At 72.3% G+C, this 57,671-nt stretch carries 44 protein-coding genes and 1 pseudogene; 21 read left to right on the top strand and 24 right to left on the bottom strand.

What is annotated here, in order from left to right; genetic code table 11:
- Nucleotides 1–343 precede the first annotated feature (343 nt).
- Genes B9S57_RS11695 through B9S57_RS11675 form a run of 5 tightly spaced genes read left to right on the top strand, consistent with a single transcriptional unit; the run spans nt 344 to nt 5,411 of the window.
- Nucleotides 344–1,867, top strand: coding sequence for a sugar ABC transporter ATP-binding protein (locus B9S57_RS11695; protein WP_103515485.1), 1,524 nt, complete (start codon nt 344–346; stop codon nt 1,865–1,867).
- Nucleotides 1,864–2,916, top strand: a complete 1,053-nt coding sequence (locus B9S57_RS11690) for an ABC transporter permease (RefSeq protein ID WP_103515484.1) — start codon at nt 1,864–1,866, stop codon at nt 2,914–2,916. Before B9S57_RS11695 ends, B9S57_RS11690 begins: the two co-directional genes overlap by 4 nt.
- Complete coding sequence (locus B9S57_RS11685; protein WP_103515483.1) at nt 2,900–3,952, top strand: ABC transporter permease; 1,053 nt, start codon at nt 2,900–2,902, stop codon at nt 3,950–3,952. Before B9S57_RS11690 ends, B9S57_RS11685 begins: the two co-directional genes overlap by 17 nt.
- Before the next feature lie 41 nt (nt 3,953–3,993).
- Complete coding sequence (gene rhaS, locus B9S57_RS11680) at nt 3,994–5,079, top strand: rhamnose ABC transporter substrate-binding protein (RefSeq protein ID WP_103515482.1); 1,086 nt, start codon at nt 3,994–3,996, stop codon at nt 5,077–5,079.
- 17 nt (nt 5,080–5,096) lie between these two features.
- Nucleotides 5,097–5,411, top strand: coding sequence for an L-rhamnose mutarotase (locus B9S57_RS11675; protein WP_103515481.1), 315 nt, complete (start codon nt 5,097–5,099; stop codon nt 5,409–5,411).
- A 78-nt stretch (nt 5,412–5,489) separates the two neighbouring features.
- Here B9S57_RS11675 and B9S57_RS11670 read toward each other — a convergent pair whose 3' ends face one another.
- From B9S57_RS11670 to B9S57_RS11660, 3 genes are all read right to left on the bottom strand, one after another.
- Complete coding sequence (locus B9S57_RS11670; protein ID WP_103515480.1) at nt 5,490–7,091, bottom strand: von Willebrand factor type A domain-containing protein; 1,602 nt, start codon at nt 7,089–7,091, stop codon at nt 5,490–5,492.
- Nucleotides 7,092–7,217: 126 nt separating this feature from the next.
- Entirely contained in the window at nt 7,218–8,108 is an 891-nt protein-coding gene (locus B9S57_RS11665; RefSeq protein ID WP_103515479.1) for an ABC transporter permease, read from the bottom strand.
- Complete coding sequence (locus tag B9S57_RS11660; protein ID WP_103515478.1) at nt 8,105–10,876, bottom strand: alpha/beta fold hydrolase; 2,772 nt, start codon at nt 10,874–10,876, stop codon at nt 8,105–8,107. Before B9S57_RS11660 ends, B9S57_RS11665 begins: the two co-directional genes overlap by 4 nt.
- A gap of 131 nt (nt 10,877–11,007) precedes the next feature.
- On the opposite strand from B9S57_RS11660, the gene B9S57_RS11655 reads away from it, so the two are divergent.
- Nucleotides 11,008–11,427: a GNAT family N-acetyltransferase gene (locus B9S57_RS11655; protein ID WP_103515477.1), complete on the top strand. Its 420-nt coding sequence runs from the start codon at nt 11,008–11,010 to the stop codon at nt 11,425–11,427.
- Between the two features lie 21 nt (nt 11,428–11,448).
- On the opposite strand, the gene B9S57_RS11650 is transcribed toward B9S57_RS11655, so the two are convergent.
- The 8 genes from B9S57_RS11650 to iolC form a co-directional block, all read right to left on the bottom strand.
- Nucleotides 11,449–11,661 carry a hypothetical protein gene (locus B9S57_RS11650; protein WP_103515476.1) on the bottom strand — a complete coding sequence of 71 codons (213 nt, stop codon included), beginning with the start codon at nt 11,659–11,661 and terminating at the stop codon, nt 11,449–11,451.
- Nucleotides 11,658–12,254, bottom strand: coding sequence for a DUF4291 domain-containing protein (locus B9S57_RS11645; RefSeq protein ID WP_103515475.1), 597 nt, complete (start codon nt 12,252–12,254; stop codon nt 11,658–11,660). The genes B9S57_RS11650 and B9S57_RS11645 overlap by 4 nt, the downstream gene beginning before the upstream one ends.
- A 108-nt stretch (nt 12,255–12,362) precedes the next feature.
- Complete coding sequence (locus tag B9S57_RS11640; RefSeq protein ID WP_103515474.1) at nt 12,363–13,307, bottom strand: DUF5829 family protein; 945 nt, start codon at nt 13,305–13,307, stop codon at nt 12,363–12,365.
- A 279-nt stretch (nt 13,308–13,586) separates the two neighbouring features.
- A complete protein-coding gene (locus tag B9S57_RS11635; protein WP_103515473.1) occupies nt 13,587–15,086 on the bottom strand; it encodes a CoA-acylating methylmalonate-semialdehyde dehydrogenase in 1,500 nt (499 codons plus the stop codon).
- 14 nt (nt 15,087–15,100) lie between these two features.
- Nucleotides 15,101–17,014 carry a 3D-(3,5/4)-trihydroxycyclohexane-1,2-dione acylhydrolase (decyclizing) gene (gene iolD / locus B9S57_RS11630; protein ID WP_103515472.1) on the bottom strand — a complete coding sequence of 638 codons (1,914 nt, stop codon included), beginning with the start codon at nt 17,012–17,014 and terminating at the stop codon, nt 15,101–15,103.
- Complete coding sequence (gene iolB / locus B9S57_RS11625; protein ID WP_103515471.1) at nt 17,011–17,895, bottom strand: 5-deoxy-glucuronate isomerase; 885 nt, start codon at nt 17,893–17,895, stop codon at nt 17,011–17,013. The genes iolD and iolB overlap by 4 nt, the downstream gene beginning before the upstream one ends.
- A 29-nt stretch (nt 17,896–17,924) precedes the next feature.
- Entirely contained in the window at nt 17,925–18,815 is an 891-nt protein-coding gene (locus B9S57_RS11620) for a deoxyribose-phosphate aldolase (protein ID WP_103515470.1), read from the bottom strand.
- Nucleotides 18,812–19,924 carry a 5-dehydro-2-deoxygluconokinase gene (gene iolC, locus B9S57_RS11615; RefSeq protein ID WP_103515469.1) on the bottom strand — a complete coding sequence of 371 codons (1,113 nt, stop codon included), beginning with the start codon at nt 19,922–19,924 and terminating at the stop codon, nt 18,812–18,814. Before iolC ends, B9S57_RS11620 begins: the two co-directional genes overlap by 4 nt.
- A 168-nt stretch (nt 19,925–20,092) precedes the next feature.
- On the opposite strand from iolC, the gene B9S57_RS11610 reads away from it, so the two are divergent.
- Both B9S57_RS11610 and B9S57_RS11605 read left to right on the top strand, forming a co-directional pair.
- Nucleotides 20,093–21,019 (top strand): sugar phosphate isomerase/epimerase, encoded by a 927-nt coding sequence (locus tag B9S57_RS11610; RefSeq protein ID WP_103515468.1) that lies wholly within the window; start codon nt 20,093–20,095, stop codon nt 21,017–21,019.
- 165 nt (nt 21,020–21,184) lie between these two features.
- Nucleotides 21,185–21,376 (top strand): AlpA family transcriptional regulator, encoded by a 192-nt coding sequence (locus B9S57_RS11605; RefSeq protein ID WP_103515467.1) that lies wholly within the window; start codon nt 21,185–21,187, stop codon nt 21,374–21,376.
- A gap of 19 nt (nt 21,377–21,395) precedes the next feature.
- Here B9S57_RS11605 and B9S57_RS11600 read toward each other — a convergent pair whose 3' ends face one another.
- Both B9S57_RS11600 and B9S57_RS11595 read right to left on the bottom strand, forming a co-directional pair.
- The gene (locus B9S57_RS11600) at nt 21,396–22,448 is read right to left on the bottom strand and encodes a zinc-dependent alcohol dehydrogenase family protein (RefSeq protein ID WP_103515466.1); all 1,053 of its coding nucleotides are present in this window, start codon (nt 22,446–22,448) and stop codon (nt 21,396–21,398) included.
- A 120-nt stretch (nt 22,449–22,568) separates the two neighbouring features.
- Complete coding sequence (locus B9S57_RS11595) at nt 22,569–24,827, bottom strand: MMPL family transporter (RefSeq protein ID WP_103515465.1); 2,259 nt, start codon at nt 24,825–24,827, stop codon at nt 22,569–22,571.
- 158 nt (nt 24,828–24,985) lie between these two features.
- Between B9S57_RS11595 and B9S57_RS11590 the strand changes: the two genes are divergently transcribed.
- The 3 genes from B9S57_RS11590 (at nt 24,986) to B9S57_RS11580 (ending at nt 28,926) form a co-directional block, all read left to right on the top strand.
- Complete coding sequence (locus tag B9S57_RS11590) at nt 24,986–25,714, top strand: TetR/AcrR family transcriptional regulator (RefSeq protein ID WP_103515464.1); 729 nt, start codon at nt 24,986–24,988, stop codon at nt 25,712–25,714.
- A gap of 97 nt (nt 25,715–25,811) precedes the next feature.
- Nucleotides 25,812–26,117 (top strand): heavy-metal-associated domain-containing protein, encoded by a 306-nt coding sequence (locus B9S57_RS11585; RefSeq protein ID WP_103515463.1) that lies wholly within the window; start codon nt 25,812–25,814, stop codon nt 26,115–26,117.
- Between the two features lie 367 nt (nt 26,118–26,484).
- Nucleotides 26,485–28,926 (top strand): cation-translocating P-type ATPase, encoded by a 2,442-nt coding sequence (locus B9S57_RS11580; RefSeq protein ID WP_103515462.1) that lies wholly within the window; start codon nt 26,485–26,487, stop codon nt 28,924–28,926.
- A gap of 562 nt (nt 28,927–29,488) precedes the next feature.
- Here B9S57_RS11580 and B9S57_RS11575 read toward each other — a convergent pair.
- Together B9S57_RS11575 and B9S57_RS11570 are read right to left on the bottom strand one after the other, a co-directional pair.
- Nucleotides 29,489–30,787, bottom strand: coding sequence for a citrate synthase (locus B9S57_RS11575; RefSeq protein ID WP_073746777.1), 1,299 nt, complete (start codon nt 30,785–30,787; stop codon nt 29,489–29,491).
- Nucleotides 30,788–30,985: 198 nt separating this feature from the next.
- Entirely contained in the window at nt 30,986–33,217 is a 2,232-nt protein-coding gene (locus tag B9S57_RS11570) for an ATP-dependent RecD-like DNA helicase (protein ID WP_103515461.1), read from the bottom strand.
- Nucleotides 33,218–33,417: 200 nt separating this feature from the next.
- On the opposite strand from B9S57_RS11570, the gene B9S57_RS11565 reads away from it, so the two are divergent.
- Nucleotides 33,418–33,753 carry a hypothetical protein gene (locus B9S57_RS11565; RefSeq protein ID WP_103515460.1) on the top strand — a complete coding sequence of 112 codons (336 nt, stop codon included), beginning with the start codon at nt 33,418–33,420 and terminating at the stop codon, nt 33,751–33,753.
- Between the two features lie 81 nt (nt 33,754–33,834).
- Here B9S57_RS11565 and B9S57_RS11560 read toward each other — a convergent pair.
- Both B9S57_RS11560 and B9S57_RS11555 read right to left on the bottom strand, forming a co-directional pair.
- Nucleotides 33,835–33,945: pseudogene (locus B9S57_RS11560) on the bottom strand (DUF664 domain-containing protein); the annotation flags it as partial.
- Between the two features lie 186 nt (nt 33,946–34,131).
- Complete coding sequence (locus B9S57_RS11555; RefSeq protein WP_103515459.1) at nt 34,132–35,289, bottom strand: serine hydrolase; 1,158 nt, start codon at nt 35,287–35,289, stop codon at nt 34,132–34,134.
- A gap of 483 nt (nt 35,290–35,772) precedes the next feature.
- Here B9S57_RS11555 and B9S57_RS11550 point away from each other — a divergent pair, with 483 nt between their 5' ends.
- Nucleotides 35,773–36,525 (top strand): class I SAM-dependent methyltransferase, encoded by a 753-nt coding sequence (locus B9S57_RS11550; protein ID WP_103515458.1) that lies wholly within the window; start codon nt 35,773–35,775, stop codon nt 36,523–36,525.
- Here the strand turns inward: B9S57_RS11550 and B9S57_RS11545 are convergent.
- Complete coding sequence (locus tag B9S57_RS11545) at nt 36,515–36,922, bottom strand: RidA family protein (protein WP_103515457.1); 408 nt, start codon at nt 36,920–36,922, stop codon at nt 36,515–36,517. The two genes, B9S57_RS11550 and B9S57_RS11545, sit on opposite strands and share 11 nt — an antisense overlap.
- Nucleotides 36,923–37,049: 127 nt before the next feature.
- Here B9S57_RS11545 and B9S57_RS11540 point away from each other — a divergent pair, with 127 nt between their 5' ends.
- Together B9S57_RS11540 and B9S57_RS11535 are read left to right on the top strand one after the other, a co-directional pair.
- Nucleotides 37,050–37,430 carry a helix-turn-helix domain-containing protein gene (locus B9S57_RS11540; protein ID WP_103515456.1) on the top strand — a complete coding sequence of 127 codons (381 nt, stop codon included), beginning with the start codon at nt 37,050–37,052 and terminating at the stop codon, nt 37,428–37,430.
- 141 nt (nt 37,431–37,571) lie between these two features.
- Nucleotides 37,572–38,612, top strand: a complete 1,041-nt coding sequence (locus tag B9S57_RS11535) for a hypothetical protein (protein ID WP_103515455.1) — start codon at nt 37,572–37,574, stop codon at nt 38,610–38,612.
- A 367-nt stretch (nt 38,613–38,979) separates the two neighbouring features.
- Here B9S57_RS11535 and B9S57_RS11530 read toward each other — a convergent pair whose 3' ends face one another.
- From B9S57_RS11530 to B9S57_RS11520, 3 genes are read right to left on the bottom strand one after another with little or no spacing between them, the layout of a single operon-like run.
- The gene (locus tag B9S57_RS11530; protein ID WP_103515454.1) at nt 38,980–39,813 is read right to left on the bottom strand and encodes a sugar phosphate isomerase/epimerase; all 834 of its coding nucleotides are present in this window, start codon (nt 39,811–39,813) and stop codon (nt 38,980–38,982) included.
- Nucleotides 39,810–40,952 (bottom strand): dihydrodipicolinate synthase family protein, encoded by a 1,143-nt coding sequence (locus B9S57_RS11525; RefSeq protein WP_103515453.1) that lies wholly within the window; start codon nt 40,950–40,952, stop codon nt 39,810–39,812. The genes B9S57_RS11530 and B9S57_RS11525 overlap by 4 nt, the downstream gene beginning before the upstream one ends.
- Complete coding sequence (locus tag B9S57_RS11520) at nt 40,949–42,100, bottom strand: Gfo/Idh/MocA family protein (RefSeq protein ID WP_103515452.1); 1,152 nt, start codon at nt 42,098–42,100, stop codon at nt 40,949–40,951. Before B9S57_RS11520 ends, B9S57_RS11525 begins: the two co-directional genes overlap by 4 nt.
- A gap of 111 nt (nt 42,101–42,211) precedes the next feature.
- On the opposite strand from B9S57_RS11520, the gene B9S57_RS11515 reads away from it, so the two are divergent.
- From B9S57_RS11515 to B9S57_RS11495, 5 genes are all read left to right on the top strand, one after another.
- Nucleotides 42,212–43,276: a LacI family DNA-binding transcriptional regulator gene (locus tag B9S57_RS11515; protein ID WP_103515451.1), complete on the top strand. Its 1,065-nt coding sequence runs from the start codon at nt 42,212–42,214 to the stop codon at nt 43,274–43,276.
- 239 nt (nt 43,277–43,515) lie between these two features.
- On the top strand, nt 43,516–46,668 hold the full coding sequence (locus B9S57_RS11510; protein ID WP_374935928.1) for a type 2 lanthipeptide synthetase LanM family protein: 3,153 nt from the start codon (nt 43,516–43,518) through the stop codon (nt 46,666–46,668).
- A gap of 11 nt (nt 46,669–46,679) precedes the next feature.
- Entirely contained in the window at nt 46,680–46,874 is a 195-nt protein-coding gene (locus B9S57_RS11505) for a hypothetical protein (RefSeq protein ID WP_103515450.1), read from the top strand.
- Between the two features lie 80 nt (nt 46,875–46,954).
- Complete coding sequence (locus B9S57_RS11500; RefSeq protein ID WP_103515449.1) at nt 46,955–49,870, top strand: AAA family ATPase; 2,916 nt, start codon at nt 46,955–46,957, stop codon at nt 49,868–49,870.
- Between the two features lie 192 nt (nt 49,871–50,062).
- Nucleotides 50,063–51,967, top strand: coding sequence for a BTAD domain-containing putative transcriptional regulator (locus B9S57_RS11495; protein ID WP_103515448.1), 1,905 nt, complete (start codon nt 50,063–50,065; stop codon nt 51,965–51,967).
- On the opposite strand, the gene lanKC is transcribed toward B9S57_RS11495, so the two are convergent.
- The 3 genes from lanKC to B9S57_RS34425 form a co-directional block, all read right to left on the bottom strand.
- Nucleotides 51,954–54,536, bottom strand: a complete 2,583-nt coding sequence (lanKC, locus tag B9S57_RS11490) for a class III lanthionine synthetase LanKC (RefSeq protein WP_103515447.1) — start codon at nt 54,534–54,536, stop codon at nt 51,954–51,956. The two genes, B9S57_RS11495 and lanKC, sit on opposite strands and share 14 nt — an antisense overlap.
- Before the next feature lie 103 nt (nt 54,537–54,639).
- A complete protein-coding gene (locus B9S57_RS11485) occupies nt 54,640–56,034 on the bottom strand; it encodes an MFS transporter (RefSeq protein WP_103515446.1) in 1,395 nt (464 codons plus the stop codon).
- A 202-nt stretch (nt 56,035–56,236) separates the two neighbouring features.
- Complete coding sequence (locus B9S57_RS34425; RefSeq protein WP_181011320.1) at nt 56,237–56,395, bottom strand: hypothetical protein; 159 nt, start codon at nt 56,393–56,395, stop codon at nt 56,237–56,239.
- 323 nt (nt 56,396–56,718) lie between these two features.
- Here B9S57_RS34425 and B9S57_RS11480 point away from each other — a divergent pair.
- On the top strand, nt 56,719–57,671 hold a 953-nt coding region (locus B9S57_RS11480), incomplete at its 3' end, for a radical SAM protein (protein ID WP_103515445.1).

Raw genomic sequence — 57,671 nt, 5'->3', positions numbered from 1 at the left:
CCGGGCCGGGCGGGGCTCGTCGTCCTCCTCGGACCGGACCATCCGGCCGCGCCCGGTCTCACGCCGGGGCGGTGAACCGGCCCCTCCGGCGCATCCGCGCGCACGGGCTGATGCGTCATCACGTCATGAATCGATTCAAAAACGGCGAAGATAGTGGCCCCCGCGGAGACTGTCAAGGGCGCCCACGCATTCCCCGCATTCAGGTCCGTACATCGCAGCCCTTCCTGGAACTCTTCGCCATCAACCCATTGACTGCGCCCGCAATCCCCGTTTAGCTTCCGAGCAACCTCATTGAAACCTTTCACGGCGAGTGGAGCGGCAGTCCCACCGCTGAGGAGCTCCCATGAAGCAGTCCGCCCCGGACCCGGCCCCGGTCCTGGCCCTGAAGGGCGTGAGCAAGTCCTTCGGTGCCGTACGGGCCCTGCAGGACGTGTCCCTGCAGCTGTTCCCCGGCGAGGCCCACGCACTCGCCGGTGAGAACGGCGCCGGCAAGTCGACTCTGATCAAGGCCCTCGCAGGAGTGCACCGCCCGGACAGCGGCGAGGTACTCCTCGACGGCCGACCCGTCGTCTTCCACGGCCCGGCGGACGCGCGCGACGCCGGCATCGCCGTCATCTACCAGGAGCCGACGCTCTTCCCCGACCTGTCCATCGCCGAGAACATCTTCATGGGCCGTCAGCCCCGGCGGTCCCTGGGCCGGATCGACCGCAGGGCCGTGCACGAGACCACGGCCACGCTGATGCGCAGGCTCGGGGTCGATCTGGCGCCGGACCGGCCCGCCCGCGGACTGTCGATCGCCGACCAGCAGATCGTCGAGATCGCGAAGGCGCTCTCCTTCGACGCCCGCGTCCTGATCATGGACGAGCCGACCGCCGCCCTGACCGGCAGCGAGACCGCCCGGCTCTTCTCCGTCGTCCGGGCGTTGCGGGCCGAGGGCGCGGCGGTGCTGTTCATCTCGCACCGCCTGGGGGAGATCTTCGAGCTGTGCCAGCGCGTCACGACCCTGCGCGACGGCCGGTGGATCTCCTCCGAGCCGCTGGAGGGGCTCACCGAGGACGACCTGGTGCGCAGGATGGTCGGCCGTGATCTCGACGCCCTCTACCCCAAGCAGGTCGCCGAGGTCGGCGAGGTCGCCCTGTCGGTGCGCCGACTGACCCGCGAGGGCGTCTTCCGCGACGTCTCCTTCGACGTCCGCCGCGGCGAGATCGTCGCGCTCGCCGGGCTCGTCGGTGCCGGGCGCACCGAGGTCGCCCAGGCGGTCTTCGGCGTCGACCGCGCCGACGCGGGCGAGGTGAAGGTCGCGGGCACGGTCCTGCGCCCTGGTTCGCCGACCGCCGCGATGGACGCCGGGCTGGCGCTCGTACCCGAGGACCGGCGCCAGCGGGGGCTGGTCATGGATATGTCGATCGAGCGCAACATCGGCCTCACCGGCCTGGGCGAGGTCCGCAAGCGCGGGCTCGTCAGCCGGGCGCTGGAACACGACCGGGCCGCCGACTGGGCGGTGCGCCTCCAGCTGAAGTACAACCGGCTGGCCGACACCGTGGGCGTGCTGTCCGGCGGCAACCAGCAGAAGGTCGTCCTGGCCAAGTGGCTGGCGACGGACCCCGCCGTCCTGATCGTCGACGAGCCGACCCGCGGGATCGACGTCGGCACCAAGGCGGAGGTCCACCGACTGCTCTCCTCGCTCGCGGCGGACGGCCTCGCCGTCCTGATGATCTCCTCCGACCTCCCCGAGGTCATCGGCATGGCCGACCGGGTCCTCGTGATGCACGAGGGCCGGCTCGTCGCCGAGATCCCCCGCGAGAGCGCCACCGAGGAGTCGGTCATGGCCGCGGCCACCGGACGCGACGAGAGGGCAGCGGCATGACCACCACCATCGAGAGCCCCCCGGGCGCCGCGAAGGCTCCGGAGCGCAGCGCCTCCTCGCTCATGGACGCGGTCTTCCGGGCGCGCGAGATCTCCATCGCCGGGGCGCTGGTCCTGCTGATCCTCGGCACCTACCTCGCCAACCCGCGCTTCCTGTCCGACCAGGGCATCAAGGACCTGCTGCTCAACGCGTCGATCCTGGTGCTGCTCGCGGTCGGCCAGTCCGCCGTCGTGATCACGCGCAACATCGACCTGTCCGTCGGCTCCGTCGTCGGTCTCTCCGCCTTCGCCTGCGGCAGGTTCGTCGCGGGGAGCGACCACGGTGTGCTGACGGTGATGCTGCTCGGCATCGCCATCGGCGTCGTCTGCGGGCTGGTATCGGGCGCGCTCGTCAGCTTCGCCAGGGTCCCCGCGCTCGTCGTCACGCTGGGCATGCTCTACGTCATCCAGGGCGTCGACTACTGGTGGGCCAAGGGCGAGCAGATCAGCGCATCCGACGTGCCGGACGCCGTCCTGGGGCTCGGCAGCGGCAGCCTGCTCGGCATCCCGTACCTGCCGCTCATCGCCGTCGTCCTGCTCGCGGCGACCGCCTACTTCCTGCGCGGCTACCGCTCGGGACGTGAGCTCTACGCCATCGGGTCGAGCCCCGAGGCGGCCCGGCTCGCCGGTATCCCGATCCGCCGCCGGGTGCTCGCCGCGTACGCCTTCTCCGGGGCCGTGGCGGGCTTCGCCGGTGCGCTGTGGCTGGCCCGCTTCGGCACGGTCGTCGCGGACAACGCGCACGGCTGGGAGCTGACCGTCGTCAGCGCCGTCGTCGTGGGCGGCGTCGCGATCACCGGCGGCACGGGCACGGTCTGGGGCGCCGCGCTCGGCGCCCTGCTGCTCACCACCATCGGCAGCGTCCTGGTCGTGCTGAAGGTGGACTCCTTCTGGCAGGGCGCGATCACCGGTGCCCTCCTGCTGCTGGCCATCAGCGTCGACCGGATCGTGAACCTGCGGATGACCGCCGCACTGAGGAAGAGGAACGCCCGTCATGACCACGGCGCCTGACACGAAACCGGCCTCCTCCCCGCGGGCCGCCAAGAACGCCTCTCCGGTGCGCAGTCTGGCGCTGCGCTGGGACACGGCGGTCGGTGTGCTGCTGGTGGCGGTCCTCGTCGTCGGGCTGGGCAGCACGGAGGGTTTCGGCTCGACCGAGAACCTCGCGTTCGCCTTCAACGACATCGCCGAGGTCGCCCTCATCGCCCTGCCGATGACGCTTCTGGTCGTCGCCGGGCAGGTCGACCTGTCGGTGGCCTCCATGCTGGGCCTGGGCAGCGCCCTGACGGGCGCGCTGTGGGAGGCCGGGTGGGCCTTCGAGTCGATCGTGCCGGTGGTGCTCCTGGTGGGCGTCGCGGGCGGTCTCCTCAACGGCTGGCTGGTCACCAGGGTGGGTCTGCCTTCCCTGGCCGTGACGATCGGCACCCTGGCGCTCTACCGTGGCCTGGCCTCGGTGGCGCTCGGCAGCGACGCGGTGACGGACTTTCCCCGGGTGTACGCGGACTGGGCCGTCGACACCACGACCGTCCCCGGGACCTTCCTCACCTATCCGGTGCTGCTCTTCGTCGTCCTGGCCGCCGTCACCGCGGTGGTGCTGCACGCCACCGGGTTCGGCCGTTCCCTCTTCGCGATCGGCGCCCAGGAGGAGGCCGCCTACTTCGCGGGCATCCGGGTCAAGCGGATCAAGCTGCTGCTCTTCGTCGTGACCGGGCTGTTCTCCGCCTTCGCCGGCATCGTCTTCACCCTCAGGTACGGAAGTGCCCGCGCGGACAACGGACTCGGCTTCGAGATGCTCGTCATCGCCTCCGTCCTGCTCGGCGGCATCGACTTCGACGGCGGGAAGGGCACGCTCTTCGGCGCGGTCGCCGGTGTCCTGCTGATCGGTCTGCTGAAGAACCTGCTCACGCTCAACGACATCGCCAACGAGGTGCAGGTCATCGTGACCGGGCTGCTGCTCGTGGCGTCCGTCCTGACCCCGCGGGTCATCGCCACCGTCGTCGAACGACGGCACAGGCGGGCCGCGAACACCCCCGCATCCCAGCAGTAGTCCCCGTCCCACCTCCCCTTCCCCGAAAGGCACACGCCGCCATGATGCTCCGCAATGCCGCTGGGCGCCGCGCCGTCGCGACCGCAGCCACCGCCGTCTCCCTCGCCCTGGCCCTCACCGCCTGTTCCGGCACCACGAAGGACAGCGCGGAGAGCGGCGGCGCGAAGGCCGGCAGCTCCGCGAAGGCCGACCCGGACGCGCCGCTGAAGAAGGGGCTGAAGCTCGGCTTCCTGCCCAAGCAGATCAACAACCCGTACGAGAAGATCGTCGACGAGGCGGGTATAGCGGCGGCGAAGGAGTACGGCGGCACGGGCAAGGAGGTCGGCCCGTCCGACGCGAACGCCTCCTCGCAGGTCTCCTACATCAACACCCTGATCCAGCAGCGCCAGGACGCCATCCTCATCGCGGCGAACGACCCGAACGCGGTGTGCGGCCCGCTCAAGCAGGCGATGAAGAAGGACATCAAGGTCGTCGCCTACGACTCGGACACGGCGAAGGACTGCCGCCAGCTCTTCATCAACCAGGCGAGCTCCGAGGAGATCGGCCGCAGCCTGGTCCAGCACCTCGGCGAGCAGATCGGCTACAAGGGCAAGGTCGCGATCCTGTCGGCCACCCAGAACGCGACGAACCAGAACACCTGGATCGAGTACATGAAGGAGGAGCTGAAGCTCCCCGAGTACAAGGACATGCAGCTGGTCAAGGTCGCCTACGGCGACGACGCGGACCAGAAGTCCTTCCAGCAGACGCAGGGCCTCATGCAGGCCTATCCCGACCTCAAGGGCATCATCTCCCCCACGACGGTCGGCATCGCCGCGGCGGCGCGCTACCTGAGCGACTCCTCGTACAAGGGCAAGGTCGTGCTCAACGGGCTGGGCACGCCGAACCAGATGCGCAAGTACGTCAAGGACGGCACCGTCGAGCAGTTCTCGCTCTGGAACCCGCAGGAGCTGGGCTACCTCGGGTCGTACGCGGCCGCCGCGCTGGCGTCGGGGCAGATCACGGGCGCGGAGGGCGAGAAGTTCGAGGCGGGCAAGCTCGGCGAGTACACGATCGGCAAGGACGGCGAGGTCATCCTCGGCGAGCCGACGGTCTTCGACTCCAAGAACATCGACACCTTCGACTTCTGATCAGGGGGACCCGCTCCGTGCAGCGCGTCTGCTTTCTGCTGAAGGTCCGTGAGGACCGCAAGGACGAGTACCGCGAGCGCCATGCCGCCGTGTGGCCGGACATGCTGGCCGCGCTGTCGGAGGCGGGCTGGCACAACTACTCGCTGTTCCTGCGCGAGGACGGCCTGCTGGTCGGCTATCTGGAGACGGAGGACTTCGACGCGGCCCGGGAGGCGATGGCGGCGACGGACGTCAACGCCCGGTGGCAGCGGGAGATGGGCGAGTTCTTCGAGCGGTCGGAGGCCGCCGACGAGGCGATGGTCCCGCTGACCGAGGTGTTCCACCTGGCCTGAGCGGGTGCCCGGGAGGACGTGGCGGGAACAGAACGGGCCCGGCGGCGGAACGATCCGCTGCCGGGCCCGTCGGCCGTCTCAGCCGAGCTCACCCTCGCCCCCGTCGCCCGGCGGTTCGTCGCCGGCTCCGTTCCTGATCCGGTCGGCCTGTTCGATGGCCGTCGCGAGCTTCGCCACCGAGCTGTCCTCGGTGGAGGCCGCCAGCTTCCGTGCCCGGGAGGCGAGGGTGCCGAGCGCGGGGGTGCCAGGGAGGTCGCCGCCGCGCAGAGTGTCCGCGAAGTACGCGGCCACGGCCGTCACCTGGAGCCGCGCACCGGCGCCGTCCCAGAGCTTCCCGCCGATCGCGCCCGTCTCCACGGACCCGGTCTCCTCGTGGGCCTTCCGCGTCTTCGGGTCCAGCCAGCGCACCGTCGCCGTCGCCACGTGTCCGGAGGCGCCCTCGCGGAGCCGCACGGCGTAGAGCGCGGTCACCGTGTGACCGGGGCCGACCTCGCCGCCGTCGACGCTGTCATCGCGGAAGTCCTCGTCGGCGACCTTGCGGTCCTCGTAGCCGATCAGCCGGAACTGCTTGACCGTCTTGCGGTCGAACTCCACCTGGGCCTTGGCGTCCCGGGCGCGCAGTTCGACGTGGGCGGGCAACTGGTCGACGAAGACCTTCCTCGCCTGGGCCTCGTCGGCGATGTAGGTGGTGTTGCCGTCGCCCTTGTCGGTGAGGCGTTCCATCAGCGCGTCGCCGTAGTCGCTGCCGACCCCGACGCCGAACAGGGTGATGCCGTACTCCTCGCGGGCGTCACCGATGCGTTCCAGGATCGCGTCGGCGTCCGTCTCACCGGTGTTGGCGAGAGCGTCGGAGAGCAGGACGACACGGTTGGTGGCGCCCTCGCGGTGGCCCTTGACCGCTTCGCGGTAGCCCACCTCGACGCCGGCCGCCACATGGGTGGAGTCGGCGGGTTCCATCTCCTCGATGGCGTCCCTGATCTTGGTGCGGTTGCCCTGGAGACGGGTCATCGGCAGCCGGGTCTCGGCCTGGCCGCTGAAGGTCACCAGGGAGACGGAGTCGTCGTCGCGCAGCTCGTCGGCGAGGATGGTGAGCGAGGTCTTCGCCAGGTCGAGGCGGCCGGGTTCGGCCATCGATCCGGAGGTGTCGACGACGAAGGTGAGTGCGGCGGGAGGGCGTTCACCGGTGTCGGAGGCCGTTCTGGTGGCGAGTCCGACGCGTACGAGTGACCAGTCGGCTGCTGCCCCCGCGCCGGGCCGGGCGCCGTCGACGTTCACGGAGAAGCCGTTGCCCTCGGGCTGCTCGTAGCCCTGGCGGAAGCTGTTGACGAACTCCTCCGGGCGCACCGTGTCGGCCGCGGGCAGCCGCCCGTCGCCCAGGGTGCGGCGGGCGTATCCGTAACTGGCGGTGTCCACGTCGAGCGCGAAGGTCGACAGGTAGTCCGGCGCCACGTCCTCCCGGGCCGTGCCCTGCTCCGCCTCGCTTCCCCGGCCCTCCCGCTGGCCGGGTGCGGCGGACGGGGCGCCGGGGGCGGGCTGCCTGCCCCCGGCCGGCCCGCCCTTGCCGGTGCTGCGGTCGGCCGATGTCGCGGAGCCGTCACCCGACGCGGCGCATCCCGTGATCAGGACACCGCCCAGCAGCAGAGCCAGCGCGCCCCGATAGGTCCTCGTCCTGCGTTCCATTCGTACCCCCCACGTCGTCGACATCTGTGAATGTGACGTGTGAGGGGGCCGGGCGGAGTCGTCAGAAGCGTTGCGGAAGCGTCTCGATGGTGCAACGAGGGGCGCTGACGTGGCGGAACGTCAAGGTCAGGACACGATGTCCTTACGACTGAACCCCCGGAATGCCAGAGCGAACAGGATCAGGGCATAGGCCACCGATACGGCCGCGCCCTTGGCCATCCCTCCCCATTCGAGATCGGGCTGGAGGGCGTCGGCCCAGGCGAACTGCCAGTGCGCAGGGAGGAATTCACGCCAGCTCCCGAGCGCGGTGACCGCGTCCAGGACGTTGCCGACGATGGTGAGCCCGACCGCGCCGCCCACCGCGCCCAGCGGTGCGTCCGTCTTCGTCGACAGCCAGAACGCCAGTCCGGCGGTGACGAGCTGGGAGACGAAGACGAAGGCGACGACGAGAGCGAGGCGCGGCACGGTGTCGGACGTGGCGAGCGCACCCCCGGTGGGCAGCTTCAGCGGCCCCCAGCCGTACGCGGCGGCTCCCGCGCCCAGAGCGACGAGCGGCAGGAGCACCATCGCGGCGAGGCTGAACCCGAGCGCCACGACGAGCTTGCTCCACAGCAGCCTGGACCGGGGCACCGGGGCCGCGAGCAGGTAGCGCAGCGAGGACCAGCTCGCCTCGGAGGCCACGGTGTCACCGCAGAACAGCGCCACCGGCACCACGAGCAGGAAGCCGGCGGAGACGAACAGGCAGGTCGCCGCGAAGTTGGCCGCCGACTCCGTCGCCACGTCCATGAGGTTGATCCGCGAACCGCCTCCGCCGCCACCCCCTTCACCGCCGCCGGGGGTGCCGCCCACGGCGAAGGCGATGATCAGGATGAAGGGCAGGGCCGCCAGCACCCCGCCCATCAGGAGGGTGCGCCTCCTGCGCAGCTGCCTCATCGCCTCCACGCGGAGCGGCAGGGTGCGGCGGGCCTGGTATCCGGGGGCTTCGGCGAGGGCCTGGATCTCTGTCGAGGAGCTCATGCGGATCCTTGGGAGATGAGGGTGAGGAAGGCGTCCTCCAGGCGGCGGTGCGGCCCGACGCCCGTCACCGGCACGTCGAGGCGCACCAGTTCGGAGACCAGCTGGGCGGCGGTGGCACCGTCGAGGCGGACCAGCAGGCCGTGGCCGTCGTCCGTGCGGACGGCGGAGCCGATGCCCGGGAGCGCGGCCACCTTCTCCACGACCGGTTCGGCGACCTCGCCGGCGGTGGTGACGAGCAGCATGTCGCCGGAGCCGGTGATCTCGCCGACGGGGCCGGCCTGGACGAGCTGCCCGCGGTCCATGACCACGAGGTGGGTGCAGGACTGTTCGACCTCGGAGAGGAGGTGGCTGGAGACGATCACGGTCCGGCCGCCGGCCGCGTAGCGGATCATCACGTCGCGCATCTCGCGGATCTGGGGCGGGTCCAGCCCGTTGGTCGGTTCGTCGAGGATGAGGAGGTCCGGCATGCCGAGCATGGCCTGGGCGATGGCGAGGCGCTGACGCATGCCCTGGGAGTAGGTGCGCACGGCGCGGGCGAGGGCATCGCCGAGTCCGGCGATCTCCAGGGCCTCGTCGATGTGGGCGTCCCCGGCGGGGCGCCCGGTGGCCTGCCAGTACAGCTCCAGGTTGGAGCGGCCCGACAGGTGCGGGAGGAAGCCGGCGCCCTCGACGAAGGACCCCACGCGGGACAGCACGGGTGCCCCGGGGCGGATCGCGTGCCCGAAGACGCGGATCTCACCGGCGTCGGGGGTGATGAGCCCCATGAGCATGCGCAGGGTGGTGGTCTTGCCCGCGCCGTTCGGTCCGAGGAGTCCGAGGACCTGCCCCTTCTCGACGCGGAATCCGAGGTCCCGCACGGCGTACCGGTCGGCGGACTTCGCGTACTTCTTGGACAGGTCCGTGATCTGCAGCGGCACCTCGGTCAGGGCCGGGTCGGGGACGGGTGTCGCGGTGCGCCGGCGCGCGGTGAGCAGGAGCGCGGCGGCGATGACGAGCGCGGCGGCGGGGAGGCCCCAGGTCCACCAGGGAAGCGTGGCGGCCGCGGTCTTCACGTCGGGCGCGGTGGGCACGCTCAGCGGCCCGTCGAGGGAGACGGTGTACGTCGCGGGTTCGGCCGGCGACGCGTAGGCGAGGTCGGTGGCGGAGAGCACGAGGCGGAGCCGGTGCCCGGCCTCGACCTCGTGGTCGACGGCGGGCAGGGCCAGCTCGACGGGCCTGCCCTGCTCCTCGGGTGTGATCCGGTAGGGGGAGACGAGCTGGGAGGGCAGCACCTGCTGCTTCCCGTCCGGCGACACGTCGTAGACCTTGCCGAACAGCACCGCGTCGCCCTGGTCGGCCTTCACGCTCACGCGGACCGTGGGTGATCCGGTGACGCGGACGGTGTTCTTCAGCGGGGCCGATTCGAAGCGCGCGTACTGCCCGGGGAAGTCGAGGGAGAGCCCGACTCCGAGCGAGGACAGCTGGGAGAGCCCGCCCCCGATGCCGGGGACGGCGGAGACGGAGGGCGGGTTGGCCCCGGCGGGGTTGCGGAAGGTCTGCGTCAGGCCGTCGGCGGGTGCGCTCCGGCCCCCGCCGCCCTGTCCGCCGGTCGTGGGGGCCTCCTGGGAGGAGTCCTGCCCGCCGGGTGTCATGCCGGGCTGCCCCGCACCGGACTGCTGACCGGCGCCCGTCAGGGCGATCTTCCGGCTGCCGCTGGTGAGCCCGGGGTAGGTGGCGCTGCTCGCGCCGCGCTTCAGGGCGGCACCGTCGGTGGAGTCGACGCCTCCGGTCCGGGTCACACGGAATCCCGGCCCGGTGTCGGCGCCCCTGTCCTCCTTCAGATACCGGTCGAACCAGTCGCCGACCCGGCCCTGGACACGGTCGCCCTCGTCGTCACCGCCGTCGTGGCCGCCGGCGATCCAGTCGACGGAGACGGGAGCGCCGTTGGCCTTGACGGCCTTGGCCATGGCGTCGGAGTTGCTCAGCGGGAAGAGCGAGTCGCTCTGTCCCTGGACGATCAGTGCGGGTGCGTCGATGCGGTCGGCCACGGCCTCGGGGGAACGTTCCGTCAGGAGTTTCCGCGCGGCGGCGTCCGGCTTGCCGCTGACCGCGACCCGCTCGTACATCTCGCAGAGCTGCTTCGAGAACCGCTCGCAGCCGCCGCCGGAGCTGACGAAGATCCCGGCCCAGAGCTTCTTGAACACCCCGTCCGGGAAGAGCGCGTCGGCGAGGTTCCAGTAGCTGATCACCGGGGCGATGGCGTCGACCCGGTCGTCGTACCCGGCGGCGAGCAGCGAGATCGCGCCGCCGTAGGAGGCCCCGGTGACTCCGACGCGCGGGTCGCCCTTCGCGTCGAGCTCCACCTCGGGGCGCTCGGCCAGCCAGTCGATGAGGCCGGAGACGTCCTTGACCTCGGCGTCGGGGGCGTTGAGCGTGATCTCCCCGGTCGTCCGCCCGAAGCCCCGGGCGGACCAGGTCATGACGGCGTACCCGTCGGCGGCCAGCTTCTCGGCCTGGGCACGCACGTCGTTCTTGCTGCCGCCGAAGCCGTGGCCGATGAGGACGGCCGGCCGGCGTTCCGAGCCCCCGGTGGTGAAGTAGGAGGTGTCGACCGACACCCCGTTCATCTTCATCATCCGGTCCTGCCGGTGCACGGACGGCTTGCTGTCGTCGGCGGCGGCGGTCCAGGTACCGGCACCCACGAGCACGGCGAGGGCGGCGACGACCGCGGCCCACCGGCCTGGGGTGCGGGGCAGCCGGTGCCGCCACCGGGAAGTCGGTTTCTCCATGACTCGACCCTAAGGGGCTCGCGCCCGGCTCCCGGATACCGCCAGGGTGAGGTGTCCCGCATCCCTGAGAGGTACGTCATGACCACCCCGTACTCCGGACGCGGTACACCCGCCTCACGAAAGGCCCGTACATGGACATCCGCCCCGCCACGACCACAGCCGAGCTACTCGCCGCCGCCCACCTCTACGACGCGGAGCCACGCCCCGAGTGGGCGGCCCGATTCCTGGCGGCGGGCGGCCATCTGATGCTGATCGCGTACGTGGACGGCGCCCCGGCGGGCTTCGTCTCGGGCATCGAGATGCTCCACCCGGACAAGGGAACGGAGATGTGCCTGTACGAGCTCTCCGTCGACAAGCGGCACCGCCGCCGGGGCGTCGGGCGTGCGCTGACGGAGGGTCTGCTCGCCGAGGCCCGGGCGCGCGGCTGCTACGACGTGTGGGTGGGCGTGGACCGCGGCAACGAGGCGGCGCTCGCCACCTACCGCTCGGCGGGCGCGGCGGACGACGGGGTGTTCGCCATGCTGACCTGGGAGTTCACCACCGGCCGCTGAACAGCCGACGCCGCTCCGGCCCTAGGCGAGACCGCCGTCGCACTGCAGCAGCCGGCCGTTGATCAAGCCGCCTTCCGCCGGGCCGAGGAAGGTGACCGGATGCGCGCAGTCCTGGGGCATCTTGAGGCGCCCCAGGGGTGTGTGCCGGGCCAGGTCCAGCACCAGGGAAGCCGCGATCCCCGCAGCCCGTCCGGCCCCCGTGACCAGGGCCGTCGGGCGGGACCCGGCGCTCACCGGCCCGCCGGTACGGGCAGGGGCGCCCCGAGGCCGGCGAGCGGGGTCTCCGCCGGGAGCAGCCGGGCCGCGCCTTCCGTGTCCCCGGCCCTGACGAGGCCGTGGATCTCGTGGGCGAGCGGAGTGACGTCCCTGAGGGACACGGTCCACTCGTCGGCGTACCGCCGTGCCGCCTCGCCGCTCAGCCCGAGCTGGAGGGAGCGGTACGGCAGCGGGTTCAGGTGAAGGTCGCGCTCAGGGTCCCACTGGACGCGGGTGGGGCTGCGGCGCAGGTCACGCTGCCAGGTGGCCCGGTCGGGGTGCACTCCCCTGACGTAGTGCGAGAGTTCGGCGCCCTCCAGGGCCCAGGCGAAGCCCTCGCGGGTGATCTCCACGGCCAGCACGGTCTCCTGGCCTTCCTTCGTGCCCCATCCGCAGCGATACATCATCCACAGGAAGCTCGGCTTGATCCACGTCATCCGGTCGCGCTTCCAGGCGGACGGGAAACGCCCGTCCCGTGCGGCGGGCAGCCCGATGGCCGGCCGGTACGCCTGGTAGACGGTGACGGTGGTGTCCGTGTGCAGGGCGCGTATCTCGTGTTGCGGTGCGGTCATGGAGCTCAGGATGACGGGGGTGCCGCGCGCCCGGCCACGGGTTTTCCGTTCCGTTTCTCTCGCAGGCCCCTTCGGGGGTGCGCCCCTCCAGGGGGCGCCCCACCCTGCCTAAGGGGTGCCGTTGGCGCCGAACGTCCAGAGGGCGCGGCTGCCAGGACCGACCGTGAGAGCCGACCGGCCGAGCCGCTCCACGTGCCGGTCCGTCACGGGACGGTTGAGTGACATCCCGACCCGCCGCAACCCCGCCTGTTCGCGCGGGACGACGTCGAACCGCATCGTGATGCCGCCGCGCTCCGCGACGACGCCACCACCTGCCACGGTCCTGACGGCGAAGCCGCCGGCCCGCAGCAGCGGAACGGTGTCGGCCAGGTCGCCCTCGGTGACCGCGAGGCGGACGGAGGTCACGTCCCGCATCAGGTGGTCGCGGTAGTCGTCGGAGAGGTAGCGCTCCCGGCCGACGTCACCGGGGCTGCTCGCCGGCTCGGTGTTGCTGCGGGGATCGGCGAAGTACTCCGGCCGGTACTCCATCGCCCAGGCTCCGAAGGCGTCGTACGCGGTGGTGGTGAGGACGGCGTCGAACCACGGCACGGGCACGCCGTCTCCGAAGTCCCGGGTCTGGAGGAACTCGACGGGGTCGGCGACACCTTCCTCCTCCAGCCGCTCGGTGACCGTCGACAGGTCTCCCGCGCGTTCGGTCGACAGGCCCAGCCCGGCGGAGCCCAGGGTGCCGTCCTGGCCAGCCAGGTCACCGACTCCGAACAGTTCCAGATAGGTCTCGCGCCCCATCAGATAGCGGCCTGTCCAGGTCTGTCCGTCGGCGCCGGTCGTGGTGCGGACCTGGAAGTTGGCGAACTCCCGCAGGTAGTCGGAGTGTTCGATGGCGTCGGCGGTCTCCCGGTCGAGGACTCCGTAGGAGTGGTTGAAGAAGAGCGACTGCCGGTCGTGCGAGGACGGCCTCCCCTCCGCCCCCGCGGTCCCCGCACCTCCCCCGATCGCTCCGGCGAAAGCCAGAGCGATCACGATGATCGTCCGCAATGTCCGGTGAATCAGCATGCGAGGAATCGTAGGACGGTGAGGACGCGGCTGCTGTTCGTTGTGCCTGGGGCCGAAGTACTTGACACAGGGCCGGCTACGGACGGCGCGGCGGAGCGCCGCCGCGAGGACACCGAGGCGACGCAGCGCCTTGGCCCCCTCGGCCAGGACCGCGACCACGCCGAGCCGGTGGACGAGGCGCCGGCCGGCGGTGGCGGTGGCCCGATCCCAGCATCCCGGACGCCCGCGGCCCCTGTCCTCTCGCGAGAGGACAGGGGCCGCGGGAGGGGAAGGGCCGGGTCAGTGGTTGCGGGGGAAGCCGAGGTCCACGCCCGCCGGGGCGTCGGCCGGGTCGGGCCAGCGGGTGGTGACGACCTTGCCGCGCGTGTAGAAGTGCACACCGTCGTTGCCGTAGATGTGGTGGTCGCCGAAGAGGGAGTCCTTCCAGCCACCGAAGGAGTGGTAGCCGACCGGCACCGGGATGGGGACGTTGACGCCGACCATGCCGGCCTCGATCTCCAGCTGGAAGCGGCGGGCGGCGCCGCCGTCACGCGTGAAGATCGCGGTGCCGTTGCCGAACGGCGAGGCGTTCATCAGGGCGACGCCGTCCTCGTACGTCTCGACGCGCAGGACGCACAGGACCGGGCCGAAGATCTCGTCGCGGTAGGCGTCGGAGTCGGTGGAGACGTTGTCCAGGAGGGACAGGCCGATCCAGTGGCCGTCCTCGAAGCCCTCGACCGTGTGGCCGGTGCCGTCCAGGACGACGTCGGCGCCCTGCGCGGCCGCCCCGGTGACGTAGGAGGCGACCTTGTCGCGGTGGGCGGCGGTGATCAGCGGGCCCATCTCGGAGGCGGGGTCGTTGCCGGGGCCGATCTTGATCTTCTCGGCGCGCTCGCGGATCTTCGCCACCAGTTCGTCGGCGACGGAACGCACCGCGACGACGGCGGAGATGGCCATGCAGCGCTCGCCTGCGGAGCCGTACGCGGCGGAGACCGCGGCGTCGGCCGCCGCGTCCAGGTCGGCGTCCGGGAGGACCAGCATGTGGTTCTTCGCGCCGCCGAGCGCCTGGACGCGCTTGCCGTTCGCGGTGGCCGTCGCGTGGATGTGGCGGGCGATGGGGGTGGAGCCGACGAAGGAGACGGCCGCGACGTCGGGGTGCGCGAGGAGCGCGTCCACGGCGACCTTGTCACCGTGCAGGACGTTCAGCACGCCGTCGGGGAGGCCCGCCTCGGAGGCCAGTTCGGCCAGCAGGTTGGCGGCCGAGGGGTCCTTCTCGCTGGGCTTGAGGACGAAGGTGTTCCCGCACGCGATGGCGAGGGGGAACATCCACATCGGCACCATGGCCGGGAAGTTGAACGGCGTGATGCCGGCGACGACCCCGAGGGACTGGCGGATCGAGGAGACGTCGACCCGGCTGGAGACCTCGGTCGACAGCTCACCCTTGAGCTGGGTGGTGATGCCGCAGGCCAGCTCGACGATCTCCAGGCCGCGGGCGACCTCGCCCAGCGCGTCGGAGTGCACCTTGCCGTGCTCGGCGGTGATCAGCGCGGCGATCTCGTCACGGTGGGAGTCGAGCAGGGCGCGGTAGCGGAAGAGGACGGCGGTGCGGGCGGAGAGCGAGGAGGTGCCCCACGTCTCGTACGCGGTCCTCGCGGCGGAGACCGCGGCGTCGACCTCCTCGACGGAGGCGAGTGCCACCTGGGTGGTCACGGCGCCGGTGGCCGGGTCGGTGACCGGTCCGTGGTTGCCCGACGTGCCCTCGACGGTCTTGCCACCGATCCAGTGGTTGACGGTCTTCATTGACGGGGTCTCCTTCACAGGTGGCGGCGTCGGGCTGCGATCTGCCGGTCGTACTCTTTCCTCGCCTCGACCGCTGACGTGCGGGTCGCGGTTTCGGCTACGGGAACATCCCACCACGCCTGTGCGGGAGGGGGGCCCGACACTGTGTCTGCCGTTTCGGTCTCGACGTAGACACAAGTGGGGCGGTCGGCGCCCCGGGCCTCGGCGAGGGCCCCGCGCAGCTCACCCACCGTGCCGGCCCGCAGGACGTGCATGCCGAGCGAGGCGGCGTTGGCCGCGAGGTCGACGGGAAGCGGGGCGCCCGTGAAGGCCCCGTCCTCGGTGCGGTGGCGGTAGGCGGTGCCGAGGCGCTCGGCCCCGACGGACTCGGAGAGACCGCCGATGGACGCGTATCCGTGGTTCTGCAGGATGACGAGCTTGATCGGCAGGCCCTCCTGGACGGCGGTGACGATCTCGGTGGGGTTCATCAGATAGGTGCCGTCGCCGACGAGTGCCCAGACCGGCCGGTCCGGTGCGGCGAGCTGGACCCCGAGGGCGGCGGGGATCTCGTATCCCATGCAGGAGTAGCCGTACTCGACGTGGTACTGGCGCGGGGAGCGGGCGCGCCACAGCTTGTGGAGGTCGCCGGGGAGGGAGCCCGCCGCGTTGATCACGATGTCCTCGTCGGTGACCTGCTCGTCCAGCAGCCCGAGGACCTGCGCCTGGGTGGGGCGGGCGTCCGGGTCGGGGGTGGCGTACGCGGCGTCGACGCGCCGCTCCCAGCTCTCCTTGGCCTCGGTGTACGCGCTCTCGTAGGCGGGGTCGACGTGGTGCCCCTGTGTGCGGAGGGCCTCGCCGAGCGCTTCGAGTGCGGTGCGGGCGTCCGCGACGAGGGGGAGGGCGGCGAGCTTGTGGGCGTCGAAGCCGGTGATGTTGAGGTTGAGGAAGCGGACGGCCGGGTCGGCGAAGAGAGTGCCGGAGGCCGTCGTGAAGTCGGTGTAGCGGGTGCCGACCCCGATCACCAGGTCCGCCTCGCGGGCGAGCGCGTCGGCCGTGGCGGTGCCGGTGTGGCCGATGCCGCCCACGTCGGCGGGGTGGTCATGGCGCAGCGAGCCCTTGCCGGCCTGGGTGGAGGCGACGGGGATGCGGGTGGCTGCGGCGAAGGCGGCGAGGGTCTCCTCGGCCCCGCTGTGGTGGACACCGCCGCCCGCGACGATCAGGGGACGGCGTGCGCTGCGCACCACGCGGACGGCCTGGTCGAGTTCGTCACGATCGGGGGCCGGCCTGCGTACGTGCCAGACGCGCGTCGCGAAGAACTCCGCCGGCCAGTCGTACGCCTCGGCCTGGACGTCCTGCGGCAGGGCGAGGGTGACGGCCCCGGTGGCCGCCGGGTCGGCGAGGGTGCGCATGGCCTGGAGAGCGGCCGGGATCAGGGCCTCGGGTCGGGTGATCCGGTCGAAGTAGCGGGAGACGGGGCGCAGGCAGTCGTTGACCGAAACGTCGCCCGCGTGGGGCACTTCGACCTGCTGGAGGACCGGGTCGGCGGGGCGGGCCGCGAAGGTGTCGCCGGGGAGGAGCAGCACGGGCAGGTGGTTCACGGTGGCGAGCGCGGCACCGGTGACGAGGTTGGTGGCGCCGGGGCCGATGGAGGTGGTGACGGCGTGGGCGGAGAGCCGGCCGGACTGACGGGCGTAACCGACGGCGGCGTGCACCATGGCCTGTTCGCTGCGGCCCTGGAGGTAGGGCATCGCGGGGCCGGCCTGGACGAGCGCCTGCCCGATCCCGGCGACGTTGCCGTGGCCGAAGATGCCCCAGGTGGCGTCGATCAGGCGGTGGCGCCGGCCGTCGCGTTCGGTGTACTGGCGGGCGAGGAAGGCGATCAGGGCCTGGGCGGTGGTGAGCCTGCGGGTCTTCCGCGCGGGGGCGGGCGCGGTGCGCGGTGTGGTCACGAGGCGCCCTCCGGGCCGGGGAGCGGGAGGCGTGGGTCGACGGGCCGGCCGGGCCAGGTGTCGCGGATCCAGCGGTGGTCGGGATGGTCGCGGATCAGCCACTCGCGCTCCTCGCCGGGGCCCGCCATCACGTTCAGGTAGTACAGGGTGCGGTCGGGCGGGGCGATGGACGGTCCGTGCCAGCCGTCGGGGATGAGGACCGCGTCGCCGGTGGCGACCTCGGCGAGGACGTCCGTACCGCCGGGGCGGGAGGGTGACACCCGGTGGTAGCCGAGGCCGTCGCCCTCGACCTCGAAGTAGTAGATCTCCTCCAGGACGGACTCGGTGCCGGGGTGGTGCTCGTCGTGCTTGTGCGGCGGGTAGGAGGACCAGTTCCCGCCGGGGGTGAGGACCTCGACGGCGATGAGCCGGTCACACTCGAACGTGTCGGCGGCGGCGAAGTTGTTCACCTGCCGGGAGCAGGTGCCGGCGCCGCGGAGCTCGACCGGTACCTCCGGCGCGGGGCCGTAGCGAGCGGGGAGTCGTCGCTCGCACTTCGCTCCTGCCAGGGCGAAGCGGCCTCCTGCGCCGGAGGCGATCTGTGCGCGTGCGTCGCGTGGGACATAGGCGAAGTCGGTCACTGCGCCGAACACGTTCTTCCTGCCCAGCAGTTCAAAGATCTCACCTGCCGCCTGCACCGTACAGCCACCGGACAACGGCAGGATGATCCATTCGCTCTCTCCGGTTACCAGGGTATGAACTCCGCCCGGTTCGAGCTCCAGGACGCGCAGGCTCGACCGCTCCCACCCGGCCCGTCCGGGGTCGATGTCGAGGGCGTAGGGGCCACGTGACGCGTGGCCGGCCCGGAGGTGGTGCCTCGGCTGCTCGTCGGTCGTCGTCATGGCTCCATCCCTACCCGCCTCCGCTCCGTTCACAGGAGTCCCACGGCCGTGTCGACCGCGCCCGCCACGTCCCCGTCGGCGGGGTAGAGCAGCGACCGCCCGACCACCAGGCCCTGGACGGTCGGCAGCCGCAGCGCGCCGCGCCACTTCTCGTAGGCCCCGTCCGGGTCTCCCCCGACCTCGCCGCCGAGGAGGACGGCGGGGAGGGTGGAGGCGCGCATCACCCGCTCCATGTCGCCGGGACGGTCGGTGACGGGGACCTTGAGCCAGGTGTACGCGGATGTGCCGCCCAGGCCGGAGGCGATGGCGATGGAGGTGGTGACGGCGGCGGCGCCCAGGTCGGTGCGGAGCCCGTCGGAGGTGCGGTGGCAGAGAAACGGCTCGATGAAGACCGGGAGCCGGAGCGCGGCCATCTCGTCCACCGCCCGCGCGGCGGTGTGCAGGGTGTCCAGGGAGCCCGGGTCGTCGTGGTCGATCCTCAGCAGGAGCTTGCCCGCGTCGTAGCCGTGGCGGGCGAGGTCGGCGGGGCGGTGGCCGGTGAAGCGGTCGTCCAGCTCGAAGGCGGCTCCCGCGAGTCCACCGCGGTTCATGGAGCCGAGGACGACCTTGCCCTCCAGCGCGCCGAGGAGCAGCAGGTCCTCCAGGACGTCGGCTCCGGCGAGGACCCCGTCGACGCCGGGGCGGGCGAGGGCGAGGCAGAGGCGCTCCAGCAGGTCGAAGCGGTCGGCCATGGCCAGGTCGTCGTCGCCGACGGCGAGGGCGCCGCGTGCCGGGTGGTCCGCCGCGATGATCATCAGGCGGCCGGTGGGGCCCACGAGGGGACGTCTGCGGCGGCGGGCGGCGGCCTCCGCGACGGCCTCGGGGCGGTGGGCGCGGAGCCGGACGAGATCGGCGACGCCGGCTGCCGCGGGCGGGGTCACGGGGTGGTTCCCGCTGAGGCGCCGACCGCCCCTGCGGCGAGGGCCTGTTCGACCTCGTGCGAGAACGGCATCGCGGACGAACAGGCGAGGCGGGAGGCGACGATGGCCCCGGCCGCGTTGGCGTAGCGCATGACGTACTCCGTGTCCCAGCCGTTCAGGAGCCCGTGGCAGAGGGCGCCGCCGAAGGCGTCCCCGGCGCCCAGCCCGTTGACGACGTCGACGGGGAGGGGCGGGATCTCGGCGATGCTCCCGTCCTTGTGGGCGGCGAGGACGCCCGCCGGTCCCTGTTTGACGACGGCGAGTTCGGGGCCTGCGGCGAGGAGGGCGCGGGCGGCCGCGTGCGGTTCGCGTTCCCCCGTGGCGATCTCGCACTCGTCGAGGTTGCCGACGGCGACCGTGGCGTGGGCGAGCGCCTCGCGGTAGTGGGCCCGGGCGGCCTCTTCGTTCCCTTCGTGCCCGTCCCTTCCCTCGCCCCAGAACATGGGGCGCCAGTCGAGGTCGAAGACCGTGGTGCGGGAGGTCCGTGAGGGGCCGGAGGTACGCGAGGGGCTCGTGGCGCGTGCAGGGTCGGTGGCGCGTGCAGGGTCGGTGGGGCGTGCAGGGTCGGTGGTGTCGTGCGACGCCGCGGCAGCGCTGCGGGCCCGGAGAGCGGTGAGGGTCGCGGTGCGGCTGGGTTCGGCGCAGAGTCCGGTGCCGGTCATCCAGAAGACCCGTGCGGCCCGCACCGCTTCCAGGTCGAGTTCCTCGGCGTGGATCTCCAGATCGGGGGCCTTGGGCTGCCTGTAGAAGTAGAGCGGGAAGTGGTCGGGCGGGAAGATCTCGCAGAAGGTGACCGGGGTCGGGTACGCGGCGACGGCGCTCACCCAGCGGTCGTCCACCCCGAACTCCTCCAGCGCCTGGTGGAGGTAGTCACCGAAGCCGTCCCTGCCGGTCCGGGTGATCACAGCCGTGCGCCGTCCCAGCCGGGCGGCGGCCACCGCCACGTTGGACGGCGAGCCGCCGAGGAACTTCCCGAAGGTCTCGACCTGGGCCAGCGGCACACCGGTCTGCAGAGGGTAGATGTCCACCCCGATACGCCCCATGGTGATCACGTCGTACGGCTCAGGCATACGCATCCCTTCGACCCGGTGCTCCGGCCCGGCACGTCGTCCCGGGGGTCGGCCACGGCCGGACGGCCGCTCCCAGGTCTAGCTCCCACCCGAAACCCTGTCAACACTTTGTCCGGACATTCGGACGAACTCTTGACACTCCTTCTGACGGGCTGGAGGGTGGGCGATATGACCTCCTCCGTACCTTCTCCGACCCGCATCCGCATCGGTTCGGCACCCGATTCGTGGGGCGTGTGGTTCCCCGACGATCCGCAGCAGGTGCCCTGGGAGCGATTCCTCGACGAGGTCTCCGAGGCGGGCTACGAGTGGATCGAGCTCGGCCCCCACGGCTATCTGCCGACCGACCCCGCCCGGCTCGCCGACGAGACCGCCCGACGGAACCTCGCCGTCTCCGCGGGCACCGTCTTCACCGGATTGCACCACGGCCCCTCCGTCTGGGACCGGACATGGGAGCATGTCGCGGACATCGCGGCACTCACCCGGGCGATGGGCGCCGGGCACCTAGTGGTCATCCCGTCGTTCTGGCGGGACGACAGGACGGGCGAGATGCTGGAGGACCGCACGCTCACCGCGGCCCAGTGGCGCGATCTCACCACCCAGACGGAGCGCCTGGCCCGCGAGGTGCGGGACCGGTACGGACTCCGGATCGTGGTGCACCCGCACGCGGACACGCACATCGACACCGAGGAGAACGTCGACCGCTTTCTCGACGCCACCGACCCGGACCTCGTCTCCCTCTGCCTCGACACCGGGCACTACGCGTACTGCGGCGGGGACAGTGTGAAGCTCATCAGGACCTACGGGGAACGGATCGGCTATCTGCACCTCAAGCAGGTCGACCCGGTGGTGCTCGCCGATGTCGTGGAGAACGAGGTGCCGTTCGGTCCGGCCGTCGCACGCGGCGTGATGTGCGAGCCGCCGGGCGGTGTGCCCGCGCTGGAACCCGTACTGGATGCCGCGCGCGCCCTGGGCACCGACCTCTTCGCCATCGTGGAGCAGGACATGTATCCGTGCCCGCCCGACAAGCCGCTGCCCATCGCACGCCGCACCCGCGAGTTCCTCCGCATCTGCGGACCCGCGCGCCCATCCTCCTGAGCCTCCCCGATCCCCTGACTCACTTCCGCCCCAGCCGTCACCCCTCCGTCACGTATGTCCGCGTTCCGCTGAGTCTGTGTCACGGGCTCGCGACGCCCCCTGCCCGGCCCGGGGACCTCTCGTTCACCGGACAGAGGCGCACGGACGTACAGAGAGGTGTCATTCATGGCGGACCGAACACTCTGGTCGTACAAGGACATTGCAGCGCACATCGGCGTGCAGCCGGACACGATCCGGTCGTACCGCAAGCACGGGCTCCTTCCCCCTCCTGACGACGTCCGGAACGGGAAGCCCCACTGGTACGTGGACACCGTCCTCGCGTGGATCGCGTCCAGGCCCAGCAACCGGGGCCGTTGATCCCCAAGGCCCCCCGGGCTCAGGCCTCCTTCGCCGGTTCGATGACGGTGACGCCTGCTCCGGGCGCGGTGCCCATCGCGGCGAGGGCCGCCGGGGCGGCGTCCAGGCCGATGGTCGAGGTCACCAGCAGATCGGGGCGCAGGGCGCCCGACCGGACCATGTCCATCATCGGCGGGTAGGCGTGGGCAGCCATGCCGTGGCTTCCGAGGATCTCCAGCTCCAGTCCGATCACGCGCGCCATCGGCACGACCGGGTCACCGGCCGCCGGCGGCAACAGCCCGACCTGGACATGGCGGCCCTGCCACCGCAGGCTCCGCACCGAGGCGGCGCAGGTGACCGGGGAGCCCAGCGCGTCGAGCGACAGATGCGCCCCTCCGCCGGTCAGCTCGCGTACGGCCTCGTCCGCGCCGGCGGGGTGTTCGGAGGCGTCCACGCACGCGGTCGCACCGAACGCCCGGGCCAGCTCCAGAGCCTGACGCGAGACGTCCACGGCGACGACCTGGGCTCCGCAGGCCACCGCGATCATGACGGCCGACAGCCCGACCCCGCCGCAGCCGTGCACGGCGACCCACTCGCCCGGAGCCACCCGCCCCTGTCCCACCACGGCACGGAACGCCGTGGCGAAGCGACATCCGAGTCCGGCCGCCGTGGCGGACGACAGCCCGTCGGGGACCGCGACCAGATTGACGTCGGCCTGATCCAGTGCCACGTACTCGGCGAAGGAGCCCCAGTGGGTGAAGCCCGGCTGGGTCTGCACTTCACAGACCTGCTGGGCTCCGGCCGCGCAGGCGTCACACCGGCCGCAGGCGCAGACGAACGGCACGGTGACGCGGTCGCCGGCGCGCCAGTTGTCCACGCCGGAGCCCACCTCCTCGACCACTCCCGCGAGTTCGTGCCCGGGTACGTGCGGGAGGGTGATGCCGGGGTCGTGACCCATCCAGCCGTGCCAGTCGCTCCGGCACAGCCCGGTGGCCTCGACCCTCACCACGACTCCCCCGGCCGAGGTGGCGGGGTCCGGGACCTCCCGGACCCGGGCCTCCTGCCCGAACTCCTCGAACACCACTGCCCGCATCCGTCCCGCCTTCCGTGATCCGGCTCGCGCCGTCCGGCCGCCATCCGGCCCCTTGACCCGACACCGCCGTCGGACGCCCTGGCCCGGCACCTCGGCCTACGGCCCCTCGGTCCGGAGAATCTACGCCCCGGCAGCGACCCTGTCCCGCTCCTGGTCGCCGGCCTCGGGTATCGCCTCGGCGTCCCGTCCTCCCGCCGGTGCCGGTTCCCCCTCGCTCAGTCCGAACCGCTGGTGGAAGGCGCGAAGGGGTGCGGGAGCCCACCAGGTGACCCGGCCCATCAGCTTCATCACGGCCGGCACCAGCAGGCTGCGCACCACCATGGCGTCCATCAGCACAGCCAGGGCGATCCCGAGCCCCAGCATCTTCGTGTTGGTCACCCGCGAGGTGCCGATGGCCACCATCACCACCGCCAGGATGACCGCCGCCGCAGTGATCAGCCCGCCGGTGCGGCGCAGCCCGAAGGTCACCGAGTGCGCGTGGTCACCGGTCCGGTCGTACTCCTCCTTGATCCGGGAGAGCAGGAACACCCCGTAGTCCATGGAGAGACCGAAGGCGACGCAGAACATCAGTACGGGCAGGGTCGTCTCGATGTCACCGGTGCTGGTGAAGGAGAGGACCCCGGACAGGTTGCCGTCCTGGAAGACCCAGACCACCGCTCCGAACATCGCCGTCAGGCTGAGTGCGTTGAGGACGACCGCCTGGAGCGGTATCAGAACGCTGCCGGTCAACAGGAAGACGAGCAGCAGCGTCACCACGACGATGATCCCCACCGCCCAGGGCAGCCGGTCGGCTATGGCCTCCTTCGAGTCGACCAGGACGGCCGCGGCTCCGGTGACCGAGGTGTCGAAGGGAGCCGGCTCGGCCCGCAGCTCCCGGACCAGATCCTGTGCGCCCTGCCCGACGGCCTCTCCTTCGGGCAGGACCTCGTAGTACGCGGCACCGTCCCCCATGACGGGGCCCTCGACACGGCGCACTCCGGGCAGCGCCGCGATCCGTTCCCGGAAGTCGGCGTACCGGCCGGTGGTCGCCACCCCTTGCGCGAGCACTTCGAGTCCGCCGCCGGGACTGCCGGGGAAGCCTTCCCGTATGTGCTCCTGGACGACGCGGGACTCCGCCGTGGCCGGCAGTTGCCGGTCGTCCGCCGTACCGAACTTCACCCCGAGGAAGGGAAGCCCGAGGAGCACGAGCCCGACCGAGGTGACGACGGCGAACACAGGGGCCCTGCGCATCACGAGCGCCGAGAGGCGGGCCCACCCTCTGCCCGAGCCCTCGGCCGGCGCAGCTTCGGACCCCGTGCCGGAGCCCGCTGTCCCGCGACGGCGCAGCAGCCGGCGCAGATCCAGCGAATTCACCCGGTGACCGAGCAGCATCAGCGCGGCCGGCAGCAGGACCAGGGCAGCGGCGGCGGCCAGCAGCACCACCGCGATGCCCGCGTAGGCGAAGGACCTCAGGAAGTACTGGGGGAACACCATCATCGCGGCCAGGGAGACCGCCACCGTCAGAGCGGAGAAGAGCACGGTGCGCCCCGCCGTGCGCAGGGTCGTGCCGATCGCCACGCTGGTCTCCGCCCCGGCGGCGAGCTCCTCCCGGAACCGGCGCACGATGAAGAGGGCGTAGTCGATGGCGAGTCCGAGGCCCAGCGCGGTGGTGAGATTCTGGGCGAAGACCGAGACATCGGTGAACTCGGTGATGCCGCGCAGCACCGCGTTGGTGCCGAGGATCGCGACGATTCCGACGGCGAGGGGCAGCAGAGCGGCGATGGCGCTGCCGAAGACCATGACCAGCAGCACCAGGGTCACCGGCAGGGCGATGAGCTCGGCCCGCAGGAGGTCCTCCTGGATGATGCTCTGCATCTCGTGCTGTACGGCGACGGGGCCCCCGACGGAGACCTCCACCGGGCCGTGGACGCCCCCGTAGACGGGAGCTATCCGGTCGAGGACGTCTCCCGCCCCCTTCTCGTCGCCTCCGATCCGGGCGGCGACGATCGCCTCGTGCCCGTCCGCGGAACGGAGGGCGGGGGACTTCGTCTGCCAGTACGAACCGACGCCGGTGATCCCGGGCTCGGCCGACAGCCGCTCGACGAGCCGGGACGCCTCGGCGGCCACCGCGGGGTCGTCGACCGGGGCACTGCCGCTGTCGACGAGGAGGAGGAGATTGGGCTGCGAGTCGGGGAACTCCCGCTCCAGCGTCCGGGTCGTGTACGTCGACTCGGCATCGGGCGCCTCCCAGCCGCCGCTGCCCATCCGGTCCGCCACTCCACTGCCCGCGAACACGGCGAGTGCGGTGACCACCAAGGCGGCCAGCAGGGCCAGCCGTGGGCGCGCGGTGACGAAGCGGGTCCACCCCCCAACGCTCCCAGCGCTGCTGAATTCGGACATGGTGCGGTGCCCCTCCACCGGGACCCGGGCAGCACAAGGCAGCATGGGTCGGCCATTGCCACGTACACTCGGCAAACACGAGTACTCGCTCGCGTTTCATCAGAATGCGAGCGACCTCTCGCATTTGTCAACCGCGTCTTGAGAGCTGGGGATGGACCGTGCCGGAGGGCAGAGCGGAAGAGGCCGCCACAACCGCACAGAGCGGCCGCGCGGAGGAGAGCCCGGAGACGGGTAGCGGTGCAGCCGGCAGGCCGCGCCGCCGGCAGGCGCGCGGCGAGGCCCGCATCGCCCAGCTGCTCGAAGCCGCCGCCGACGTCTTCAGCGCCAGCGGGTACAACGCCGCCAGCACCAACGCCATCGCCCGCGAGGCGGGCGTCTCACCAGGGACGCTCTACCAGTTCTTCCCCAACAAGGAAGCGATCGCCATCGAGCTCGGCGAACGCCTCATGAAGCGCTGGCGGGAGACCTACGGCGCCGCGTTCGTCGTCAGCCACGTCGAACTGCCGCTCGACAGGATGCTGGACGCGGTACTCGACCCACTGATCGCCTTCAACTGCGAGAACCCGGCCTTCGCCGTCCTCACCCACGGGTCCGAGATCCCCGGCGTGATCTCCCGCGAGCACGACGCCGTGCACGCCACCATGCTCACCCGGACCGAGCAGCTCCTGCGCGCCTTCCTGCCGGAGCTGCCGCCGGACCGGGCGACCCGCACCGCCGAGATGTCCTTCGTCCTCTTCAAGGCCGGCCTGGACCTGATCATGGAGCGCGAGGGTGCCGAACGGGAGGCGTACATCCGCGAGTTGAAGACCGTGATCCACCGCTACCTGGAGCCCCTGGTGTGCGACACGCCCGACGGGGCACCCGCCAGGAGGATCGATACCCCCTAGGGGTATACTCGTCCGTACGGACAGGCGCACCGGGCACCACGGCGCCCCTCGCGCCGCATCCGTCGCACCTACACGCGCCTGCGAAGAGGAGAACGCCATGACCGCCGAAACCGACACCCCCCGGACCGCCGGCTCCTGCTGCTCGTCCACCGGTTCCCGCACCGACGCGGCGACCGACGTCCAGGTCGGCGGCGTCACCACGGTGTACGAGGTCAAGGGCATGACCTGCGGTCACTGCGAGGGTGCTGTCTCCGAGGAGATCTCCGGGCTCGAAGGGGTGACCTCGGTGAAGGCGGAGGCCGCCACCGGCCGGGTGACCGTCGCCTCCGCGGCGCCGCTGACCGACGAAGCCGTACGCGCCGCCGTCGACGAGGCGGGCTACGAGCTCGTCGGCCGCGCCTGACCCGGACGCCCCAGGACGGGCGGCGCCGACGCCGGCGACGCCCCCGCAGCACCACCCGGCACGCACCCGCACCAGCGGCGTGAGCACCACGAGGCCCGCGCCACCGGCGCGAGGCCACACCAGCGGGAGTGAAGGCCGCACCACCGCGGGGAGGGCGCACACGGCCGGGCCGAGGCCCGCCACCGGTGCGCACTCCCGCGCGCCAGGAGGCCGCCCGGCCGCGACAGCCCCCGCACGGGTTCCCGACAGCCCGCACGGCCGGTGCCCGCCCACGTCGGGCCGACGTCCCACGTCGCGCCGGTCCCTCACCGGAGAAGCGGATACTGGTGGGGAACGGCCCGACTGCTCGATCCTGGAGTCCGCACACATGGCCAGCACCACGGCAGCCGAGGCCCCGGCGACGGAGGCCTCCGACGCCGAGCTCACGATCGGCGGGATGACCTGCGCCTCGTGCGCGGCCCGCGTCGAGAAGAAGCTCAACCGGATGGACGGGGTCACCGCCACCGTCAACTACGCGATCGAGAAGGCCCGCGTCTCCTACGGATCCGGAACCACGCTCGAGGACCTCGTCGCCACCGTCGAGAAGACCGGCTACACGGCCACGCCCGTCGCCCGCCCCGCACCCGCGGCGCCCTCCCGGCCCTCCGAGGACGACCGCCCCCCGCTCGCCACCCCCGCGGGCCGGGACGGCGACACCGGCGGCCTCCGCGAGGCGGACAGCGAGGGCTGGGCGGACGGCGAGGACGAGGCCGACGACCCCCGCGACGCGGCCGACCGCACGGCCGGCGAGGCCCTCGCCGCCCTCCGGCAGCGCCTCCTGGTCTCGGCGGTGCTCGCCGTGCCGGTGGTCCTGATGGCCATGGTCCCCGCCCTCCAGTTCGACAACTGGCAGTGGCTCTCCCTCACCCTCGCCTCCCCCGTCGTCGTCTGGGGCGGGCTGCCCTTCCACCGGGCCGCGTGGAAGAACCTGCGGCACGGCGCCGCGACGATGGACACCCTGGTCTCCATCGGGACGCTGGCGGCCTTCTGCTGGTCGGTGTGGGCCCTGTTCCTCGGCGACGCGGGCGCCCCCGGGATGCGGCACGGCTTCGAGGTGACCGCCTCCCGGTCAGCCCCCGCATCCGCCATCTACCTGGAGGTGGCGGCCGGGGTGATCATCTTCATCCTGCTCGGCCGGTACCTGGAGGCCAAGGCGAAGCGGAAGGCCGGCTCCGCCCTGCGCGCGCTGCTCCACCTCGGTGCGCGGGACGTCACGGTCCTCCGTCCGGGAGCGGGACAGAGCACCGGATCCTCGGCGTCACCCCAGGGGGCGGCGGAGTCCGTGGAGGTACGCGTCCCCGTCGGCCGGCTCGTCGTCGGCGACCGTTTCGTCGTGCGGCCCGGCGAGAAGATCGCCACCGACGGCACCGTCCTCGACGGCCGCTCGGCCGTCGACACCTCCATGCTCACCGGGGAGTCCCTCCCGGTGGACGTGGCCCCGGGCGACACCGTCACGGGGGCCACCCTCAACGTGTCAGGACGGCTGGTCGTCGAGGCGACCCGGGTGGGCTCCGACACCCAGCTGGCCCGGATCGCCGCGCTCGTCGAGGACGCCCAGAACGGCAAGGCCGCCGCCCAGCGCCTCGCGGACCGGGTCTCCGCGGTCTTCGTCCCCGTGGTGCTGCTGATCGCCCTGGGGACGCTGGTCGCCCAGCTGTTCGCCACCGACGACGTCACGGCCTCGTTCACCGCCGCCGTGGCCGTGCTGATCATCGCCTGCCCCTGCGCCCTGGGCCTCGCCACGCCCACCGCCCTCATGGCCGGCACCGGGCGCGGTGCCCAGCTCGGCATCCTCATCAAGGGCCCCGAAGTCCTGGAGACGGCGCGGAGGATCGACACGGTGGTCCTCGACAAGACCGGCACGGTCACCACCGGCCGTATGACGCTCGGGCGCGTCCACACCCTGCCCGGCACCGCCGAGTCCGACGTTCTCCGCCTCGCAGGCGCCCTCGAACACGCCTCGGCGCATCCCGTGGCCCGGGCGGTCGCCGCCGGAGCGGCCGCCCGCACGGGCACGCCACTGCCCACACCGGTGGACTTCACCGACGTCCCCGGCCTCGGGGTGCGCGGCACGGTGGAGGGGCACCACGTGGTGGCCGGCAGGCCTCAGCTCCTCACCGGCGACGGCATCACCCTCCCGCCCTCCCTGGCCGACGCGCTGGCCGAGGCGGCGGACGGGGGCCGTACGACGGTCGTCGTGGCCTGGGACGGCGAGGCCAGGGGTGTGCTGGAGGTGGCCGACACGGTGAAGGAGACCAGCGCGGAGGCGGTCTCGGAGCTCCGCGCGCTGGGCCTGGACCCGATTCTCCTGACCGGCGACAACCGGGCGGCGGCCGACGCCGTGGCTCACGCGGTGGGCATCGAAGAGGTCCACGCGGAGGTCCTGCCGGAGACCAAGGCCGAGGTCGTGCGGCGCCTCCAGGCCGAGGGGCGGTCCGTCGCCATGGTCGGCGACGGCGTCAACGACGCGGCGGCGCTGGCGGTGGCCGATCTCGGCCTGGCGATGGGCACCGGGACCGACGCGGCGATCGAAGCGGGCGACCTCACGCTGGTTCGTGGAGATCTCACGGTTGTGGCTGACGCCATCCGCCTGTCGAGGCGTACTCTGTCCACCATCAGAAGCAACCTCTTCTGGGCCTTCGGCTACAACGTGGCCGCACTGCCTTTGGCTGCGTTCGGGCTGCTCAGCCCCATGATCGCGGGTGCGGCGATGGCGTTCTCGTCGGTCTTCGTCGTGACGAACAGCCTGAGGTTGCGCTCCTTCACATAATTTCCACAAAGAGACTTAGATCACACCGATTTGAGGGTAACCATCTGATGAGTTGGTGAGTCTAAGAGTGCGATGCCAAGGATGTCTTGGGGGACGTCCGATGGAGTGTCTTGGGGGACGCTCCTGGCAGGTGTCGGCCGGGGCACGTGCACCGGGGAGCTTTGAGCGGCCCTCCCGTGCGTACGTACCCCGGCAGCCGCACAGCAGGACCGAACTGAATACGCACCACCTGAAAAACAACGGGAGTTCAGGCTCCCTTCAGACGCCCGGCCGGATCCCGTGGGGGGAATCCGCTCCGGGATATGGGAAACGCCCTGTCCGTCGACCCGTGGGGGGATCGACGGCGGGGCGTTTCTCTTGTGCCACGAACGCGTCATGAGTGCGCCCGGGGCTACGGTTCCGCAGAGCGGGCGCAGGGCAGGCGCCGGAGCGCCCGGAGTGCCCCACGCACCCTGAACGCCGAATCGCCCCGGACACCGCGCTCTGGCTGTACGAGCGCGGTACGCGGGGCGAAGGATGCCCGGCCGGATCGGCCGGGGTGCAGCAAGCGGCGCTAAGGGCTTCAGCGGCCCTCGACCGGGACGAAGTCGCGCAGGACCTCGCCGGTGTAGATCTGGCGCGGGCGGCCGATGCGCGATCCCGGCTCCTTGATCATCTCGTGCCACTGGGCGATCCAGCCGGGGAGGCGGCCGAGCGCGAACAGCACGGTGAACATCTCGGTCGGGAAGCCCATGGCGCGGTAGATCAGACCCGTGTAGAAGTCCACGTTGGGGTAGAGGTTGCGCGAGACGAAGTACTCGTCGCTGAGCGCGTGCTCCTCCAGCTTGAGCGCGATGTCGAGCAGTTCGTCGGACTTGCCGAGCGAGGACAGCACATCGTGGGCGGCAGCCTTGATGATCTTTGCGCGCGGGTCGAAGGACTTGTACACCCGGTGGCCGAAGCCCATCAGGCGGACGCCGTCCTCCTTGTTCTTCACCTTCTGGATGAAGGAGTCGACGTCGCCGCCGTTGGCCTGGATGCCCTCGAGCATCTCCAGGACCGACTGGTTGGCGCCGCCGTGCAGCGGGCCCCACAGGGCCGAGATGCCGGCGGAGATCGAGGCGAACATGTTCGCCTGCGAGGAGCCGACCAGACGCACGGTGGAGGTCGAACAGTTCTGCTCGTGGTCCGCGTGCAGAATGAGCAGCTTCTCGAGCGCCGAGACGACGACCGGGTCCGGCACGTACTCCTGAGCCGGGACGGAGAACGTCATGCGCAGGAAGTTCTCGACGTAGCCGAGGTCGTTGCGCGGGTAGACGAACGGGTGACCGATCGACTTCTTGTACGCGTACGCCGCGATCGTCGGGAGCTTGGCCAGCAGCCGGATCGTCGAGAGGTGACGCTGCTCCTCGTCGAACGGGTTGTGGCTGTCCTGGTAGAACGTCGACAGGGCGCTGACGACCGAGGACAGCATGGCCATCGGGTGCGCGTCGCGCGGGAAGCCGTCGAAGAAGCGCTTGACGTCCTCGTGCAGCAGCGTGTGCTGGGTGATCTCGTTCTTGAAGGCCGACAGCTCGTCGACCTTGGGAAGGTCACCGTTGATCAGCGTGTACGCGACCTCGAGGAACGTCGAGCTCTCGGCGAGCTGCTCGATCGGGTAGCCGCGGTACCGCAGGATGCCCTGCTCGCCGTCGAGGTAGGTGATGGCGGATTTATACGCGGCCGTGTTGCCGTATCCGCTGTCCAGCGTGACCAGGCCCGTATTGGCCCGGAGCTTCCCGATATCGAAGCCCTTGTCGCCGACGGTGCTGTCGATCACCGGGTAGGTGTACTCGTCATCGCCGTACCGCAGTACTACAGCGTTGTTGGTGTGCTCGCTCACGTCATCCCTCACCGACGTAGTGCCTCTTCTTCGAGGTGCCCTGACTGTTCTCCACCCTCCCCCATTTGGCTCAGGAGAGTGCACTCGGGGTCGTCCATTGGACCTACTGGCGGCACTGAGTGCCGTCAACTTTCTCATCCTGCCCCCTGGATCCCGGTTCCGGAAGGGCTCAGTGATGTTTCCCACCGTTTTGATCGATCATTTTTCCGGGACCTCTCCGGCCGTGCCGCCACGGAGCCGGAAGTCCAGTCCCGTACAGCGCCTGCCAGCGGAAACCGTGCGGACCGCCTGCCCGATGGCCTTGCGCGAACCGACCAGTACGACGAGCTTCTTGGCCCTGGTCACGGCGGTGTACAGCAGGTTCCGCTGGAGCATCATCCAGGCACTGGTGGTGACGGGGATGACGACCGCCGGATATTCGCTGCCCTGGGAGCGGTGGATGGTCATCGCGTAGGCATGGGCCAGTTCGTCCAGTTCGTCGAAGTCGTAGACGATCTCCTCGTCCTCGTCGGTCAGGACCGTCAGCTTCTGCTCGTCCGGGTCGAGAGCGGTGACGACACCGACGGTACCGTTGAAGACCCCGTTTTCCCCCTTGTCGTAGTTGTTCCTGATCTGCGTCACCTTGTCGCCCACCCGGAAGACCCGGCCGCCGAACCGCTTCTCCGGCAGGCCGGGACGGCCTGGGGTGATGGCCTGCTGGAGCAGTCCGTTGAGATGTCCCGCACCGGCCGGTCCGCGGTGCATCGGGGCGAGGACCTGCACGTCACGGCGGGGGTTCAGGCCGAACTTGGCGGGGATGCGCCGTGCCGCGACATCGACGGCGAGCACGCCGGCGTCCTCCGTCTCGTCCTCCACGAACAGGAAGAAGTCGTCCAGCCCCTCGGTGAGCGGCGGCACACCGGAGTTGATCCGGTGGGCGTTGGTGACGACGCCCGACTTCTGCGCCTGCCGGAAGACGGTGGTCAGCCGCACCGCGGGAACGGGCCCGCCCTCCGCGAGCAGATCCCTCAGCACCTCCCCGGCACCGACCGAGGGCAGCTGGTCGACATCACCGACCAGCAGGAGATGGGCACCGGGTGCCACGGCCTTGATCAGCTTGTTGGCGAGGAGCAGATCGAGCATCGAGGCCTCGTCGACGACGACCAGATCGGCGTCCAGCGGCCGTTCACGGTCGTAAGCGGCATCCCCTCCGGGCTTCAGCTCCAGGAGCCGGTGCACAGTGGAGGCTTCGGCACCGGTCAGCTCCGAGAGCCGTTTCGCGGCCCGCCCGGTGGGGGCGGCGAGCACCACCTTCGCGTTCCGGGCGCGGGCCAGCTCGATCACGGAGCGCACGGTGAACGACTTCCCGCAGCCGGGGCCTCCGGTGAGGACGGCGACCTTCCTGCTGAGCGCGAGCCGGACGGCCGCCTCCTGCTCGGGGGCGAGCGTCGCCCCCGTACGCCGCGCGAGCCAGGCCAGAGCCTTGTCCCAGTCGACGTCCTGGAAGGCCGGCATCCGGTCCTCCGGCGTCCGCAGCAGGCGCTGCACCTGGGCGGCCAGGGCGATCTCGGCCCGGTGGAAGGGGACCAGGTAGACGGCGGTGACCGGCTGCCCGTCCTCGGGGCCGGGCACCTTCTCCCGTACGACGCCCTCCGGATCCTCGGCCAGCTCGGCCAGGCAGTCGATGACGAGCCCGGTGTCGACCTGGAGCAGCTTCACCCCGTCGGCGATCAGCCGCTCCTCGGGGAGGAAACAGTGCCCCTGGTCCGTGGACTGCGACAGGGCGTACTGGAGTCCGGCCTTGACCCGCTCGGGACTGTCGTGCGGGATGCCGACGGCCTGGGCGATGCGGTCGGCGGTGAGGAATCCGATGCCCCAGACGTCGGCGGCCAGCCGGTAGGGCTGGTTCCTCACGACGGAGATCGAGGCGTCCTCGTACTTCTTGTAGATGCGGACCGCGATGGAGGTGGAGACGCCGACGCTCTGGAGGAAGACCATGACCTCCTTGATCGCCTTCTGCTCCTCCCAGGCGGCGGCGATCATCTTCGTCCGCTTCGGACCGAGTCCCGGGACCTCGACCAGCCGCTTCGGATGCTGCTCGATGATGTCGAGGGTGTCGACGCCGAAGTGGGTGGTGATGCGGTCGGCCATGACCGGCCCGATGCCCTTGATCAGCCCCGAGCCGAGATAGCGGCGGATGCCCTGGATGGTCGCCGGGAGGATCGTCGTGTAGTTGTCGACCTGGAACTGTTTGCCGAACTGCGGGTGCGAGGCCCAACGCCCCTCCATCCGCAGGGACTCGCCCGGCTGCGCACCGAGCAGCGACCCGACGACGGTGAGCAGATCACCCGCACCCCGTCCGGTGTCGACACGGGCGACGGTGTAGCCGTTCTCCTCGTTGGCGTAGGTGATGCGCTCCAGGACGCCTTCGAGCACGGCGGAGTTGGACATGGTGCCGACGGTACCGGTCCCGGCTGACAGTCCGCCGGGACGCCGACCGTCGGGGAGGCCCTGCGAGGACGAATACGGGCGGATGTGCCACCCGCCCTGGTCCGGGCGCGGAGGCGTCCCTATGCTGCGATCTGCCCCCACGCCGTCGCCCAGCCCCCGTCCGGCCCCGGCGCCACTCTTCGCCGCAGAGGACTTCACCCATGCCTGTCCGCAGGATCGCCGCCTTGGCCGCCATACCCGTCGCCGTACTGCTCCTGGCCGCCTGCGGGAGCGACGACGTGCACGGCACGATCACGGAGAAGGAGCACAAGGCGGCCCGCACGACGTGGAGCACCGAGCCGGTCACCAAGCGCACGTGCACGACGAAGCGGAGCAACGGCGACAGCAAGCGGTCCTGCCGCACGGTGAAGACGGGCACCAAGCGCGTATCGCACCGCGAGCCGGAGTGCTGGCAGATCGAACTCAACGACGACGAGCACGAGTTGTGCATCTCGAAGAGCCGATGGGACAAGGTGCGCGTCGGCGACACGTGGTGACCGGCCCGCCCGGGGTCTTTCGTCCGGGCCAGGCCCCGCGAGCCCGGCGTGATCCAAGCCGGAGGCCCTGGCGCGGCCCCAACCGGTCCGTCCGTCGAGCAGCTCGCGGACGATGTCGAGGTGGCCGGCGTGGCGCGCGGTCTCCTCGATCATGTGCAGGAGGATCCGGCGCAGGACGGTGACCTCGAGGCCGTGGACCATCGCGAGCCCGCCGGCCCGCTGTGCCCTGAGGTACCCGGACGGTGTTTCCTTCTCTCTGTCGTCGGTCATGGTGAATCGGGCCGGCCGGCACTGACGTCGGTGCTGACGCTCGGCTTCTGGTGGCCCCGGCGGGCGGCGCGGTCCGAGGTCACCTCGCCGCCCGCCCGCCGTACGTGGCTACTTCCGGCCGCGGACCGCCGCGACCACTTCGCCGATCATCATGGTGTTCTCCTTGTCCGCGCTGTCCCCGAGGGCGAACCGGCTCCGGACGTACCCGTAGGCGAAGCCCCGGGCGGGACTCGCGAACGCCATGGCACCGGCCGCTCCCCCGTGGCCGAAGGCGTCCGCGCCCAGTACGTCGTAACGGGCGTCGAGGACCTGGAATCCCAGGGCGAAGCGGCTCTCGTCACCACCCACCAGGTCGGTGCCCTCCGAGTGGATCCGGGTGAACGTCTCGATCGTGTCCGGGTCGAGCAGCGCCGGGCTGCCGTCGAGGACGCCGATGACCGCCGCGAAGGCGGCGGCCGCGCCCCGGGCGGAGGCCACGCCGCCCGCCGAGCCCTGGCCGAGAGCCCTCGTGAGCCGGAAGTTCGGGAAGACGGACAGGTCCGGCAGGTGAGCGGTACTGAAGGCTATGTCCAGCAGCTTCCGCGACTCCGGCTCGGGCTCCTCGGCCCCCGGTTCAGGCACCGCAGGGGTCACGGGCAGGTAGCGCGCGTCCAGTTCCTCGGGCAGCCCCAGGAAGAAGTCGGCGCCGCGCGGAGCCCGCACACGCAGCTCCCACCAGTCCTGCAGGCTCCGGCCGGTGGCCCTGCGGACGACCTCGCCCGCGAGCGCGGCGATGACGAGGCCGTGGTAGCCGAACGCCGTACCGGGCGTCCAGTAGGGGGCCTGCGCGGCGAGGCGCCCGGCCATCAGCCGGTCGTCGGCCAGCTCCTCGATCGTGAAGACGTCGTCGACGCCGACCACACCTGCCTGGTGGGCGAGCAGTTGCCGAAGCGTGATCCGCTCCTTGCCGGCCTGACCGAACTCGGGCCAGTACGAGGACACCGTGCGGTCCAGGTCGAGCACTCCGTCCTGGACGAGCAGGGCCACGACGATGTACGCGGCGCCCTTGCTCACCGAGAACACCCCGGTCAGGGTGTCCCCGTCCACCCCTGGACCGGCCCAGAGGTCCACGACGCGCACCCCGTCGCTGTAGACCGCCAACTGCTGCCCGGTCGGCTGCGGTTGCTCCCGCACGACGTGGGCGAACGCCTCCCGCACGCCTTCGAATCCGTCGTGCACCTGCCCGTGCACCGTGCCTTCACCGGCCTCGCGGTCGCTCGTCAACATGCCTCTCCCTCTTCTTCCCGTGCGGTCGCGGTCGTCCGGTCCCGCCCTGACGCCCGCGGGGGCCCACCGATGCCCCTGCCCGCGCATTCTCGGTCCCGCCCGGCGAGGACACCAGCAGTGACCGGCCCGGGCGTCCGGCTCCCGCCCTCACTCCCCTTCCGCCTCCGCCCGCGCCTACGCGTCCGCGTCCGCGGGGAGACCTGTCCCCCCGCACGACGTCCGCGCGGCACGGGGCCGCGCCCCGGCATTCCGCGACAGGACGCGTGGAAGGGGCCGGGAAACCCGCCTCGGCGCCCCGCTCCGTGCCCCCTTCAGGCCCCTCGGCGGGCTGTTCGGGGCGGTCCAGGCCCCCTCCGGCGCTCCCCGTCCCGCCTCTGCGCGAGACACTCGCAGCAGCCCGCCCACGACCCCGCCGCAACACCTCTGACCTGGGGTGATTCCTCTTTCTCACCTAGAATCGACACCTCGGGAAGGGGGCTCCGGATGGACCGGAACATACGCTCGGTGGACGATGTCATGCGGCTCATGGACGGCCTGTTCGCGCCGGATGCCGACCGGTGGACCGAGCAGGGGACCGACTGGTGGGACGGGTTCTACGAGGTCCGGTCCAGGCCCGTGCCGTTCTTCGTGGCGAAGCCGGACGAGAGCCTCGTGTCGTACGTCGAGCGCGTGCTGATCATCCCGGGACGCGCCCTCGACGTCGGCTGCGGGCCCGGGCGCAACGCGTTGTATCTCGCCTCGGCCGGCTTCGAGGTCGATGCCGTGGACCTGTCGCCCGGGGCGCTGGCCTGGGCCGAGGAGCGGGCCACCGAGGCCGGGGCGGACATCCGCTTCCGCTGCGGTGACGTCTTCGCCCCGGGCGAGGGCGCACCGGAGGGACCGTACGACCTGATCCACGACTCGGGCTGCTTCCACCACCTGCCGCCGCACCGCCGCGTCGGCTACCTCGCCCTCGTGGACCGTGTCCTCGCTCCCGGCGGGCACCTGGCCCTCACCTGCTTCGCCTCGGGCTCCATGGGATCCGAGCTGCCCGACGCGGAGCTCTACGGCACGGCGGAACTGCACGGGGGGCTGGCCTACACGCCGGAGTCCCTGCGCCTGATCTTCGGCGAGCTGGAGGAGGTGGAGTTGCGCCGGATGCGGGACGAGCCGGCCGACTCCCCCCGGTTCGGCGAGGACTTCCTCTGGACGGCGCTGTTCCGGAAGCCGGAGGGTGCGGGCACTCTCAGTCGATGACCGCGACGGCTTCCACCTCCACGAGGTGCTCGGGCACGTCGAGAGACGCGACGCCCAGCAGTGTGCCCGGCGGAACCGGTGTGGCGCCGAGCTTCGCGGACGCCCGGTCCACCCCGTCCAGGAACTGGGGCATCTTGTCGGGGGTCCAGTCGACGACGTGGACCGTCACCTTCACCACGTCGGCGAAGGAGGCACCGACTCCGGCGAGTGCCGTGGCGATGTTGAGGTAGCACCGCTCGACCTGTGCGGCCAGATCGCCCTCGCCGACGGTGACGCCGTCGGCGTCCCAGGCGACCTGGCCCGCCAGGAAGACGAGCTTCGAACCGGTCGCGACCGACACCTGGTGGTAGGCGTCGATCTCCGGAAGTCCTTCGGGGTTCACCAGGGTGACGGCCATGCTGCTCACCTTTCTCGCCGCACACGACCGCGGCCGGCCTGTGCTCTCTTGTGGTTACCCGGGAACCGTAGGAGAGTGTGGCGCTGACGTGGAAGAACGCACTTTTCGGTGACAGGGGAACCAGAAGGTGACCAAGCAGTTCAGCGGCTCGCCGGAGGAGCAGGCCGATCTGAGGCGTGCGGACTCGCTCGCCCGGGAGATCTTCTCCGACGTCGCCAACAAGTGGGCGCTGCTGATCATCGAGGCCCTCGGGGAGCGCACCCTGCGCTTCAGCGAGGTCCGGAGCGCCGTCGACGGCATCAGCCACAAGATGCTCACCCAGAACCTGCGGATGCTGGAGCGCAACGGGCTGGCCGAGCGGACGGTGTACCCCACCGTGCCGCCGCGTGTGGAGTACCGGCTGACGGAGCCGGGACGGGGGCTGCGGCAGACCGTGGACCTGATGTGTGACTGGACCCATCAGCACATCGGCCATATCGAGTCCGCACGCCGCGACTTCGGCAACTGAGTGCCCCGACCCCCCTTCCGGGCGGGCCGTCCAGGACCGTGACATTGCGCGGCGGGCCGGTTCCGGCGGCGATTGCGTCGCCGCTCACTCCGTTCAACACTGGGTGGGGGTCACCGTGCCGAAAGAGGATGTGCGCGAGGAATGCCCAACGCCGACAGCGCAGACAACGACAGGCAGGGTTCGGACCGCTCCTACGGGGTCGTCGTTCCCGACAACGACACGGGCGCCGAAGGCCCGTCGGACGTGTTCCTGGATGTACCGAACCTTCATCTGGACGAACTCGGTCTGGAGGTCGAAAACCTCAGAGCCCGCGTCTCCCTCCAGGCCGAGGTACTGGACCTGCTCAAACTGAACGTCGGGGCCGATGTGCAGCTCGGCCGGGTCCAGCTGGATCTGACCGGGGTCGATGTCGAGGCGCAGCTCAAGGTGCGGCTGCACAACGTGGCGACCATCCTTGCCCGGGTCCTGCAGACGATCGACCGCAATCCCCAGATCCTCGAACAACTGACGCGCGGAGTGGGCTCGGCCGTCGAGGAGATCGGCAGCGGGACAGGCAGAGCCGTCGGCGAACTCGGTGAGGGCGCCGGCGGAGCCGTCAAGGATGTGGGCCGGGGCGCGGGTTCCGCGGTGGAAACCGTGGGAGAGGGCGCCGGGTCCGCGGTGGAAACCGTCGGTGAGGGCGCCGGGACCGCGGCGGCGGAGGTCGGCGCAGGTGCCGGTGACGCGGTGGACGCCGTGGGGTCCGATGCGGGCGCCGCGGCCGAAGACATCCCGACCGCCGTGGCCGACCGGGGTGCGGGGTCCCTGGCCGACGCGATCGGGGGACGCGTGCTCGGCCTCCTCGGCAAGGAGAACGAGACGTCGTCGGCGGACGAGGACGAGGACGAGGAGAGCGCGGAACCCGGGGAAGAGGACGAGGAGGAGAAGCCTCCGCCCGCTCGGCGTCGGCGCCGGGCCGCCCCTCGCAAGGACGCCGCTGGAAAGGCGCCACCCGCAAAGAAGTCGGCTCCCGCCAAGAAGGCCGCCCGGCCCCCGGCCGAGAGGACCGCTGCCAAGAAGACCGCTGCGAAGAAGACGGCCGCCAGGAAGACCGCGCCCGCGAAGAAGACGGGCGGCAGAGCCGGGTCGTCGGCCGGTAAAGCCCCGAAGAGCACGGCCGGTCGCCCCCGACGACGGAGTTAGCCCGTCATGACAAGGACCCAGGAAGCCCGAACAGGGCGAGGAAACCACTGTCGGTACACCTTGTCGCCGAGTACTACCCCTCCGGCTTCTTCGAGAGGACCGGAAAGGAAGAGCAGCCGCCGTAGATCCCGCACCACGCCGGACATCGCACCAGGGAGGGCGCCTGAACCCGGCGCGCGGAAAGCCCCGTCGAACGCGGAATGGGGCCCGGCCCACAGGCCGGACCCCCCTCGCTTTCCCCCTCCGTCGGGCTTCCCGATCCCCCCGGACCCCTCCCCGGAAGTCCCGACGCTGAGTACGACCGGGGAAGGTGCGCAAAGGTTGCACGCCTTTGCGATTTCTTTGCCTCCGCCTGTCCGGGCGCCTCTCAGCAGGCGTGTTCCAGGTATCGGGCGGCGACTTCGGCGATCACTTCCGCGCCGTCGCGGGCCCAGAGGCCCTCGTTGAAGATCTCCACCTCGATCGGCCCGTCGAAGCCGGTCGCCTCGACCTGTCGGCGCATCGTCCGGAAGTCGACGCATCCGTCGCCCAGTTGGCCACGGCCCACCAGAACTCCCGCCGGAAGCGGGGTGATCCAGTCGGCCAGCTGGAAGGAGTGGATCCGGCCGCCCGCTCCCGCCCGCGCGATCTGCACGGCCACCTGGTCGTCCCACCAGATGTGGTAGGCGTCGACGACCACCCCGACCTGCTCGGCGGGGAAGCGCTCCGCGAGGTCCAGGGCCTGGGAGAGGGTGGAGACGACACAGCGGTCCGAGGCGAACATCGGGTGCAGCGGCTCGATCGCGAGGCGCACACCCCGCTCGGCCGCGTACGGGGCCAGCTCCGCCAGCGCGTCGGCGATCCGGTCGCGGGCGCCGAACAGGTCCTTGTCCCCCTCGGGCAGCCCGCCGGAGACCAGGACCAGGGTATCGGTGTTCACCCCCGCGGCCTCGTCGACCGCGGCCCGGTTGTCGTCCAGGGCGCGGGCCCGCTCCGCCGGATCGGACGCCGTGAGGAATCCGCCGCGGCAGAGGCTGGTGACGGTGAGGCCCGCATCCTCCATCAGCCGCCCGGCGCGCTCGACGCCGTACTCCTGGACGGGCGCCCGCCACAGGCCGACCTGCCCGATGCCGGCCTTGGCGCAGCCCTCGACGAGCTCCGGCAGGGAGAGCTGCCGGACCGTCTCCTGGTTGATGGACAGGCGGGACAGCTCGGCACTCATCGGCTTCCTCCGCGCACGCTCAGCAGCGCGCGCATGCGCGACTCGGCCAGCTCGGGGTCCGGGAACAGGCCGAGGCGGTCGGCCAGTTCGTACGCCTTCGCCAGGTGCGGCAGCGAGCGGGCTGACTGGAGACCGCCGACCATCGTGAAGTGGTCCTGGTGGCCCGCGAGCCAGGCGAGGAACACCACGCCCGTCTTGTAGAAACGGGTCGGGGCCCTGAAGAGGTGGCGCGACAGCTCGACCGTGGGGTCGAGGAGGTCGCGGAACCCCTGGACGTCCCCGGTGTCCAGGACCCGCACCGCGTGGGCGGCGAGCGGCCCGAGCGGGTCGAAGATGCCGAGCAGCGCGTGGCTGAAGCCGCGGTCGTCGCCCGCGATCAGCTCCGGGTAGTTGAAGTCGTCGCCGGTGTAACAGCGCACCCCGCTGGGCAGCCGGCGGCGTACGTCGATCTCGCGCTCGGCGTCCAGGAGCGAGATCTTGATGCCGTCGACCTTGTCCGGATGCTCCGAGATGACCTTCAGGAAGGTGTCCGTCGCGGCGTCGAGGTCCGCGCTCCCCCAGTAACCCTCCAGCGCCGGGTCGAACATCGGGCCGAGCCAGTGCAGGACCACCGGCTCCGCGGCCTGGCGCAGGAGATGGGCGTACAGCTCCTGGTAGTCCTCGGGGCCGTTCGCCGCGGCGGCCAGCGCGCGGGAGGCCATCAGGATGGCCTGTGCGCCGCTCTCCTCGACCAGCGCGAGCTGCTCCTCGTACGCCGCGCGCACCTCGGGGAGCGTCGCGGGGCCGGTGAGCTGGTCGGTGCCGACGCCGCAGGCGATCGCTCCGCCCACGGACTTCGCCTCGGCGGCCGAGCGGCGGATCAGCTCCGCCGCTCCGGCCCAGTCGAGGCCCATGCCGCGCTGGGCGGTGTCCATGGCCTCGGCGACGCCCAGACCGTGCGACCACAGGTGGCGGCGGAAGGCGAGGGTGGCGTCCCAGTCGACGGCGACGGGGTCGTCGGGGCTGATGTCGGCGTACGGGTCGGCGACGACGTGGGCGGCGGAGAAGACCGTACGCGAGGCGAGGGGAGCCCGGGACGGTGCCAGGTCGAGCGGGGTGGCGCGGGGTTCGTAGAGGCCCTGCGGCAGGTGGATGGTCACAGGCTCAGCTCCGGTACGTCGAAGCGGCGGCCCTCGGCCGAGGACCTGAGGCCGAGCTCGGCGAGCTGGACGCCCCGGGCGCCGGCCATCAGGTCCCAGGTGTAGGGCTCGTCGAGGACGATGTGGCGCAGGAAGAGCTCCCACTGGGCCTTGAAGCCGTTGTCGAACTCGGCGTTGTCGGGGACTTCCTGCCACTGGTCGCGGAAGGGCTCGGTGACCGGGAGGTCCGGGTTCCAGACCGGCTTGGGGGTGGCCGAGCGGTGCTGGACGCGGCAGTTGCGCAGGCCCGCGACGGCGGAGCCGTGGGTGCCGTCGACCTGGAACTCGACGAGCTCGTCGCGGTTGACGCGGACCGCCCAGGAGGAGTTGATCTGGGCGACGGTGCCGCCGGCCAGCTGGAAGGTGCCGTACGCGGCGTCGTCGGCGGTGGCGGCGTAGGGCTTGCCGTGCTCGTCCCAGCGCTGCGGGATGTGCGTCTGGACGTGTGCCGAGACGCTCGTGACCTGACCGAACAGCTCGTGCAGGACGTACTCCCAGTGCGGGAACATGTCGACGACGATGCCGCCGCCGTCCTGCGCGCGGTAGTTCCACGAGGGGCGCTGGGCGTCCTGCCAGTCGCCTTCGAAGACCCAGTAGCCGAACTCGCCGCGCACGGAGAGGATCTCGCCGAAGAAGCCGCCGTCGATGAGGCGCTTCAGCTTGAGCAGGCCCGGGAGGAAGATCTTGTCCTGGACGACGCCGTGCTTGATGCCCGCGTCGCGGGCCAGACGGGCCAGTTCGAGCGCGCCCTCGACGTCGGTGGCGGTGGGCTTCTCGGTGTAGATGTGCTTGCCGGCGGCGATCGCCTTCTTGATCGCCTCGACGCGGGCCGAGGTGACCTGGGCGTCGAAGTAGATGTCGATCGACTCGTCGGCGAGCACCGCGTCGAGGTCGGTGGACCACTCGGTGAGGCCGTGCTGCGCGGCGAGCGCCTCCAGCGCGTGGGCGCGGCGGCCGACGAGCACGGGCTCGGGCCACAGCACCTCTCCGCCGCCGAGGTCGAGGCCGCCCTGCTCGCGGATCGCGAGGATCGAGCGCACCAGGTGCTGCCGGTATCCCATGCGTCCCGTGACGCCGTTCATGGCGATGCGCACTGTCCTGCGTGTCACGAAAGTTCCCTCCATACAGCCGTAGCAAGCGCTTTCTATGCGGTATGACGCTAGCCTGCCGACAGTGGCCCGGACAAGAGGGGCCGCGCCAGAACTCCTCGGAGGAGAGCGATGACAGTCACCCTGGCGGACGTTGCGGCCCGCGCCCGGGTGTCCCCGGCCACCGTGTCCCGTGTCCTGAACGGCAACTACCCGGTGGCCTCGTCCACCCGGGAGCGGGTCCTGCGCGCGGTGGACGACCTGGACTACGTACTGAACGGACCGGCCAGCTCGCTCGCCGCCGCCACGTCCGATCTGGTGGGCATCCTCGTCAACGACATCGCCGACCCGTTCTTCGGCATCATGGCCGGGGCCGCGCAGAGCGAGATCGGCGGTCCGGGCGACGGGTCGGGCCGCGGGGGCGGCGAGAAACTCGCCGTCGTCTGCAACACCGGCGGCTCCCCCGAGCGCGAACTCACCTACCTCACCCTCCTGCAGCGCCAGCGCGCCGCGGCCGTCGTCCTCACCGGCGGTGCGCTGGAGGACCCGGCGCACCAGGCGGCGATGGCGGCGAAGCTGGCCAGACTCGCGGACGCCGGTACCCGGATCGTCTTCTGCGGGCGCCCCCCGCTGCAGGACACCGACGCGGTGACCGCCGCGCTGGCCTTCGACAACCGGGGCGGTGCCAGGCGCCTCACCGAGCACCTGATCGCCCTGGGACACCGGCGCATCGGCTACGTCGCGGGACCCCTGGAGCGCACCACGACCCGGCACCGGCTGGAGGGCCACCGGGAGGCCATGAAGGCGGCGGGGCTCTACGGGGACGAGGAGAGCGTCACCGTGCACGGCCCGTACGACCGGAGCTCCGGCTACGACGCCACGCTCGAACTCCTGCGCCGCGAACCCGAGGTGACGGCCGTCGTCGCCGCCAACGACACCGTGGCGCTGGGTGCCTGCGCGGCGGTCCGGGAGCGGGGGCTCCGCATCCCCGAGGACGTCTCGGTGGCGGGCTTCGACGACCTGCCGTTCGCGGTGGACGCCGTGCCGGCCCTGACGACCGTACGACTGCCGCTCTTCGAGGCGGGGGCGCGGGCCGGGCGGCTCGCGATGGGCAAGGAGACGCCCCCTCCGAGTGGCGTGGCGACCATCGACGCGGAGCTCATGGAACGCGGATCGACGGCGCCGCCGTCCCGCTGAGGGGGGTGTGGCCCGTACGGCCGGCCCGCTGAGCGGGGTGCGCCCCGTGCTGTCGACCGCCCGCTGAGCTGGGTACGCCCCGTGCGGCCGCCCCGCCGAGACGGGTAGGCCCCGTACGGCCGCGGTGCGACGGATCGAAAGATGGGGGGAACTCCCCCATGTGCGGGCCGTCGCCTCCCCCCAGGATGGTCACGGGGAGAACCACAGGGGCCTCCCCGGCAGGGGAGGTGAACGCGGTGGTGAAGAGGGAAGCAATCGGCGGTACGGGCCGGGCGAACGCCCCGCGCCCCCTGGCGGACCTCGACGGCCCCGACCGCGCCCCTCTGGCGGACACCGGACGCCTCCTCGGCCCCGGCGAGCACGGCGACACACCGTTCTCCGAGTCCGGCTCCGGCTCCGGCTCCGGCTCCGGCGAGCACCGCACCCCGCTTTCCGGCTCAGGCGAACACGGCGCCCCGTGGTGGGCTCCCGGCACGGCCGGACCGTACCCCGGTACGGAACCCGGCTGGGCCCGGTTCGTCCGGGAGACCGTGGCGGGCGCGTCGTGGGAGGCGCGGGTCGCGGACCGGGAGTACCCGGAGCTGACCGGCTTCGAGGTCGTCGTGGCCCCCTTCGCGGACCGGGCGGCGGACCGGCTGACGGACGCGGTCTCCGGGGAGGCCGGCCGGCCGGGTCCGGGCTCCTGCCCCGCCGCCGTGCTGGAAGGCTTCCGGCGCCACGTCGCCCGCCACCTGGCCCTGCTCGCCGCCCGGACCCTCGTCTCGGAGCTGCACACGGCGCGGGTGGGCGGCAGGCTGAACGGGGAGGAGCCCCGCGAGCGCTTCCGGCACTTCCTGCGGCTGACCGGGAGCCGTACCGGCCTCACCTCGCTGGTCACCGGGTATCCGGTCCTGGCCAGGATCCTCGCGCAGGCGGCCATGAACGCGGCGGACGCCTTCGCCGAGATGCTCCTCAGGCTCGCCGCCGACGAGGAACTCCTGCTCTCCTCGGCCGTGTTCGGCTCCCGGAGTGCGGGGCGGTCCGCCGGCTCCGGGCCGCACGCACTGTCCGGGGTGACGGTCGGCACGGGCGACAGTCATCGCGGGGGCAGGTCGGTGATGCTGCTGCGGTTCACCGACGGGTCCCGGCTGGTCTACAAGCCGCGTCCGCTCGCCGCCCACCGGCACTTCGGCACTCTGGTCGAGTGGTTCAGCTCCCTCCCCGGGACGCCCGGTCTGCGCACGCCCCGGGTCCTGGACCGGGGTGCGTACGGCTGGGCGGAGTTCATCGAGGACACCCCCTGCCGCTCGACGGCCGACACCACGCTCTTCTACCGGCGCCTGGGCGCGCTGCTGGCGCTCCTCCACGTCCTGGACGGCACCGACCTGCACCACGAGAACCTCATCGCCTGCGGTCCCCATCCCGTCCTGGTCGACGTGGAGACGCTGTTCCACCCGCCTCTGACGCAGGCCCCGCCCGCCGATCCGGCCGCAGGGGCCCTGCAGGTCTCGGTCCACCGCGTGGGCCTGCTCCCGCAGTTGCTGGTCGGGGACACCACCGCCCTCGACATGTCCGCCGTCGGCGGCGGCCGGGCGGCGTCCTCACCGCTGGAGACGGCCTCCTGGGCCGCGGCGGGCACCGACACCATGCATCTGGTGCGCACCACCGGGCGGTTCGCCGAATCGGCCAACGTCCCCACGCTGGACGGGGTCCGCGCCGATCCGTTCCGGTTCACCGACGTGTTGTGCGACGGATTCCGCGCCGCGTACACGGCGGTCAGCGACTCCCGCGGCGAACTACTGGGCCCGGAAGGGCTGCTGAGCCTCTTCGCGGACGACGAGATCCGTTTCGTGCCCCGGCCGACCCATACGTACGCCACGCTGCTGCACGAGTCGACCCACCCCGACCTCATGCGCGACGCCGCCGAACGGCAGCAGGTCTTCGCACTGCTGCGCACCGGCGCTCTCGGCACTCCCGCGCTGCCCGGCCTGGAGGACGAGGAGATCGCGGAGCTGTGGCAGGGCGACGTACCGGTGTTCACCTCCCGCCCCGGCTCCGCGGAGGTGTGGAGCGGCAACGGCCACAGGGTGGCGGGCTCCACGGCCACCGGCCTGGCACGGGTCGAGGCGAAGCTCCTCGCCCTGGACACGGTGGACCGGCAGGACCAGGAGCGGATCATCCGCACGGCCATGGTGAGCACCTCGACCGAGCCCCCGCACCGCGCCCGCGGACGCGGCCGGCCGCGGACCGAGGCGACCGCCCCGGAACCGGACCGCCTGCTCTCCGCCGCACGGTCGGTGGGCGACCAACTGGTGTCGCTCGCCTACCACGGCGGGGGCCGGGCCAACTGGATCGGCCTGGAGCTGCTCGGCGAGCGCTACTGGCGCCTCACGCCGCTGGCCGCGGATCTCGCGGGCGGCTACACGGGACCGGCACTCTTCCTCGCCCAGCTGGCGTCGCTGACGGGGGCCGCCCGGTACGCCGAGGCGGCGCGTGCCGCGCTGGCGCCGGTGCCGGGTCTCCTGGACGTGCTGCACCAGCGCGGGGACGACCTCGGGGTGCTCGGCTCCGGCGCCTTCGCCGGGCTCGGCGGCATCGCGTACGCCCTGGCCGAGGTCGGCACGCTGCTGGACGACCCCGGGATACGGGACTGGGCGGGGCCGGCCACCCGGCTGTGCCGCGCGGCGAGTTCGGCGGAGGATGGTCTCGGGGTGCGCGGCGGGGCGGCCGGCGGGCTGGTGTCCCTGCTCGCGGTGCACCGGGCCACGGGCCGGGAGGAGGCGCTCGGCGGCGCCGGGCACTGCGCCGAACGGATCGCGCAGGCACCACTCCCCGCGTCCCCTGGCTTCGCGGACGGGGCGGCGGGCATCGGCTGGGCGCTGCTGCGGTTCGCCGGGGCGGGCGGCGGTGCGCACTACCGGAGCGCCGGACTGGACGCCCTGCGCCGTGCCACGCGCGGCGGACAGGACGGCGGAGCCTGGTGCGAGGGGGTGGCGGGCGTCGCACTCGCGGTCGCGGACAGCCCCGGGGCCCTGGCCGATCCGGAACTCTCCGGCTGGCTGGCGGCGCACGCCGACGACGTGGCGCGGGACGTGCCGCCCGGCGACGACAGCCTCTGCCACGGCGAGCTGGGCGTGCTGGAGCTGCTCGGCCACGGCGCCCTGCCCCGTCTGCGCCCCCACTGGCTGCGTCGGACCGGCACCCTGCTGGCCGCCGCCGACCGGGCGCAGTCGCACTGCGGGACGCCCGGACACCTGCCTCACCCCGGGCTGCTCACCGGCCTGTCGGGTATCGGACACGGACTGCTGCGGGCGGGATTCCCCGACCGGATCGGTTCCGCACTGCTCATGCGCCACTCCACGGGGGCCGACCGGTCCCCCGCACCGCAGACATTGTCGACCAACGACCAGTAGACGAGGCAGAGATGACACAGATCAGCGAATCCAACGGGTACACGGACACCACGGCGGCGCACGCGGGCGGCACCGAACACCCCGCCGGCCGCATATCGCTCGGCATCAGCGGCGGGCTGGGGCTGCGGAGCAGACTCCTCAGATCCGCCGAGGGCGAGACGGGCCCCGGCGACGAGTTCCCGTGGACCACCTTCACGATTGTTTAGTCCTTTCCTGCCGTTACACCCGATCATGGGCGGAAAGATGCCCACTGCCGCACTCTGTACGGCTCCAGTAGCCTGCGGCCATGCGTGCGAATTCGCCGGTCGTCGTCGGACGTGACGAGGAGATCGGCCTGCTGAGCAGCGCCCTGGACGCCGCACGTCGGCGTTCGGGGCGCGCGCTGTTCCTCGTCGGTGAAGCGGGGATCGGCAAGTCCCGTCTGGTGGGCGAGTGCGCCTACCGGGCCTACGGACTGGGGATGCCGGTGCTGCGGGGGCGGGCCGGTTCCACCGGCCTGGTCGTCCCCTTCCGCCCTCTGGTGGAGGCCCTCTCGTCCCACTTCCGGGCGGCGGGCACCCCGACCGACCCGGAACTGGTGCCGTACCACCCGGCGTTGGCCCGGCTGGTGCCCGAGTGGCGGAGCGGGACGTCCTCCGGCTACTCGGAGACCGTGGTCGAGCTGGCCGAGGCCCTGCTGCGCCTGCTGTCGGTCCTGGGCCGGGACGGCGGCTGCGTGATGCTGCTGGAGGACCTGCACGACTGCGACACGGAGACCGTCGCGGTGGTCGAGTACGTCATCGACAACCTGGCGGACCTGCCCGTCCTGCTGCTGGGCACCCTGCGCCCCGAACCGGGGGCGGCACTGGACCTCGTACGCTCTGCCGAGCAGCGGCACACGGCGGCGGTGACGGAGTTACGAGGGCTCGGCGACGCCGAGGTGCGGGCCCTGACCGGCGCCTGTCTGGACACCCCGCCCGAGCGGATACCCGAGGCGCTCCAGCAGCGGCTGGTCGAGCGCGCGGCGGGCAATCCCTACCTCGTCGAGGTGCTGCTGGACGATCTGCTGGACACGGGCAGGCTGCGGCGCACCGAGGACGGCTGGGAGACGGCCGAGCAGCCGGACGGGACCCTGCCGTCGCGCATCCTGCGGAGCTGGTCGCACCGGCTCGACCGGATGGACGAGCCGGTGCGGGACCTGCTGCTGACGGCGGCGACCCTGGGCAGCCAGTTCTCCGTACCGGTCCTCCAGACCGTCACCGGCCTGGAGGACCGGGCTCTGTTCACCCACCTGAGATCCGCCGTCGAGACGGGTGTCATCGCCCCGGACGGAGCGGCCCCCGACCGCTACACCTTCCGGCACGCCCTCACCGCGGAGGCGCTGGTCTCCTCGCTCGCACCGGCGGAGCGCGCCGCGCTGGCCCGGCGTGCGGCGACGGCCGTGGAGCGGTCCGGGGAGCCGCTCGACGAGGACCGGCGCCAGCTCGTGGCGTCGCTGGAGCTCGCCGCCGGCAACCGGGCGGGCGCCGCACGCCAGTTCGCGGAGGCGGGGCGCCGGATGCTCGCCTCGGGTTCGCACGGCTCGGCCGTGGTCCTGCTGGAGCGTTCCCTCTCCCTGGCCGCGGAGGCCGACCTCGCCGCCGTCACCGAGTCCCTCGCGGTGGCCAGGGCGGAGGGCGGAGACCTGGACGGCGCTCTGGCGCTGGCCGACTCCCTGTCCCCGGTCCCGGCGCGCTCGGAGGCCGCAGTCCGGCGCGGGGAGGCCCACATCAAGATCGCCTGGGTGGCGGTCATGGCGGAGCGCGCGGCCGATACGGCCCGTCAGATTACCTCTGCCCGCAGCCTGTTCGGGCCGGAGCCGTCCCCGGCGCACGATGCCTCGCTCACCGTGGTCGACGGCCACCTCTCGCTGCTCCCCGGCGAGGAACGCCGGGACCCGGCTGTCGTCGAGCGGGCCGCCCGCGAGGCCGCGGAGACCGCCGAGGCCGAAGGGCTTCCGGTCGTGGCCTGCCAGGCCTGGCAGTTGCTGGCGCTGCTCTCCCGGGAGAGGGGCTTCGACGCCGCCGACGCCTGCCTGGAACGGATGCTCACCCTCTCCACCGAACACGCGCTCCCCCTGTGGCGGGTCGAGGCGCTGGTGCGTCTGGGGGTCAACGGCTTCATGCGGACCGGAGACGCGGGCCGGCTGCACTCCGCTCGCGCGGCGGCCGCGGAGCTCGGTTCCCTGCTGCTGGCCCAGACGGTCGACGGACTCCTCGCGATGAACGCGGTGATGTGCGCCCGGTGGGACGAGGCGGAGGAGATCACCGGACGGTCGGTGGAGGCCAGCGCCAGGATCGGCAACCACGGCGCCCACCGGTACCTGCTGCTGGCCGGGGCCGCCACCGCGGCGCACCGCGGCCGACGGCGGGAGAAGGACCGGGCGCTGGCCGCCTTCCGCAGGGCCGGAGGGGAGCAGTCCGCCCTGGTGCCCCTCCAGCTCGGCTTCTGCGGGGCCCTCGGGGCACTCCTGGACGAGGACCGCCCGCGGGCCCTGGCCGATCTGGACGCGTCCCTGGCCTGGGAGCACGACCACCCGAGCTACTACTACCTGAGCGGCCGCTACGGGCTGCGCCCGCTGCTGAGGGTGCTGGCGGGTGAGGCGGCGCCCGGCGAGTACGAGGCGGTGGCCGGGACCTCCGGTGCCGCCCTGGCCTGGAACCGGCAGTTCCTGGAGCTGGCGGCGGCCGTGCTGCTCGGCCGGGAGGGCGACCGGACGGGCGCCGAACGGCGGATGGCCGCCTTCCACACCCGGTCCGCCGCCTTCCCGGTGGCCCGCCACCTCGGCCTGCGGCTGGTCGCGGAGGCGGCGTTCGCCGATGGATGGGGCGAGCCGGTCGTGTGGCTGCGCACCGCGGAGGAGTACTTCTACGCCGCCGGGGTGCAGCCCGCGGCGTCGGCCTGCCGGGCCGTCCTGAGGCAGGCGGGGGTGAGCGTGACCCAGCGGCGCGGGGGCCGTGACCGGATTCCGTCGTCCCTGCGGACGAACGGGGTGACCCCGCGCGAGTACGAAGTGTTCGTCCTGCTGCCGGAGCGGCCGGGCAACCAGCAGATAGCCCAGCGGCTGTCCATCTCGCCCCGCACGGTGGAGAAGCACCTGGCCAGCCTGCTCAGCAAGACGGGCCGGGCCAACCGTACGGCGCTGTGCGAATTCGCCGCGGAGTGCGTCACCGACCAGCCCTGAGCGGACGGCGCCCCCGGCGGGCGCTTGGATGGGGGGAACCTCCCCACGGCATGGGGGCCGGGGGGAGAAGGTGCGGGTACGCGCCCCGGAAGATGCGGGCCCGGTACGGATGTGCCCCGTTCCGTATCGCGGCAGGATCACCCGGTGTACGGCACAGCTTGCCGCTCCTCCCCCGACCAGGAGGCCCCGCTGATGACCCGCCCCTCCACGACTGCTTTCCCTGGTTCCCCCGGCTCCTCCGGTTCCTCCGGTTCCTCCGGCACGGTGTACTTCTCGCTGCTGGGACCGCTCTCGGCCGAGGCGGGCGGTGTACCGCTGCCGCTCGGCCCGCGCAAGCAGCGCCTCGTCCTGGCCACCCTGCTGTCCCGCCCCAACACCCCCGTACCGGTGGACGTGCTGACCGACGTGGTGTGGCCCGAGGGGCCGCCCCGTACCGCGCGCAAGAACCTCCAGGTCTACGTCAGCGCGGCGCGCTCGCTGTTCGCGCCGGGCGACGGGGGCGACCGGGTGGTGCACGGCTGCGGCGGCTACCGGCTGCGGGTGGAGGAGAACGAGCTGGACACCCTGCGCTTCCGGGCACTGGCCCGCGCGGGCCGGGCCGCCGGGGAGCGGGGGGACCTGCGGACCACCGCGCGGCTGCTGAGGGAGGCGCTGGACCTCTGGGGGGAGCGCCCGCCGCTGCACGACCTGCGGGACTCCGCCGGGGTGGCGGAGGAGGCCGAGCGGCTGGAGGCCCGCTGCCTGACGGTCTACGAGGACTGGGCCGAGGCGGAGATCGAGACCGGCCGGGCAGCCGTAGCCGTGGACGGGCTGCGGGACCTGGTGGAGCGTCACCCGTTCCGTGAGCGGCTCCGCGCGGCCTGGATGAACTCACTGCACCAGACGGGCCGGCAGGCGGAGGCGCTGGCGGTGTACGACGACTACCGCCAGCTGCTGGCCAGGGAGCTGGGCCTGGAGCCGAGCCCGGCGATGGCGGCGCTCTACAGGTCGGTGCTCGGCAGGCGCCCCGCGTCCCGCTCCGGCACGGCCGGGAGCGCCGCCTCCGGTGTCTCGCTGCCCGCGGACAGCCGGCACTTCACCGGCCGCGAGGACGAACTGGCCCGGCTGCTGGACGTGTCGGGCGGCCCGGAGGGAGCGGTGCTGATCGTGTCCGGCCCGGCCGGGGTGGGGAAGTCGGCGGTGGCCGTGCGGGCGGCGCACCTGCTCGCGGACCGGTTCCCGGACGGCCGGGTCCATGTCCGGGCCCGGCGGGAGGACGGCACGCCCCGCACCAGGGCCGACGTGCTGGACGAGCTGGGAAGGCTGTGCGGCGTGACCGGCCCGGGACGGCCCGACGTCACGGAGGCCGAGAACACCTGGCAGAACTGGCTCTCGGAGCACCGTGCCCTGATCGTCCTGGACGACGTGGCGGACGAGGCGTCGGTGCGCGGGCTGCTGCCGAGGTCGGGCCGGTCCTCGGTACTGCTCACGGCCCGGGGGCAGTTGGCGGGCCTCGCACCCGTGCACCGGGTCGCACTGGCCGCGCCCGAGGACGGCGAGGCCCTGGAACTGCTGGGCAGACTGATCGGGACCGACCGGCTGTGCTCGGACCCCGCGGCGGCGCTCCGTGTCGTCCGTGCCTGCGGGGCGCTGCCCCTGGCGGTGGTGGTGAGCGGCATGCGGCTGGCGGTGCTGCGGCATCTCCCGCTGGCGGAGTACGCGGCCCGGCTCGACGACACTCCCTCGGCACTGGACGAACTGGTGGCCGGGGACGTGTCCGTGCGCTCCCGGATCTCGGCGGGCTGGCAGGACCTGAACGCAGAGGACCGCCGCGCGCTGACACGGCTGGCCGTGCTCGCGGGCGACGGCGGATTCACCCTGGAGCGGGCGATGGAGGCGCTGGGCTGCCCGGAGCGGGAGGCCATCCGCAGCGTCGAGTCGTTGATCGGCTCGGGTGCCGTGACCTCCCCGCCAGGTGAGGTCACGGCACACGCCGTGCGCTACGAGGTGCCCCGCCTGCTCTGTCTGTACGCCGCCGAGCACGCGGGGGCGGACAGCAGTGGCAGGCGGGCTCCTCTGGGCTCCCGGGAGGCCGCCCTCCCGCTCAGCCGAGGGTGAGCAGCTCCAGCAGACCGGGGGCCGTCCCCCGCGCCCCGTCGCGGCCGGGGGACAGGAAGTCCAGCCCCAGCAGCAGTCCGGCGGCGCCGGTGGCGAGGTCGGCGGAGCAGCGCCGCAGGGTCGCGCCCGGGACGAGCAGCCGGTCCTCCTGGGCGATCAGGTGCCAGGAGAGGTTGCGTACGGAGGCCAGGACCCCGGGCCCGGTGCGGGTCGCGGGGTCGAGCTGGCCCGCGGCGGCCACGAGGCCCGCGCGCCCGGTGAACAGCCCCGGTTCACGGACGAACTCCATGGCGCAGCCCTTGCCCACCCGGGGGATGAGGGCGCTCAGGGCGGCGTCCTCGTGCCGGGCGGTGTACGCCTGGGCCACCAGCGCGACCCCCGAGCTGCCCTGGTCGAGGTAGAGCAGATGGCGTCGGCCGTCCTTCACCTGGAGCGTGCCGTCCTGCATGGGGACGAGGTGTCCGGCCTCGCGCTCCAGGGCGGCGCGGGCGGCCCGCAGCAGCCAGGCCTCGCCGGTCAGCGCGTGCAGTTCCAGATGGAGCAGGGCGGCTCCGCTCAGGCCGTGCAGGAGCCCCGCGGACTCCGGGAGGCGCAGGCCGTCCACCGGCTCGCCCCGCACCAGCCGGTCCAGGTCACGGGCGGTGCTCAGGGCGAGGTCGGTCAGCGGGCCGTCCGGGGCCGTGCCGCACGCCCGGGCCGTGCGGAGGGCGGCGAGGGCGATGCCCGCGCGCCCGGTGAGCAGGTCCGCCGACGCGGCCGGGGGCGCGGCGGACAGGGCGCGGTCCCACAGCTCACGCCCCTGGCCGGTGCGGCCGAGGAGGCAGAGCACGAGGGCCGTGCCCGGCAGCCCCTCGAAGAGGCCGCCGGGATCGGCGGGGTCCCTGCGCGACGCCGCCGCCGCGAGCCAGTCGGTCCACTCGTCGGGAACGGGCGCACCGGTCCGGTGCAGGGCGTAGAGGACACCGGCCGCACCGTTCGCGAGGTCGCTGCCGCCCGTGGCGAAGAGCCCCGGACCCCCGGGGAAGAGGCGGTCCGCCCGTCCGGGCGTGGCTCCGGCGTGGATGCCCGCCAGCAGCCCGGCGCGGATGCCCGCCCAGTCCACGTCCACCCCCTCGAACAGGGCGGACACCTGGGCCTCGCGCCGCCGCGAGGCGTCCAGCCCGTGGAGCAGTGCCGGGCGGCGTGGTCCCGCGTCGGCCGCCAGTCCGTAGCGTCGGCGTGCCCAGCGTTCCAGGGTGAGGGCTTTGGCCCTCTCCAGTCCGGCCATCTCCATGACCGGCATCAGCATGGTGAGCCAGGTCGCCCAGAGCGCGTAGGCGTCGGCCTCGGCGCCGGGGGTGCCCTGGGGCGCCTGAAGTCCCTGACCGCCGGCCAGCGGGGTGTCCACGTCGTCGAGTGCGGTGGCGTACTCGAAGTCGACGAGGACGACGCGTCCGTCGGGCCGGACGATGATGTTGGAGGGGTGCAGATCACCGAAGCGCAGACCGCGGGCGTGGATCGCGTCCAGTGCCCGGGAGAGCTCGCCCGCCACCGCGTCGGTCCATGCGACGTAGGGGGCGAGTTCCTCCGCGGTCACCGCGCCGCGCACCAGGGCGAACCGGGCGACGATCTCGTCGAGCAGCGTGTTCCCCTCGATGTGCTCCTCGATCAGGAAGTGGTGCTCCCAGACGGTCCGGACGCCGTACACCTCGGGCACGCACTCCAGCCCGGCCAGCGCGGTCAGCGCCCGGTGCTCGCGGTGGAGCCGGGTGACGGCGTCGTCGCCCGACGCGTCGAGTCCGGAGTGCGGGCGCGCTTCCCGGAGCACCACGCGCTGTCCGGTCTCCCGGTGCCTGGCGAGGTAGATCCCGCCCGCGTTGGAGAACTGGAGGGCCTCGACGACCGTGTAGGGGAAGGTGTCGTCACGGGCGGCGGCGCGTGCCGCGAGGTGCGGTCGCAGGGCCGGGGGGACCTCGACCCACTCGGGCACCCGGAACACCACACCGCGTTCGTCCGGGACCAGTTCGCCGGAGGGGGCGCGCAGGGCCGGCACCCGGCGGCCCTCGGCGTCGGTGCACCAGCGCGGCAGGTAGGCGCCGTAGCGCGTGTACACCGGGGCGTCGCCGATCCGCAGGTCACTGAGGACGTAGGGACCCCGGCGCCCCGCCAGCGCGTGGGTGAGCTCATCGGCCAGCGTCAGGAACACGGTCTCGTCGGGCGGGTAGACCGCGATGAACTTACCCGCGCCGCTGCGGTTCATGTGCTTGTCCGCCATCAGTCTCAACGCCCGTGCGCTGCGAAGGAACTTGAACGGGACACCGTGGCTCAGGCAGATGTCCGCGGTGTCCCGCAGGGTCTTCTCCGCCTCCTCAGGGACGGTGGAGACATGGATCTTCCAGCCCTGCTCGGCCGGTTCGCCGTGCTCGGGCACGAGTGAGGTCCACAGCCCCGCGGTCCCGCGCCGCCAGCCGGGCGGGGGCGGTTGGGTGTCGAGCGGGTAGCGGGACTCCTCGTCGGGCAGCCGGGCCGGGACGTCGTAGTACGTGCGGTCGGCGAGGCAGTAGAGCGGGGTCTCCTGGATGCGTGGCACGCTCGGCTCTCTCTTCTCGAAGCCCGCCGGCCCTGCGGGCGCGGGGCGGGCGGTGGCTGCGGACGCGCCTCGGGGCGTCCCGTTCCGTCTCCGGCCGCGCGGTTCAGTCGCCGGGAGCGGCACGGTTCGCACCGGCGGGTGCGGGGCCGACGGGTGCGGGGTCGGGGCCGGCGGGTGCGGGGCCGGTGGCCGGCTCCGGCTGACGCACCGCGGCGGGTTCCGGGGCAGGAACGTCGGCCGGCTCCCGCGCTGGGCCCTCGGCCGGTTCCTCCCGGCCGGTGGGGTCCGCCGGTTCCCGGGACGGGGTCTCCCGTGCGGACGGGGCGAAGGTGACCACGAGGGCCGACGCGGCCAGCACGCAGCCGGTCAGGGCGAAGGCCCAGCGGACGCCGAAGGCCGACAGCAGGATTCCCCCGGCCAGCGGTCCGAGCGGCTGGACCATCGAGGACAGGAAGCCGGCCGCGCTCTGCACCCTGCCCACCTTCTCCTCCGGGGTAACGACCAGGAGGGTGGACAGGAAGCCGATGCTGGCGATCGTGGACAGGCACATGCAGAGCGCGCACATCAACCCGGCGACCAGCGGCCGGCTGATCCAGGCCATCACCCCGGCGGCCAGCACACAGGTCCAGCAGGTCGCCAGGATCAGCGAGCGGGTGCGCCGGTCGGGCCGCATGCGCGGCGCGAGCAGTGCCCCGCCCAGCGCCCCGGCGGACACGCAGGTGATGACGAAGCCGCCGCCGACCCCGGAACGCCCTCCCTCGGAGAACGCGGTCAGCGCGGTGAAGGTGAGGGCCCCGAACGCGAAGTTCATGCCCAGGCCGAAGACCAGAAGGACCGTACGCAGGTAGGGGATCCGCCACAGGTACGCCAGGCCGGCGGTGAGTTCCTCCCGGGTGAACACCGCGCCCGCCCTCTTCCGGGCGCGGGAGCGGGTGCGGACGAGGGCCACGCAGATCGTCGACAGCAGCAGGCCCAGGGCCTCGGCCGCGAACGGCAGGGCCGGGTGGATACCGAAGAGCGCGCCCCCGACGAGCGGTCCGACCAGCCTCGCCGTCTGGGTGCGTGCCTGCAGCCGTGCGGTGGCGGTGCCCATCTCGTCGGCCGGGACGACGGCGCGCATGAGGCCGAAGGCGGCCGGCCCGTAGACGCTGCTGATGACCGCACCCGCGGCGGCGACGAGCAGGACGAGCGCCATGGGGGCGTGCCCGAACCAGACGGCCGTGGCGAGCGCCGTGACGACGGTCAGGCTGCCGACGTCGCAGAGCCTCATCAGCCGGCGGCGCTCGACGCGGTCCGACATCACCCCGCCGGGCAGCATGGCGATCAGCACGGCTCCCACGGACACCGTGCCGACGGCGCCGGCCTGCACCGCGGAGCCGGTCTCCTTGAGCACCAGCAGGGGGAGGGCGAGGGCGCTCATCTGCCCGCCCAGCACCGCGAAGAGGCCGCTCAGCCAGAGCAGCCGGAAATCCCTGTTGCCGCGCAGCGGCGTGGTCATGGTGAACTCCCGGTGATGGTCGGGGGCGTGAGCGAGGGGTGCGTGCCGTGCCCGTCCGGGCCCGGGGCCCGCGGACGGCACCGGCCGGAAGCAGCGGCGGGGCGGCTCCGTCGAAACGGAGCCGCCCCACGTCACCGGCCGGCCTGGCGCCACGGCGGGAGGTCCTGCCTCGACCTCCGTGGCACCGTCCGGGTGCGTCCGGTCAGTTGGCGTCCAGGACGACGCTGATCACGCTGACGCAGCTGCCGGCCACGTCCTTCTCCTGGGCGGCCGTCTCCTGGAGGTCCAGCACGGAGTGTGCCTCGACCTCGGGGGTCTCCTCGTTGTTGTCGTCGGCGGCGGGCTTGGTGTTCTCGGACATGGTGGTCTCCGTCCACTCGTCACTGCGCTGGTCCCGGGGCCGGCGGGATGCCCCGCGGTCCGGTGCGGCGGGCTGTTGCCTGCCGTTGCCGAGAAAGTTAGGAGGGCCGGCCTGGTAGACGCTTCAGCGCCGGTATGGCTTTGGTATCGGGCCAGTTCGGGGTGTGTCCGCGGACCGGGAGCGTGCCTCCGGCGCGGTCCGGCGGGGCCGGTGAGCTGGGCCCATACCGCTCCTGAAGCGGCCGTGGACCGGCGCCGAACCGGCGCGGGTGAGCCTGGGTACGCGCCCGACGCGCCCCGGCCCTCTGAAGGAGGCGGCCCCGCATGGAACTCGGCGAACTCGTCGGCCGGCGGCCCTTCCCCGCCGCCGGCCTGCTGCTCGGCCTCACCCGGCGCTGCCCCCTGAGCTGCGCCCACTGCTCGACCGGATCGTCCCCGGCCGTACGGGAGGAGCCCGACCCCGGCCAACTGGTGCGCTTCGTGGAGTCGTTCACCCCGGAGAACCGACCCGACGTCGTCATGCTCACCGGCGGCGAACCTCTGCTGCTGCCCTCACTCGTGGAGGAGCTGAGCGCACGCGCCCGCGCCGCCGGATCGCGTACGGCGCTGCTCAGCGGCATGTTCTTCGCACGGTCCCGGCGGATTCCGGCTCCGGTCCTGCGGGCGGTCGAGTCCGTGGACCACTTCTCCGCGAGTCTGGACGCCCACCACGAACGGGAGGTGTCCCGCGCCGAGGTGTTCCGGGCCGTGCACCGGATCCGGGAGACGGGCACGGCGGTGAGCTTCCATCTCACCGGCACGGGGACGGACGATCCCTATCTCGCCGGCATCACCCGCGCCGTGGACGAGGAGTTCGGCGGCCTGGTGCCGTCCCTGGTCAACGAGGTGCGGCCGTTCGGCCGGGCGGCGTCCTGGGCCGCCGCCACCCGCACCGGCCCGGAGCCGGGTGCGGTGTCCCCGTGCGCCATGGCCGCCTGGCCGGTGGTCGCCTTCGACGGGACGGTGCTCGCCTGCTGCAACCAGGACACCGTGGACCGGCGGCCCGCCCCCGCCCACCTGCGTCTCGGCCACCTCGCCACCGACGACTGGGCCGCCGTACGCCGGCGGGCCCTGGAGTCACCGGTGCTGCGCATGATCCGCACGGTCGGCCCCGCCCACCTCGCCGAGCGCTCCGGTGTCCCCGCGCGCGGCCTCTCCTACTGCGACGGCTGCCGGGCCCTCGGGGCCGACAGCCGGGTGGCCGCCGAGGCGGGCTCGGTGGCGGCGGGAGCCGTGGG

It is taken from the genome of Streptomyces sp. SM10 (assembly GCF_002910915.1).
In the GTDB taxonomy this organism is placed as follows: domain Bacteria; phylum Actinomycetota; class Actinomycetes; order Streptomycetales; family Streptomycetaceae; genus Streptomyces.
Note: the sequence above shows the minus strand (reverse complement) of the source record. Positions and strands in the feature narration are given on the sequence as shown.

Coding starts and splice junctions, on each gene's coding strand:
- B9S57_RS11695 (WP_103515485.1), top strand. CDS start 344: ATGAAGCAGTCCGCCCCGGACCCGGCCCCGGTCCTGGCCCTGAAGGGC.
- B9S57_RS11690 (WP_103515484.1), top strand. CDS start 1,864: ATGACCACCACCATCGAGAGCCCCCCGGGCGCCGCGAAGGCTCCGGAG.
- B9S57_RS11685 (WP_103515483.1), top strand. CDS start 2,900: ATGACCACGGCGCCTGACACGAAACCGGCCTCCTCCCCGCGGGCCGCC.
- rhaS (WP_103515482.1), top strand. CDS start 3,994: ATGATGCTCCGCAATGCCGCTGGGCGCCGCGCCGTCGCGACCGCAGCC.
- B9S57_RS11670 (WP_103515480.1), bottom strand. CDS start 7,091: ATGGAACGCAGGACGAGGACCTATCGGGGCGCGCTGGCTCTGCTGCTG.
- B9S57_RS11665 (WP_103515479.1), bottom strand. CDS start 8,108: ATGAGCTCCTCGACAGAGATCCAGGCCCTCGCCGAAGCCCCCGGATAC.
- B9S57_RS11660 (WP_103515478.1), bottom strand. CDS start 10,876: ATGGAGAAACCGACTTCCCGGTGGCGGCACCGGCTGCCCCGCACCCCA.
- B9S57_RS11655 (WP_103515477.1), top strand. CDS start 11,008: ATGGACATCCGCCCCGCCACGACCACAGCCGAGCTACTCGCCGCCGCC.
- B9S57_RS11645 (WP_103515475.1), bottom strand. CDS start 12,254: ATGACCGCACCGCAACACGAGATACGCGCCCTGCACACGGACACCACC.
- B9S57_RS11640 (WP_103515474.1), bottom strand. CDS start 13,307: ATGCTGATTCACCGGACATTGCGGACGATCATCGTGATCGCTCTGGCT.
- B9S57_RS11635 (WP_103515473.1), bottom strand. CDS start 15,086: ATGAAGACCGTCAACCACTGGATCGGTGGCAAGACCGTCGAGGGCACG.
- iolB (WP_103515471.1), bottom strand. CDS start 17,895: ATGACGACGACCGACGAGCAGCCGAGGCACCACCTCCGGGCCGGCCAC.
- iolC (WP_103515469.1), bottom strand. CDS start 19,924: ATGCCTGAGCCGTACGACGTGATCACCATGGGGCGTATCGGGGTGGAC.
- B9S57_RS11610 (WP_103515468.1), top strand. CDS start 20,093: ATGACCTCCTCCGTACCTTCTCCGACCCGCATCCGCATCGGTTCGGCA.
- B9S57_RS11605 (WP_103515467.1), top strand. CDS start 21,185: ATGGCGGACCGAACACTCTGGTCGTACAAGGACATTGCAGCGCACATC.
- B9S57_RS11600 (WP_103515466.1), bottom strand. CDS start 22,448: ATGCGGGCAGTGGTGTTCGAGGAGTTCGGGCAGGAGGCCCGGGTCCGG.
- B9S57_RS11595 (WP_103515465.1), bottom strand. CDS start 24,827: ATGTCCGAATTCAGCAGCGCTGGGAGCGTTGGGGGGTGGACCCGCTTC.
- B9S57_RS11585 (WP_103515463.1), top strand. CDS start 25,812: ATGACCGCCGAAACCGACACCCCCCGGACCGCCGGCTCCTGCTGCTCG.
- B9S57_RS11580 (WP_103515462.1), top strand. CDS start 26,485: ATGGCCAGCACCACGGCAGCCGAGGCCCCGGCGACGGAGGCCTCCGAC.
- B9S57_RS11570 (WP_103515461.1), bottom strand. CDS start 33,217: ATGTCCAACTCCGCCGTGCTCGAAGGCGTCCTGGAGCGCATCACCTAC.
- B9S57_RS11565 (WP_103515460.1), top strand. CDS start 33,418: ATGCCTGTCCGCAGGATCGCCGCCTTGGCCGCCATACCCGTCGCCGTA.
- B9S57_RS11555 (WP_103515459.1), bottom strand. CDS start 35,289: ATGTTGACGAGCGACCGCGAGGCCGGTGAAGGCACGGTGCACGGGCAG.
- B9S57_RS11550 (WP_103515458.1), top strand. CDS start 35,773: ATGGACCGGAACATACGCTCGGTGGACGATGTCATGCGGCTCATGGAC.
- B9S57_RS11545 (WP_103515457.1), bottom strand. CDS start 36,922: ATGGCCGTCACCCTGGTGAACCCCGAAGGACTTCCGGAGATCGACGCC.
- B9S57_RS11535 (WP_103515455.1), top strand. CDS start 37,572: ATGCCCAACGCCGACAGCGCAGACAACGACAGGCAGGGTTCGGACCGC.
- B9S57_RS11530 (WP_103515454.1), bottom strand. CDS start 39,813: ATGAGTGCCGAGCTGTCCCGCCTGTCCATCAACCAGGAGACGGTCCGG.
- B9S57_RS11515 (WP_103515451.1), top strand. CDS start 42,212: ATGACAGTCACCCTGGCGGACGTTGCGGCCCGCGCCCGGGTGTCCCCG.
- B9S57_RS11505 (WP_103515450.1), top strand. CDS start 46,680: ATGACACAGATCAGCGAATCCAACGGGTACACGGACACCACGGCGGCG.
- B9S57_RS11500 (WP_103515449.1), top strand. CDS start 46,955: ATGCGTGCGAATTCGCCGGTCGTCGTCGGACGTGACGAGGAGATCGGC.
- B9S57_RS11495 (WP_103515448.1), top strand. CDS start 50,063: ATGACCCGCCCCTCCACGACTGCTTTCCCTGGTTCCCCCGGCTCCTCC.
- B9S57_RS11485 (WP_103515446.1), bottom strand. CDS start 56,034: ATGACCACGCCGCTGCGCGGCAACAGGGATTTCCGGCTGCTCTGGCTG.
- B9S57_RS34425 (WP_181011320.1), bottom strand. CDS start 56,395: ATGTCCGAGAACACCAAGCCCGCCGCCGACGACAACAACGAGGAGACC.